The following is a 57,671-nucleotide window of genomic DNA, read 5'->3' on the forward strand; positions in this document are numbered from 1 at the left end:
AATGCTTAGATTAGAATTTGTATTCTAGACCAGTACCAACTACTAGTACTTCTGCATCGCCACGTACGTTAATATCTTTTTCTAGAATATCATCAACATATGTGTAGTTAACATTATCAGCTTTGTTCATACCAGCATAGGCATGAGCAATGATATTGTCTTTAAAGAAGTATTTACCACCAACAACGATCTGATTTGAATCAGCGTTGTCCATACCATCTAAATTATCAGTTTTATTAAACTGAGTGTAGATAGAGGCTGGACGCGCAAAGTTAGCTAGAGCCATCTGAGCACTAACCACCAAACCTTTTTCTTTAGAAGATCCGTAATTATAGTCAGCTACTTGATATAAGGCACCTAAATTTACAGGAGCAGCGATAAATTTACCTAGATCTACAGTCGCTGTACCACGGATGATATCACCATCAATATTTTGATCTTTATCGTACGCAACACCAGCAGTAAAGCCAGTACCTTGATCAAACAACATGGCAACACCGAAACCCGCGTCATCAGAGTCATCGCCATCTACATCATTAGAGCTGTACATTGCAGACAGTTGTAATGGTAGACCATTGTACTTAGGTGCAGTCCAAATGATTGAACTTGCAAGACGATTACTGTCAGCCATGTTTAATGCTGCAACTGTTTCTTTCTCATTTGCAGTTTGGCCTAGGTTATCCCAGTAACCTTCGTTAACAACAACGTTATCAATACGAGCTAGCGTTGACTGGTTTTTACCAGCACGGAACTCACCGAACTGCTTGTTGTTTAAACCAAGGAACGTATCACGGTTAGTGAAAGTGGCATTATCACCAGTGATACTTGTACCATACTCTAACTGATAGATAACATCAGTGTTCGCAGTCATGGCTTCAGAGCCTTAAAACCTAAGCGTGAAGCATGAGAATTAATCTCTACATTGTCTTCATCATACATGTTGCCAGTATCAGTATCAAATTCTGCATTGATATAATCAGCAGCTACAAAAGCTTTACCATAGATAGTCGGTGCTGCATTGGCTGCAGATACAGATAGGGCAGCAACTGCTGTAGCTAAAAGTAGTTTTTTCATGGGGTATCTCCACTTTACAATTTTAGTAATAAGCTAGCTATGATTAGCTGGTGCTCATAATGGTATCGTCACAAATCCTCAAAGATATAATGTGTAACTGGCTACCGAGATTAGTCAGAAACAAGTGTGGCGAAGTTCTATTACAGTAAGATGAAAAAAACAATGACTTACATAACTGGGATTAAAAAGTAACTGCCATGTAATCTTAGGTCTTTATCGCTCCGTTGCGTAACATCCGTTACCAAACTCATACTTCGAATACAAGCATAACAACTTTGACATAATTTGCAACATTTTTTTTAGATTTTTAAACCCAGTATTTGTTGAATGCCATATCTACTATAGAATGTAGGTCATTGTAAAAAAATCCCTATCGGCTCAAATAGATAAAGATACTATTGATTAATATAATTACCAAGAACTTGAAACTAGCGTAATCAATATCCTTTAATTAACAAAAATAAAGCCGTACTTGTTCATTAACAAGTACGGCTAATAAAAAATAATAAATGTGGTTTATGACATACTGACAGTCACAATTGAGATCGGAAAATTGTTACAAAAACAGTAAAAAAGGTGTTTTCACTGCTCTTGTTTCCAGACTACAACCTTAGTCAATGGCTATTACAGACTCCTTATTAAGTATAAAAACCAAGAAGAAGCTTAGTCAGTTATATCAGTCTCATAATGTAATATCAAGTATGCCATATTCTAATATTAACCTGCGCAATATTAGCAGCCTGCTTTTAGATCAAGACGTGCCTGATGTAATAATGGCTCAGTATAGCCACTTGGCTGCTCGCGACCTTTAAATACCAAATCACAAGCCGCTTTGAATGCATAAGAGTGGTCAAAGTTATCTGCCATCGTCTGATAGTCGCTATCGCCTGCATTTTGCTCATCAACCACTTTTGCCATACGCTTCATCGTATCCATCACTTGCTGCTCGCTCACGACATCGTGATGCAACCAGTTGGCAATGTGTTGACTTGAGATACGTAAGGTCGCACGGTCTTCCATCAGACCCACATCATTGATATCCGGTACTTTAGAACAACCAACGCCTTGATTTACCCAACGCACAACATATCCTAAGATGCCCTGAGCATTATTGTCTAGCTCTTGCTGCTTCTCTTCATCAGTCCAGTTGATATTTTTTGCTAATGGAATGGTTAAAATGTCGTCTAGACTGGCACGCTCACGTGATTTTAGACTGTCTTGAACGTCAGCAACACTCACTTGATGATAGTGCATGCTGTGTAAAGTTGCCCCTGTTGGTGACGGTACCCATGCTGTACTGGCTCCAGACTTAGGATGTGCAGCTTTGGTGTCCATCATCTCTTTCATCTCGTCAGGCTTCGCCACATGCCTTTACCAATCTGAGCAACACCCTGTAGACCAGTCTCTAAACCGATATCAACGTTCCACTGCTCGTAGGCTGGCTGCCATGCTTGTGACTTCATCTCACCCTTAGGTACAAATGGGCCTGCATTCATGCTGGTATGCATCTCATCACCAGTACGATCTAAGAACCCTGTGTTGATGAAAATGACACGCTCTTTTGCTTGGCGGATGGCTTCTTTCAAGTTGACCGTCATACGGCGCTCTTCATCCATGATACCGATTTTGATGGTATTACGCTCTAAGCCTAATAAGTCTTCTACTGCATTGAATAAATCGTTGGCCATTTTGACTTCTTCAGGACCATGCATTTTTGGTTTAACGATATACATTGAACCTTTACGTGAATTTGATAGCGCATTTTTACCTTTAAGGTCATTGAGCGTTAATAGTGGTGTAATCAAGCCATCCATCAAGCCTTCAAATATTTGTTCTTGACCATCACCCAAGTCGACCAATATTGCAGGGTTTTGCATGAGGTGACCGACGTTACGAATCAGCAATAACGAACGACCTGGCAGGATCAGCTTGCCACCATCTGGGGTGGTGTATTCACGATCTGGATTTTGCTGACGTGTGCGGGTTTTGCCACCTTTTTCAAAGGTTTCTTGCAAGTCACCATTCATGAGACCAAGCCAATTGCGATACACTTCCACTTTTTCTTCTGCATCGACGGCAGCGATTGAGTCTTCACAATCTTGAATTGCCGTAATAGCTGACTCTAGCAGCACATCTTTGATATGTGCAGGGTCGTCTTTACCGACTGGATGGTTGGCATCTATTTGAATTTCTGCATGCAAACCGTTGTTTTTTAATAAAATACCCGTTGGGCTTTCTGCATCACCGACGAAACCAACGAATTTTTCGGCATCTTTTAGCTCAGTACTGCTATCACCTTGGACAATTTCAAGCTTACCATCGACCACTTTAAAGCCGGTCGCATCGTTATATGAACCTGACGCCAATGCAAAGTTTTCATCTAGGAATTGTTTGGCATAAGCAACGACGGCAGCACCGCGAGTTGGGTTGTAACCACCTTTTGCTTCTTGACCATTTTCGTCACTGATAACGTCAGTACCGTATAAAGCATCATACAAGCTGCCCCAACGTGCGTTGGTCGCGTTCAATGCGTAGCGCGCATTACGTACTGGTACGACCAACTGCGGGCCTGCAATATGAGCAATCTCGTCATCGACATTTTCTGTGCTAACTTTAAAATCATCGCCTTCTGGCAACAGATAGCCAATCTCTTGTAAGAATGCTTTGTAAGCAGGATAATCAATATTGCCGTCTTTGGCAGGATGTTGCAGGTGCCACTGGTCAATCTGCGCTTGAATCTTGTCACGAGTTGCGAGCAATGCTTTATTGCGCGGCGTAAACTCTTTAATGACCTTTTCAAAACCTGACCAATAACTGTCTGAATCAACACCGACTTTCGGCAGCACTTCGTTTTCAATAAAGTCATACAATTGCTGGTCGATGGCAAGAATGCCTTTTTGAATACGATTGGCGTTAGAAGACTGGCTCATGTTGTTATCCTTATCTGTTCGTGAGGGGTGTGAATACGAAGTTGCTACCGCAATGATTACACATTGTCGGTCTTAGGCATCTATTCCAAATTTAGATGAAATACTAAGCAAACCTACTGATATATCATACAAGCTGGTGGTGATTAGCGAATTAACTATTTATGCTATGCTATTAACCTATATTTTTGCTGCATTAGCCATTAGCATGGTCAACGCATTTATAACGGATGATGGTATCAACCTTGCTTAATGTACTCAGTGTACGATTTGAGCTCGGTTGCCTTGCACCTACTGTAAACGGTTTCAACTGCATAACATTGGCAAGCATCACCACTGCGACAACACAATATGGCGACACATCAATAGTAAGACAAAATAGCGCTTAAGCAAAATATCATCCTACTATCAAATAAAGAAATAAACAAGAAAACATCATTCACTAGATAAATACTGGGGTTGTATTATAATGATAATCTATATGAGACAGGCGCTAAGAGGTTTTATTAGTGCTTATCCATCAATACTTGATATCGCATAGACAAACTGTCAGTAATCATTACCTCACGGATTTATGCTTAACTGTTATCTATTTAATATTAGAAAAAGACCTTTTAAACGTTCGATTATGGCAAACACTATGAATAAAGAAGATATAAGAACCAAGAACAGTAACGACAAAGTTATGAACGACAGCAATATAGAAGAACCTAGTATAGTAAAAGACGAGATAGATGAGGACGATGTTGATATCACAAAGCTACGCACCCCGATAAAGGTTGACCTATCTGCTGTTTATAATTTTTTGGGTGCGCGCACGACGCAAGCTTGTTGATGCGGCGATTGCGAATGTACCGCTGATCATTCAAGATCATGCCAATTGCGAAAAAAAGGCCGCTGGCACTGCCATGAATCTCATATTCCGCTATGAGTTTTCTTATGATTTGCAGCGTAAATTGGCACAATTGATACGTGAAGAAATGCTGCATTATGAGCAGGTCTTAGGTATTATGAATGACCGTGGTCAGGCGTGGAAATATCTGAGTGCTGGACGTTATGCCAAAGGCATGTTAAAACACAAACGTACTTATGAGCCAGCAGCGATGGTTGATGTGTTGATAATTGGCGCATTTATCGAAGCACGCTCTTGTGAACGTTTTGCCGCCCTTGCTGAGGTCATCGATGACGAACGCTTGGCAAAGTATTATCGCTACTTACTTAAGTCAGAGAGTCGTCACTTTGAGGATTATTTAGCCTTGGCTCAATCACTGTCTGAGGATGATATTGATGAGCGTGTCGCATTTTTTAAAAAAGTAGAAGCAGAACTGATTTCTAGCCCAGATTACGAGCTACGCTTTCATAGCGGTACACCTGCTTAAATACATAAGATTAGATACCCTCTTATATGGTAAAAATTATATAGCAAAAAAGTGAAGTAACTAACCAAGTTTAATGCTCTGGTCTACTACTTCACTTATTAGCCTTTTATTTGAACTTCGTTATAGCAAAATGAATGGTTATTTATCATCTTTCATTAATGAGCTGTCGTACTGTTTATTATCCTTCGCAACATGATGAGGATCGTGATCATCGGTTGCTCTTTCTGCCGCTGCTGGATTGACTTTTTGTAGCGCATCATCAGGTACGATGCCATGGTTATCGTTCGCATCTCTTAACTGATGGTCTTCTTGGTTGACAGCCTTGTCATCTGGCGTATTCATCATTACTCCTTATTATCATCATAGTCATTCTATAAAGATAAAAAATCTGTATTTAATCAATATTTTATAAAAGGCTATTAATCTTTTTCATCAGGATTTAACACTCGTGTTTGGGCATTATCGATATTTGCATAACGATTCATGTTGTTAATACTTTCGCTTTTGGATGTCTCGCTAACCATCGTATGCTCATTCACGCCATCATCAAAAGCATTACCTTCTTGGTCTCGGCGATCAGGCTGACGTGCGGGGTTGTCATTATCATTGACATGCTCTGAGTGGACGACGCCTTCTTTAAAAGTATCCGTTCCTTTATTTTCAGTGATGTTCTTTTCAATGCCACTATCAGTATCACTATGCTCATTAGAAGTAGGACTACTAGGTAGGCTATTAGCAGAATCATGACTATTGATTGAGTCATCATTTTCACTGATGCGTGTCTTGGTGAGTGCTGGATCATTGGTTTGCATGGCTATATCCTTATTATTGTTATTCGTGTTTTGGCAATTGCTTAATGTGCTTAGAGTTTTCATGGCGGTTTAGCAAATGGTGAGCCTGATTTAATACCCAACTCAACCTAGCCAGCAATTCATACTATTCATTGCCTTCTTGGCTTAGGTCATAGGCATTCAAATCTGCGACGTTCTTGCCACCAGCGGGTAAATTCTCTTCTTTACGAGGGTCAACATATATCTCGTCGGTTTCTTGCGACTCTTGTTGTGGACCATCGATATTAGGTTCGTGCTTACGACCTTCATAACTGTCTTGTACATTGTCTAGGTGTAAAGCGGCTGGATCACTAACTGGTACCGCTTCTTCATGGTTTGGATGAGTATTATTTGGCATTGCAATTCCCTCGCATCAATATGTCATTCATAGATAAAATAAGTTAATCCGAATATTCATGTCACAGTTTATTTATCATTTATCAGTACGCAAATCATCTTCAATAAAAGAGGTTTGCTCGTCTTTACTTAATGCTTCAGGCGCATCGACCTCTTTATTGTCTTCAAGATTTCGCGCAATTTTCTGACTGTCTGCTTGCTCAGCAGCTTTTTTGATATCTGATGTGTCATTATCGGTATTGCTCATAAGGTGTTTCCTATTTTTATAATTCGTTGATTTAGGCAGTCCCTACTCTTTTTCGTAATACGAGCAATTTTGCGTGAATTACTAGAGTGCTAATTATTTATTAAACCATCAAATCCGTTTAATAATAGTGTGAGGGCTGACCTTGATTATAAGGATGAGATAACGGATTGCACCAGTGTGCTGCCGTATCAATATGTGAATAAATGTGAGGTTACAAGACAGTTTGTAACTTAGACAAATCGTTTGTCCAAAAAAACCAAGCATAGAGAATACTCTACACTTGGTTTTTTGCTTGATATTTATTGATTGTAAAGAGGTGTTTACCGCTTTGAAGATGTCGTTGAAATATTAGGCTAGCTTGATGCGTCAACGCCATTAATCACTTTTAATAAATACTCTTGAGCAGTATGCGGCGTTTCCCCTGCGGCTGGTTGCAGCTGCTGCCAAACACCATCACCGCTAAGTATCCACGCTTGGGTATTGTCTTTCAGATAGTTAAGTAAACCGTCTTGATATACTTGTTTGAACAGTTTTTTGTCTTCGATTGGAAATGCCACTTCGACGCGATGGAATAAATTACGATCCATCCAGTCTGCACTACCACAATATAAGCGCTCGTCGCCATTATTATAGAAATAATAAACACGCGTATGCTCTAAAAAACGCCCGATAACAGAGCGTACGGTAATGTTTTCTGACAGACCTTTTACTTGCGGACGCAAACAACACATTGAGCGTAAAATGAGCTCGATTTTGACGCCTGCTTGTGAGGCATCGTATAACTTGCTAATCAATCGACGTTCGGTTAAAGCATTAACTTTAACGATAATATGAGCGCGCTTGCCGGCTTTTGCATGAGCAATTTCATCATCGATAAAGCTTATCAACTTATCATGCAAGGTAAAAGGCGCATGCAGCAGCTTTTTGAGATTGGCAGGCTTACCCATTCCAGTCAGCTCTTGAAATATATTATGTACATCCTCTGAGATATCAGGATCTGCGCTAAATAAACCATAATCGGTATAAACTTTGGCATTGGCGGCATGATAGTTGCCCGTCCCTAAATGCACATAGCGGCGGATTCGCTCATCCTCACGGCGTACAATGAGCATCAGCTTGGCGTGGGTTTTATAGCCGACAATCCCGTAAACAACGACCGCACCCGCTTCTTGCAAGTAATTGGCGACAGCGATATTAGAGGCTTCATCGAAACGCGCACGCAGCTCGATGACGGCAGTGACTTCTTTGCCATTGCGAGCAGCAGCAGCCAATGCTTTAACAATTTCTGAATTGGTGCCTGAGCGGTACAATGTCTGCTTAATCGCTAACACTTTAGGATCGCTCGCCGCTTGCCAAAGCAGATTGATAATCGGTGAAAATGCATGAAAAGGATGATGCACCAGCACATCGCTTTTACGCATGGCGGCAAACATACTGGTTGCTTTGTCCAGCTTATCCATCTCACGGCGGAACTCTTTTGGCACTACATGGGTAAAGGGCTGATAGCGCAGCGCTGGAATATTGAAATCAAACAATAAGCGCGTTAAGTTGACAGGACCATTGACGCGGTACAGCTGATTGTCATGCAGCTCAAACTCATTAAGCAAATAATCACTGATAGGCGTTGGACAATCGGTGGTGACTTCTAGCCGCACTTTATCACCGAAGCGGCGGTTTTCTAGCTCGCCCTCCAGAGCCTTAGCAATATCCTCAACATCATCAGCCAAATCTAAATCGGCATTGCGCGTCAGTCTAAACTGATGGCAGCCCGTCACACTCATCCCAGGGAACAGCTCACCGATATGCTCATGAATAATAGCTGAGAGCATGACGTGGTGTTCTTTGCCACCTGTCAGCTCATCAGGCAGGCGAATCACGCGCGGCAAACTGCGCGGTGCTGGCACAATCGCTAGATTGATATCACGACCAAAGGCATCTTTACCTTCTAAAGTGGCGATAAAGTTTAAGCTCTTATTGACCAAACGCGGAAACGGATGCGCCGGATCGATGCTAATCGGTGTCAACACTGGCGATACTTGCTCAGTGAAGTAGCGCTTCATCCATGCCGACTGCTCAGCATTTAGCTCATCGCGTTTTAGATAACGAATATCCTCAAGCGCCAGTGCTGGTAAGATATCTTCATTGAGAATACGATACTGCTCAGCGATGGCATCGTGCATTACGGTAGATATCTCATTCAGCACTTCACTGGGACGCATGCCATGAACACTGGTTGAGACATCACCAATATTGAGCTTTTGCATAATGCCTGCGACACGAATCTCAAAAAATTCATCGATATTGGATGAGAAAATAATCAAGAAAAACAAGCGCTCAAGTAGCGGATGACGTGGACTTGCCGCCTGCGCTAAGACACGTAAATGAAACTGTAATAAAGACAAGTCGCGATTGATATAACTGCTGGGTGAATAGCTGCCGTCTTCTGAACGCTGCCATGCAACCTCAGTTAAATTGTCATTGCGACTCTCTGTATGGCTTTTATTATCAACTGCTATCACTGTATTATTGCTATCAGTGTCCTGCTTATTATTCACATCCATCACGTCACTACTCCTTTGCGTTATCGATACGCCATCATCTTCAATACCAATTGTCTTTTATAATCGCTTTTCCACTAAGAAATTTATCAGGGTTCTTTCTTCATCCATTACTACTCGAAACTATCACTTAAAACTGCCATTCAAAACTATCACTTAAAACCGTCACTTAAAACTATCATTCAAAAACACGGCGCTATTTATTAAATGGTCATAGGTACAATCCATTAAGCTGATTGTGGTAACACCGCATTGCTCATGCGCTTTTTGATAATACGTTGTTTATTGCGTAAACGTCTATCACCCTGATTGTCTTCGTAGTATTTTGGATTGGTCAACATAGCGATAAGTAAGGCTGATTCATCACGGTTCAGCTTGGCCGCAGATTTATCAAAGTAATGCTGAGCTGCTGCTTCGATACCATAAATACCATTGCCAAACTCTGCCACATTAAGATAAGCAGTCAAGATACGCTGCTTGTCCCATAATGTTTCAATCATGACAGTGATAATCGCTTCCTCAATTTTACGAACATACGAGCGATGCGAGGTCAAAAATAAGTTTTTTGCTAGCTGCTGGGTAATCGTCGAGCCACCAGCAGACATCTTACCCGTCTCTTCATTTTTCTTACGTGCCGCCTCAATGCCTTTGAAATCAAAACCATTGTGCTGACTAAATGTCGAATCCTCACTCACTATCGCGGCTTGTTTGGCAGATTTTGCGATGGCATCGTATTCAGCCCAAGTTTGGGTGACAGTACCGCCCGTCAAACGATGAGTCAGCATAAACATGCTGTTATTAATCGGCTGCGTTTTCCAAATTAATAGTAGCCCAGCGACTAATACATGGAATGCGACGACCAATAGCATGATTGCCATCAATAACCGTTTGAAAAATTTGCCAAAACTTGCCATGCGCGATATCCAAGTGATTGAAAAGGTAATAAGATAAGATGAGCTGAAGAGCCAGTAATTAAAAACAGCAGGTCATCTTACCTAATCTCACAATCGCTGTCATTATTTACCCCACTTCTTTATCATGCCATAGAGTCTACGTAAAAAAGATCAGGCAGTATTTATGCTGGCAATCGAAGTCCTAAAAACCAAAAATTTGTGACAAGTATTAAGACAAGAGAATAAATATGTACGATGATAATAATATAAAAGCCTTACGAGAACGTATGGTTGCTGCAAACCCCAATCTAGGGGATGCTGAAAATAGCGATAAATGGTGGCTACTTGGGACGTCTGGCTGTCATTTATGTGACATCGCAGCGCAACTGCTGACTCAGTTTCAAGCCGTACAGCCGATTGCTTATAAACAGGTCGATATCGCTCATTTCGACGAAGCACTGATTATGGAATTTGCCACCACTATTCCTGTAATTTTGACACCATCAAAACGATTAAACTATCCATTTTCAGTCATGGATTTACAGCAACTTTTCATGCAATCATAGCAAGCCTACAATAAAAAACGATGTAGTGAGAACATAATGAAAAATTTGAGCAAAATTACTGAAATTGAAGACCTGCGCCGCGTTGCTGAGCGAAAAGTGCCGCGGATGTTTTATGATTATGTCGATTCAGGCTCATGGACTGAGACGACTTATCGCAGTAATGAGACTGACTTTGATCGTATCAAGCTACGCCAGCGCGTGCTGGTCGATATGGACAACCGCAGTCTGGCAACCCAGATGATTGATGAAGAGGTAAAAATGCCCGTCGCCATCGCACCCACTGGCTTTACCGGTATGATGTGGGCGGACGGCGAGATTCATGCTGCGCGGGCAGCAGAAAAATTCGGCGTGCCGTTTTCGCTATCGACTATGAGTATCTGCTCTATCGAAGATATCGCCACCCATACTAGCAAGCCCTTTTGGTTTCAGCTATATGTGATGCGCGATCATGACTATGTGGCCAATTTGATTCAGCGGGCGAAAGATGCCAATTGTTCGGCGTTGATCCTCACCGCGGATTTACAAGTGCTGGGACAGCGCCATAAGGACATCAAAAATGGCTTGTCTGCACCGCCTAGACCCACACTTGCCAATATCGTCAACCTGATGACCAAGCCTCAGTGGTGTATGAATATGCTGGGCACCAAACGTCATAGCTTTGGCAATATCGTCGGTCATGCGAAAGGCGTCGATGACTTATCTTCTCTCACCGCTTGGACGGAAGAGCAATTTGATCCGCGCTTGAGCTGGGATGACGTGGCACGCATCAAAGATATGTGGGGCGGCAAATTAATTATTAAAGGTATCATGGAACCTGAAGATGCCATTATGGCTGCTCGTAGCGGTGCCGATGCACTGGTCGTCTCAAACCATGGTGGTCGTCAATTAGATGGCGCCCTTTCCTCCATATCTGCCTATCCGATATCGTACAAGCGGTGCATGCTGAAAATAGCGATATCGAGGTGTGGTTAGACAGCGGCATTCGCTCGGGTCAGGATGTACTAAAAGCGCGCGCATTGGGTGCAAAAGGCACGATGATTGGTCGCGCTTTTCTTTACGGTCTGGGTGCTTATGGCGAAGATGGCGTGCGCCGTGCACTGGAAATCATCCATAAAGAATGCGATCTATCGATGGCGTTCTGTGGTCATACTGATATCAATAAGGTCACCACTGATATATTGGTAAAAGGCACTTATGAGAACCTCAAAGTTGCTAATCATTAAATTTGTCGTTAAACATGTCATTAAAACGGTCGTTAAAACGATCCACTATTAAGGGCACTAATCGTTTAAGAGTACTACTCATCAAATCATAATGTCATGCAGATGTCTGACATTATTTGACCATACCCTTTATACTCTATTTATAACATTCTAATGATATCTCACCTTTATGACCATTCAACAATTATTAAAAACAGCCCCTGTCACCACGCTGTTACTAGCCAGCTTTATTGGGTTATTCATCATGCAGGTACTGACAGGCGTCGATGCCAATAACCCATCGACTGAGGCGCTCTTAAAATGGGGTGCCAATGCATTGCCATTTACCATGGGTGATGAGCCGTGGCGCTTGGTCAGCAGTGCCTTTTTACACATCGGCTTGATGCATTTATTGTTTAATGGATTTGCCATGTATTTCTTTGGGCAGATTGCCGAGCCGATGTTTGGCTCAGCCAAGTTTTTGGCATTATTTTTACTGGCGGCGATCGGGGGCAACTTACTGAATAACTATGTCACGTGGCACAGTATTGTAGAAGGAACTGGTCAGCCGGGTCTATCGGCTGGGGCGTCAGGTGGCATCATGGGTATCGGCGCGGCATTATTGATAGCCGCGCTGTTTAAAATATCGGTCAATGGCATGGTGCTCAATCTTAAGAGCTTGATATTTATCATGGGCATCAACCTAGTTTATGGTTTTGCCGTACCGGGTATCGACAATGCGGGGCATATCGGCGGCGCGGTGACTGGCTTAGTGATTGCACTGGCATTCGCAATCGCCTACCGTCAGCGTATGACAATAGCGTCACAGAATACGCCTAACCCAGCTACTTATGACGACCGTTATCGAACGACTTATATCAATTTTCCAGTAAGCAGCGATAGTGATTCTCTTGCTAATAATGAGCACTTTAATACTGTCGGTTTTGACAATAAAAGCAGTTTCTACCCCGACTCTGCTGTAAACTCACACTTAAATACTCATGCTAATCACAGCCACCTTAGTGAACAAGAAACACCGACCAAATCTATCCTTATTTGGCAATTACTACCATGGTTAATTATGCTACTGATTAGCATTGGCTTTATTTGGTGGTGGCAAGATATTCATGATCAAATACTACAAGTATTAAAAACCATTGAGTAAACCTTCATAGTTATTTATCATTGCTAAATAGTTCATGATAACAGCTTACTGGTTAGGTTTTCCTTACTCGCTTCTTGCTATAAGTCAGAGCACTTTTAAACCGCTACGGTGTTACCCGCCTAGATGTACTCAGTTTACTATCTGCGGTCGGTCGCCTTGTAGCGATTCTAAAATTCCTTGACTATACACGATTGCCCCCAATTATTTCATCCATTCACGAGACTTTATTATGTTTAAACCTGTAGCGCTACCTCATATTTCTACGCGCGTCATGCTTAGCGCATTAACGGCTACCGCGTTATTTAGTGTCGCCAGTATGTCCAATGCTGCACTTTTTAAGGACAATTTACCTACTGACCAAGACGCTGTATTAAGCGTGGGTGTCAACGTCATAGCCGTCAACTCAGCCTACGATATGGAAGACAGCCTCGATGTACGTGTGTTGCCGGGCGCTTTTTATGACAACAATAGATTCTATGTGCGCGGCGCTCAAGCGGGTGCTTATATCATTAATGATGGCAAAAATCAGCTGTCGGCTTATGCTCAGCTCGCTGGCAACGATTTCGATCCTGATGATGCTAGAGGCGCATTGCAAGGTCTCGATGAGCGTGAAGCATCAGTCGCTGCTGGTCTAACTTATTTGCGCCGCACGCCCGTCGGTGGTTTCCGTGCTCAAATCGCGACTGATGTTTTAGACCGTAGCGGTGGTAATACAGCTCGTTTGACCTATCTCGCTAGAATTACGAAAGACAAGCTAACAGTCTATCCAAGCATTGGTTTTGAATACAACGATGCTGACTATAATGAATACTATTATGGCGTCAGTGAAAAAGAGTCAGCGGAAACAGGCGTCGCCGCTTATAAGTCTAATTCGAGCTTGAATCCTTACGTTAACATTAGTGCCAACTATGATTTCAATGAACGCTGGGCATTGTTTGCCAATCAAAGCTTAAGCTATTTGCCGAATGAACAATACGATAGCCCAATGGTTGACTCGCGTACTGAGTCAACTTCGACGCTTGGTTTGCTTTATAAGTTTAGATTTTTGAGGGATTGATATAAAAAGCTGAGCATTTTGCTCGGCTTTTTTGTAGGTAGTTTAGATCAACACATATTTTGAGTTTTTAAGAAATCAGAGAGGTTTAGTTTAGTTGTTTGAATAAAATTACTTTTACTGAATCTAGCTAGCTTTCGCGGATCGACATTTTATAAAAATCACTTCGCCCTATTTTTTTTACTACTGCTTGACGAACAAAATCATCATACGTGTCATTTGTCATTATAAATCCATTTGGCTTCCAATTTATTACTCTAGGCCATATTGGTGGTGCAGCGTAAACAGTTTGAGAGACTTTGAAGAATTTTTGATTTACCTTAATTTCAGAAACATCAATTCGATTTTCATCTTTTATCTTACCGTCAGAGTTATCTGAAATGTAAAACTCTGTTTTATGACCTTGCAAAGATTTTGAATACTCCACTTTGTTATGAAGAATCTCTAGGTATAGGGCACTATCAGGATTTGCTGTGTATATATTAGCTCGACAATTCAGTAACTGAAGATAGTTAAAAGCATCTATATCATGCCTATTTTTAAGCTGAACCCACCCTTTTATATTGGCAATACTATAAACATCTTTATCATAGGCCAACATAAGAATTCTAGGAGTAAGAGGTAAAATAAATAGTCCTCCTGCTGACTGTAATCCAAAAGATCTAAATTGCACTTTCTTATTGAGAAAATACCATCGATTTGTGAGTACTGCTGGATGGTCTGAGGTTATGAAATCAGTTTTAGTATTGTTCTTTAAAATACAAACCTTTAAGTCATGGATTAAATGCCTATCTTTTAAGATCGATTGCATTACTTTGTGAACAACTTCTTTAACTTCCATTTTAATGTCAATAGAAAGCAAAGTTTTTATATCTTGTTCAGTTGATTCAGCAGTAGACTTAGAAAACTCCTCGGTTCTTGCACGTTGAAGTAGCCAGAATTCTATGAGAAATAGCTTGTCTTTGTCTGTCAGAACGTAATTTATATTTTCAAGATTGCGAACTATTTCAGAGAACTGCCTTCAATCGGCTGTAACGCCTTCTCTAAAGCTAGATCTTCACCATAGAAGTAATTTTTTGAACACTGGTTCTTTATAGGTGCATTTTCTATTAGTTTCTTTTTGTTCAGATTATAGAGACAAATAGCTGCTTTTGATTCATCAGTAGAGAATTTTTTTAAATAGCACTGAGGTACATAATGTTGGTTCTTATTGGAAGCCATTTTTTGCCTCATTGAATGTAATTTTGATATTGAGAGTAAACTTAATATGATAATGAGTAAATCGTATTATCTCTATAGCAAATGAAAAAATTAATAGCTAAAAGTAGTATCAGATCCAAAATCGAAAACAAAAAAAAGACCTTGCATCACGACAAGGTCTTTTTACTATTCTAAGAAACTATTAGATAGATTACTTAGGGTTTACCATATCAGCAGGAATAACCCACTCATCAAACTGAGCTTCAGTTAGCAATTCTAGCTCAACTGCAACTTGCTTCAAAGTTTTGTTTTCTTTATAAGCAGTTTTAGCGATTTTCGCTGCATTTTCATAACCAACATGACGGTTCAATGCGGTGACTAGCATTAATGAGTTATGCAAAAAGTCATCGATTTTATCTTTTACTGGCTCGATACCAACCGCACAGTTTTCGTTGAAGCTGTTGCACGCATCACCAAGTAGCTTGATAGATTGCAATAAGTTAAAGGCAATCACTGGCTTATAGACGTTTAGCTCAAAGTTACCTGATGCGCCCGCCATGCTGATCGTTACATCGTTACCCATCACTTGAGCGACAACCATAGTCATCGCTTCTGACTGAGTTGGGTTCACTTTGCCCGGCATGATAGATGAGCCTGGCTCATTTTCAGGAATCGTCAACTCGCCCAAACCACAACGAGGGCTGATGCCAACCAACGTACGTCGTTAGCGATTTTGTTTAAGCTAGCGGCTAGCGTTTTTAGTGCACCTGACGCAAATACTTCAGCATCACGGGCGGCTAGTGCTTCAAATTTGTTTGGTGATGTGACAAATGGCAGTCCAGTCAAGGTTGACAGCTGCTCAGCTGATTTTACTGCGTAGTCAGGATGGGCGTTTAGACCAGTACCAACCGCTGTACCGCCTAGTGGCAATTCATATAGACCTTGTAGCGCGTTATCGATACGAGTCAATGAATGGTCAAGTTGACTTACATAGCCGCTAAATTCTTGACCTAAGGTCAAAGGCGTGGCGTCTTGTAAATGTGTACGACCAATTTTAACAATGCTATCGAATTCTTTGGCTTTTGCAGCTAGTGTATCGCGTAGTGCTTTTACGGCTGGAATCAATAAACCGTTGATTTCACGAGCAGCGGCAACACGAATCGCCGTTGGGAAGCTGTCGTTGGTAGACTGTGCATGGTTTACATGATCATTTGGGTGAATTGGCGTGTAGCTGCCGCGCTCAGAACCAGCGATTTCGTTGGCACGGTTGGCTAGTACTTCATTCATGTTCATGTTTGACTGGGTGCCAGAACCTGTCTGCCATACAACCAATGGGAACTGATCCGTTAGACCACCATTGATGATTTCATCAGCGGCTTGCACGATTAAATCGCGCTTGTCAGCGTCGATACGCTCTAGGCCAGCATTGGTGATTGCAGCGGCTTTTTTGACCAGTGCCATTGCTTCAATCATTGGACGTGGCAAAGTCTCGCCACCGATTTTAAAGTTCTCACGGCTACGCTGAGTTTGCGCACCCCAATAAGCGTCAGCTGGGACTTCCACGTTGCCCATGGTATCTTTTTCGGTACGAGTTGCCTGATTCTGTGTCGACATAACTACCCTCTTTGATGGTTTGTTGTATAGCTGCTTCGAAAAAAGTGCAACACACGCTGCACATAAAGGAAAATACGCTGTAAAGTGGCGTTATGATAGCATGACTAGACCGTGTTGAATATTCACAAATAGCCATTGCTGCTCTCTACAAGCAACAGCCATCATCAATTTAATACATTATGGGATAGTCTATCTATGCATCCTGAGTTAAAACATTCTGAGTTTCAGACATCTACCGTTAGCAATCCGCCGAGACGGCAATTTACCCGCCAGCGTCGTCAGTTAACATATGGCGAGCGCAGCCAATACGCGCGCATGGCAAGTTTGCATTTAGTTAAGTTGCAACAGCGCTTAGCACCGCGTGCGCGTATTGGTTTATATTACGATGGCTTTGGCGAATTACCTACTCAGCCAATATTGGACTGGTGTCAATGCTTAGGCTATTTACCTTATTTACCAGTCGTCGGCTCGCTTGGTCGTGCCAGCAATGGCAGCGATGATAAACATCTACGTTTCGTACCTGTTTATCAATCAAAGCTGTTAAATGTACCGACGCGCATTCATAGCTTAGGGATGAAGCAAAACCATCATCGCCGTCTACTTTGGGCGCGCGAATTGGATGTGATTATTTGTCCGCTCGTGGCAGTAGACCTAAACGGCAATCGTATGGGCATGGGTGGCGGCTTTTATGACACTACGTTAGGTAAAGGCTATCGGTCAGGGGCGAAAAAGCCGTTAAAAATTGGTTGGTGTTATGACTTCCAAGTAGTTGAACAATTACAGCGGCAACCGTGGGATGTGCCACTAGATGGCTTAATTACACCAAGCGGCATAAGGTGGTTTTAATGAAAGAGGATAAGCAAGCGATGGATACTAACTCTAGCGCTCATCATGTGGACGAGTATTTGCAAACGTTAGGTAGCGAGGACGCTAGAGAGTTGCGTTACTACAGTCAAGAGCAGTCTTTTAGCGCTGATGAGCTAGCACGGCTAGTCAATGAAGAACGCTTGAATGAGCTGATGGCGCAAAGCGATGCGTTTTTGAGTAGTTTGAATGATGGGATTAAAGATTTTGAAAATGACAATAAATACCCATAGAGGATTTGCAAAGACAACAATGAGCTACTTTCGCTCAAAACCACTAAGGGTAGTTTTTGCTATCTTGTGGATCATTTTCGTCGGTCTTATTATCACTTTAGGTTTTAGCACAGACCCCTATTTACTTCACGTTCAGAATATTCCTCTTCCGCATCCCTATCCTATAGAATTAGTCGTTATATTAATAATAGGAATGCTGTTTCATTTAAGCTTACTGGTGACTATGGATGTATATATGGATAGTCGCTGGAAGTTTTTCACTATGCTGGGGACTAGCATTTTATTTTTATTTGGTTCCGGTATGATGGCGATGCATGCACCGCCGTCATTAGGTGGGATGATTTTTTGGACGTTTTTTTCCTCTTTACTATTTTTATTGCTTTGCTTTTGGCAGGTCTGTTTATTTGTTTTAAGGCGATTTTTTCGTATAGAATCAGTTTAATAACAAGGTAATTGATATTTTAAAGCTGGGTTAAAAACCCAGCCTACACCAATCTCTACTTAACTTTGATAGCCTACAACACCATCGCCGCAATCCAACCAAATATCAATAATGGAATGTTGTAATGCAAGAATGTCGGCACCACACTGTCCTTGATATGGTCATGCTGGCCGTCGATGTTTAGACCAGAAGTGGGTCCAAGAGTCGAATCTGATGCTGGAGAACCTGCATCACCGAGCGCGCCAGCCGTACCAATAATCGCCACGGTTGCCAATGGCGAAAACCTAACGAGATACATAGCGGCACATAAATCGCGGCCAAAATAGGAATGGTTGAGAATGACGAACCAATACCCATGGTCACAATTAAACCAATTAACAGCATAATAAATGCAGCTATCGCTTTATTACCTGCGAATAAAGACGCAGCACCATCAACCAATGGTTGAATTTGTTCGGTTGCTTTCATCACTTCTGCAAAGCCTTGCGCGGTAATCATAATAAAGCCAATCATCGCCATCAATTTGATACCGTCATTAAAGACTGTATCGGCTTCACTCCATTTAACGACGCCCGTCGCCATAAAGACGCCAAAGCCAAACATCGAGCCAAGCAAAAGTGAGTCGGTATACATCTGCACCACAAATGCCGTTACAATTGCGGCAAGCGCCACCAATGTTTTCATCTTGCTTTGTGTTTGCGCACTAGCTGCGGTTTTGCTTAACGCGTCACCCTCTAATACCTCATCATGCGCAGCTTTATCAAGTGCTAGCTGCTGATACTGGCGCGGTTTACGGTAGCTGATAAATACGGCGACGAGCAAGCCTACGAACATACCCAAAGCTGGAATTGCCATGCTTTGGTGACTGAGATGTTACTGATATCGACACCTGCTTCACCGACGTTTTTCAGCATGATTTGATTGAGATAAATATCGCCAAAGCCATACGGAATAAACATGTAAGTATCACAAGACCAAAAGTCAGTAGACAAGCAATTAAACGTCTATCGATGTGCATGCGATTGAAGGCGAGTAATAATGGCGGTACTAGCAATGGAATAAAGGCAATATGAATAGGGATTAAGTTTTGGCTAAAGCAGCTCATGGTGATTAAGCCTGCAAACAGCATGTATTTAATCATTCCACTCGTACCACCCGCATCAATGCGTTTGATCACCGCCCCTGCCAGTGACTGTGGCAATCCTGAATGCGCAATCGCCACTGCAAAAGCCCCAAGCAGCGCATAGGACAGTGCAATTTGTGCGCCATTTCGGATACCTTCTTGAAAGGCATTCAAAGTATCGGTCATACCCAAACCAGCGATGAGTCCACCTGCCAGCGCACCGATTAATAAGCTGAGTACCACGTGTACACGCGCCAAAGACAGCCCTAGCATGATGACGACTGCCAGCAGTACCGCATTGATGGTCATATATTGCCTCTTATTCTGTCTGATTAAGACCTATTAATATCTCATGGATGATGGATATCACCCTCGCCTCTAAACCGCTTGACGCTAAAACCACCGTTTAAGACGCGCGTCAGTTTACCTTATTTTGCACACAAATCCTACGCACAGAACCCAATAGGTATTAGCTACGCACTTCTTACCCATGCTCTGTATACATTAAATGTCACCTGTTATTTAAAATTATGGATAACAATATGACTCGCAGTCTTTAGATAGATATAACTATTTTGCGCAGATAAGCGTGTGACTTTGCCTACAAGCCTTGCAATTTTATCGGTGAGCACCATTTATCTAAACATGAACCACGAACTTGACTTTACAAGTCTGGTGAACGAGGAAGAATATATGAGTGAACATAAAATTGCCCAAGACAATATCGACATCGATGTCGACGTTTCATCTACTGTTGCTGATGATCAGGAGCGAGACAGCGCGCCTAACGATACGACAGGTGATGTAGCTGCAACAGCTGATCGCGTTGAAGATGGTGATAGCAAAGATAGTGATGATAAAGATAATGAAGACAAGGACAACACTATTGAAGACGATGACGCAAAAGACGATAGTATAAAAGGTGACGGTACAGAAAACTATTTACCACTACTGGCATTGCGCGATGTTGTCGTTTATCCGCACATGCAGATTGCCTTGTTCGTCGGTCGTGAGCCATCGGTAAAGGCCGTTGAATTGGCACAGGCTGAGTATGGCAATAAAGTCTTGGTCGTGGCGCAAAAAGACTCGCTGACTGAAGACATCGATCAAGATAACTTGTATCAATACGGTACGGTTTGCCGCATCGTCAGTACCATGCCGCATGACAGTGATGAGAACTGCATCAAAGTATTGATCGAAGGTCAATATCGTGCCCGTGTTGATGACATCGAAAATCATGATGACTTATTAATGGCAAGCTTTGAGCGTGCTGACCTTGATGTCAGTATGGATGAGAGCCAGCAGAAAAACACGATTCAAGCATTAACCACACTGTTTGAAAGCTATGCGGATGCGCGTCTGCGTAATGCTCGCGAGCTGACTCGTGTGGCAAAACGTATCGATGATTTGCTTGAGCTGGTTTATTTCATCTCAACCCGTGTGTCGATGGATTTAGATATTAAGCAATCATTCTTAGAAAATGATGACCTTAAAACCCATATCAATACCTTAACCGAATATTTGGTTAAGCAGAGTGCTGAACAAAATATCGAGCAAGATATCCAAGAAGCGGTCCGTCAGCAAATGGAAGACAATCAGCGCGAATACTTCTTAAACGAGAAGATGAAAGCCATTAAAAATGAGCTGTCAGATATGAATGACGGCGCCTTCGATGGTGAAGATGATGTGGCTGAGCTAGAGCAGCGTCTAGAAGATGCTGACTTGCCAGAAGATGTGCGTAAAAAAGCGGATCAAGAGCTGAAAAAGCTCAAGATGATGCCACCTGCCTCATCAGAGTCTTCCGTGGTGCGCAACTATATTGAATGGATTTTGGACACACCGTGGAATGCCACAACCAAGGTTTCCATCAATTTAGAAAAAGCCAAAACGGTATTGGACGAAGATCATTACGGCTTGCAAGATGTGAAAGATCGCATCTTAGAATACCTCGCCGTGCAATCAAGAGTGAAAAAACTTCGCGGTCCGATTCTTTGCCTAGTCGGTCCTCCAGGTGTTGGTAAAACCTCATTAGGCGAGTCGATTGCCCGTGCGACTGGTCGTAAATTTGTACGTATGGCGCTTGGCGGCGTGCGTGATGAAGCGGAAATCCGTGGTCATCGCCGCACTTATATCGGCGCGATGCCGGGTAAAATTGTCCAATCACTGGCCAAAGTTGAAGTTAAAAACCCGCTGTTCTTATTAGATGAAATCGATAAGATGGCGCAAGATTTCCGCGGTGATCCAGCCTCAGCATTGCTTGAAGTGTTAGATCCCTCACAGAACGATACTTTTAACGACCATTATTTAGACATGGACTTAGATTTGTCGCAAGTGATGTTTATCTGTACTGCGAACAGTATGGATATTCCGCCTGCCCTGCTTGACCGTATGGAAGTCATTCGTCTACCGGGTTATACCGAAGAAGAAAAGGTCAACATCGCGCAGAAATACTTGGTGCCAAAAGCCATTAAGAATAACGGTCTCAAAGAAGGCGAAATTGAGATTGTCGAAGCGGCGTTGCATAGCATCGTGCGTAGCTATACGCGTGAAGCTGGTGTGCGTAACCTTGAGCGTGAAGTGAATAAAATCTGCCGTAAAGTGGTTCGCGGTTCGGTTGAAACTCATGGCGCACGTGCTCCGAAGAAAGCAGAACGTCAGCTAATTGTGGTCGATGACAAAAACATCGATGACTATCTTGGTGTCCATCAGTATGACTACGGTCTGGCAGAAGAAGAGCCTGAGATTGGTCGTATCACTGGTCTTGCGTGGACACAAGTCGGTGGTGAGCTACTTACTATCGAAGCGGTGGCGATGAAAGGTAAAGGCGAGCTGAGCTTTACTGGTTCGCTCGGCGATGTGATGAAAGAGTCGATTCGCGCTGCGATGAGTGTGGTGCGTGCTCGCGGAGACAGTTTGGGTATCGACTACGAAACCTTTAAGACGACTGATGTCCACGTCCATATGCCAGAAGGTGCCACGCCGAAAGATGGCCCATCGGCTGGTGGTGCACTAACGACGGCGCTAGTCTCCGCCTTAACTGGCATTGCCATTCGTCCAGATATTGCGATGACAGGTGAGATTACCTTACGCGGTAAAATCCTACGCATCGGTGGTCTAAAAGAGAAGCTACTTGCTGCGCATCGCGGTGGTATCAAGCATGTGTTGATTCCAGCGACCAACGAGCGTGACTTGGCCGATATCCCTGATAACGTTAAAGCTGGTCTAACTATTCAGCCAGTAGCCACGATTGATGAGATATTAAAAGTTGCTTTGGTCAGTATGCCAGTGCCGCTTAAACCAGCTAAAGTGACGGTTGATAAAACCTCAAGCAAAGCGTTGCATAACTAATCTGATTAGTTACTAATCCAGTCTTATAAATCAAAAAACCGCTCATCATAATGATGGGCGGCTTTTTTTGGCAAAAATAAAGAACACTCTTAATAATACCTTATGCTATATTTTAGACAAATGTTTATTAATTAGGAAAGTGCAATGTTAAATCATTTAAGGGTACCTCTAGTTGTAATAAGCACATTACTACCCCTCGCTTTGTTAGGCTGCCAAACCAACAACCTTAATCATTCAGCACAAACCAGGACCGTCATCGACGATAAAAACTGGTCAGCGACCACGCTCGAATCCAGACTGTTTCAAACCACCACAAAATATGAGTGGCAATTAACCTATGTCAGCGATGATAAGGGTCGAATCAAGGCTTTTAACCAAAAGCTGCCTTTGATAATGGAGGTACATCCAAGCCTTTTAACATTTACAGAAGGCTGTCAACGTCACCAAGTTTCTTTTGATATGTGGTTACCATTACCTTACCTTTACGGGCAAATCAATGTCAGCGAACCATCTGATAACTGCACCACAGTAAACCATTCAATTATCGAAAACTTGAGTAATAAAAACACAATCAAAAACAAAACAGGAAATGTCGTAAATAGTGTTTTTATACCCTATTCAGATACAGCTTTCAGATTTGATCCAGTACTAGCAAACTCTGCACAGAGTTCTAACAAGACATTAAAACAGCTGGCTCTAAAAACCAATAAAGGAAAAACACTGATTTTTTCGGGTACGCCCAAGCCTGAATATCCTGTGGCGGGCATACCGCTTATCAATGAATTATTAGAGCGATACCAATGGCGTCTTATTAGTGCAACTGACGATACCAATAAAACTATTAATAAATTTAATCGTCCAGATGTACCTATTACTGCAAACTACAGGCTTGGTTCACATGATTATAGCAATCCTCAGCAAAGTAGTTTTAGCCAAGGTATTGGATTTTCTGTCGGATGCAATGGGGCTGGTGGGTCTTATGCTTTATCTACTAATCAAACGTTGCTAATTGGTGGCAACCCTTCAACGATGGTAGGGTGTGGTGATGACATTGATGATATTGAATCAAGTCTTAGCCGCCTAATGCTTTATAGTTCTAGTCAGTTAACACTGATCAATCTTGATACGCAGAGAGTATCTAATCCTTCTGATAATTCTGAATCCAGCTATCTCCTTACTCAAAAGTTAGAATCAGGCGAAACTTTAGTATGGCAAAACGAAGTAAAGAAAATACCGTAAACAATTTTCAAACCCATACGATACTTACATTTATTAACCGATTGTTGCGCATTTGATGAATAACTATATCTAATCCTTAGCTATACTGATGACGACACTAACGAATGTTTATAGAAATCAAAAGGTATTTATCTATAAACCTTCAAGAGTTAGCTTCTTATCAAAAATAACTAAATATTAAAAATAATTGGAGATAATAATGAATAAGACGATGCTTGCAAGTGCGCTATTATGTGGTTCAGCGTTAGTAATGACGGGTTGTCAAACCGTCGAAGGTCAAATGCAAACTGGCAATCCACTTAGCCAACCTGCCTTAAAATCTACTATCAATGCAGTCGCTGGTAATAAAAATGAAGTGGGTCAAGTATTCTTACGCCCTGTGGATGGCGGCGTACAAGTTTACGGTAAGCTGATGAATTTGCAGCCGGGCAAGACAGTCTCACTACATATCCATGAAACGGGTAGCTGTGCTGATATGGGTAAAGCGGCAGGTGGTCACTTTAATCCAGACAATAAGCCTCACTCTAATCCTGACGATATGAATGGTCATGCTGGCGACTTGCCTAACCTGACTGCCAATGCAGATGGCGTGGCTACTATTAACTATGTGAATAAGAAAATCTCTGTCGCTGATGCTGGTAAATATAGCGTTAATCGTCTAGCCTTTATCGTGCATAGCGGTGCTGATGACTATACTAGCCAACCAGCTGGTAATGCAGGCGACCGCGTTGCTTGCGGTATCATCGAAAAGAACTAATAGCATATGAACTTAGCTGTTATTGATATCACAAATATGAATAGCACAAAAAACCTCTTAGATTCTAAGAGGTTTTTTTGTTCAAAATTTTATAGCTTAAAACAATATGGGTGATACAGAATCTCATATATTAACAATCAATCATCAAGATAAAAGGTAAAGGAGACTTACTCCTCTACCCACTTGCCATTACGCCAATACACACCCCAACGTGTGGCCTTGCCATTTTTCTCAGAGCCGATATATTGCTCCTTCTTCTTACGTGACCAGCGCAAAATGGTGGGATTACCATCTGGATCTTCATCTGGACCTTCAAACAAATACTGGAATTTATCTTCCATTTTATCTTTGATTTCGCGTAGCTCAGCCAGCTTGGGTGCGCGTGTCTCGCGTACTTTCGGGAATTTAGACGCTGCCAAGAACATCCCAGCTGCCCCTTCACGCAAGATAAAGTAATCATCGTGCTTGGTTGATTTCAGCTCTGACAGATGAATAGGATCCATGCGCGGCGGTGCGGCTTCGCCTGTTTTTAGCACTTTACGGGTGTTATCACATTGCTGACAAGCGAAGTAAGGACCAAAACGTCCCGTCTTTAGCTCCATTTGTCCATCGCACTTATTACAGTCAATGGTTGGAGAATCAGAGCCAGGCACTTCGAACTTGCCTTCTTCTAAGACATAACCATCACAATCAGGATTGTTACCACACACATGCAGTTTCAGACCGCCATCGACGATATAACCATTCATTGCCGTGCTACATTTCGGGCAACGCTTTTTCTCCATCAAATCGCGAACTTCTGCCGCTTCATCATCACCTTCTGCCTCATCAAGATTGGCAAAAGCTTCGACGGGCATTAAGTTCTTAGTGCCTTTACAGCGCTCTTTTGGCGGTAAATTATAGCCAGTACAACCTAAGAATACACCGTTGAGCCAGTACGTAATTGCATTGGACGATCGCAAAGATCGCAATGCACGTCTGGTACGTCAGTGGGATCATTTGGACGCATACCGTCTTTTTCTTTGGCGCGATCAAGCGTTGTTTTGAAGTCGCCATAGAAATTATCGAGGACATCTTTCCAATCTGTATCACCTTCTGCCACATGGTCAAGCTTGTCCTCTAGCGCGGCGGTAAAGGTATAATCCATCAAATCTGGGAAGCTTGCGGTTAGTCTGTCGGTAACGATATCACCCATTTTTTCAGCAAACAGGCGCTTGTTCTCAAGCTTCACATAGCCGCGATCTTGAATGGTCGAGATGATAGAGGCGTAAGTCGATGGACGACCGATGCCTTTTTTCTCAAGCTCTTTCACCAAACTTGCCTCGGTATAGCGCGGTGGCGGCTTGGTGAAATGCTGACTCGGATCGAGCTTATCTAGTATTAATTTATCGCCTTTTTTCACGTCCGGTAATAAGGTATCGTCAGTTTTTGCCGGTGGCATAACCTTGGTGTAACCATCAAATACTAACGTACGACCACGTGCTTTTAACTCGACATCATTGGCAGCGACGAATAGATTCACTGACAAGTATTTTGCTGGCAGCATCTGACAAGCGACAAACTGCCGCCAAATCAGCTCGTACAGGCGGATGGCATCACGCTCAACCCCTTTAAGCTGCGTTGACTTCATATTGACGTTAGAGGGACGAATCGCCTCATGCGCCTCTTGTGCGCCTTGTTTGTTGCCGTAGAAGTTTGGCTTTTCGGGTACGTATTTTGCGCCATAGCTGTCTTCGATATAGCCACGTACCGCAGCAAGTGCATCACCAGATAAGAAAGTCGAATCGGTACGCATATAAGTAATATGACCCGCTTCATATAAGCGCTGTGCCAAAATCATGGTCTTTTTAACTGAAAAACCAATCGCGTGCTGGCTGCTTGCTGCAATGTCGAGGTGATAAATGGCGCACTCGGACGCGACTGCGTAGGCTTCTCTTCACGCTCTTTGACGATAAAGTCACTTGAGTTAAGAATTTCTAAGACTTTATCTGTCTGCTCTTTATTAACGAGCTTAAGCGTTTTGCCGCCTTGCTTGGTCGCCTCTAAGCGAATCGCAATTTGCTCAGCGTCCTTTTTGCTACTGGCAACGTGAGTATCGGCATGAATTTGCCAATACTCTTCTGGTATAAAGGCGCGAATTTCATGTTCTCTTTCTACGACCAAACGCATAGCAACTGACTGGACGCGACCTGCAGAGAGACCGCGAGCAACCTTTTGCCACAGCAGCGGCGATACCATAAAGCCAACGACACGGTCTAAAAAGCGCCGTGCTTGCTGGGCATTGACACGGTCGATATCAAGTTTGGAGGCTGCTTAAAGGCATTTTGAATGGCGGATTTGGTAATCTCATTAAAAACCACGCGCTCATACTTACTGTCAGCGCCGCCGATGACTTCTTTAAGATGCCAAGCAATCGCCTCCCCTTCTCTATCCATATCCGTTGCCAGATAGATTTTGTCAGCGTCTTTGGCTAAGGCTTTAAGCTCTTTGATAACCTTAGTCTTGTTAGGTAATACTTCATAAACTGCTGCCCAGTCATGTTCTGGATCGACGCCCATGCGCCGTACCAAGGCTTGCTGGGTTTTTTCTTCTTTGCTTAGACTGTCATCTTTTTTAGTCGTTGTTGGTTTTTTTGCACTTTTGCTTGCGCCAACTGGTAGATCACGGACATGACCAATACTGGAGCGCACGATAAAGTCATCGCCAAGGTATTTATTGATTGTTTTTGCCTTGGCAGGTGATTCTACAATCACCAAAGACTTGCCCTTTGGACTGCCTTTGGGATTACCAGCAGCGGGCGCTGGACTTTTTTTGGTTGCGGTTTTTGCCATATGTGACGACACCATTATTATATGAGTAAATTAAAAGTAAGAATAAATACAGCAGCATGGCAATTTATAATTGTGAGTTATAGTAGCGCGGTGAATCATTATAGTAATAGCTGCTTAAAAAAAACGTTTATAAAACAAACAATAACCATAAGATAAAGAGTCAGTTATAAAGACGTTACACTGCTAAGCGTTACACTGTCAACTGTAAATGACTGAGAGTTTGCCAAAAGTGCTTGCATATTGCTTATAAATGGAGATTAAAAAATTATTTTCTACCTTGTAGCCGTTTTATAGGCGCTTTTGCATCTCTGACGCCCATTGTTCAAGCTGTTTTTTGAGCACCAACAAATCTGCTTCAATCAATTTTTGCTGATAAGCGGGATTGGATGAAGGACGCACATAAGCGATATCTTCCCAATAAATCACGATACTATTGGCCTTAGTCAGCAAACCTTTAACAAACGGCTCAATACTGATTGGCAAGTCTAGCGGCGCTTTATCCAAGCTAAAATTGGTCTTCTTGATAATCGTATTATTAGTGCTGTTATTAGCACGAATCGCACTTGGAATCGTGAGCTTAACATCATCTTTGCTTGTATCGACAAAACTACTATCTGGTCTCCATTGCCCATCAATCACTTGATAGCGCGTGTGCGGCAGCTGCACATTATCTAACACTAAACAGTATTGACCTAACATTCCACGCCCATATTCGTTGTCTTTACCTTTGATCCAATCAGGGCAGCTCACCAGCTTTGGATTCAATTGTAAGCGACGCGCGGTCATGCGCAGCTTATCCAAACGCTGATCGATACCGTTAGGTTTGAGCGCATCATACTCCCTAATACAAATAGTACAATGATAACGCCAATGAATGTTCCCATGATGGTCCGGCCTTTTGGATAAATGAAAATGTACTAAAAAATAAAACCGCTACTATCTATACAACGGGCTACAACAAAGACAGTGATTGCCCAGCTAACTATAAAAAAGCCATCATTGATTGTTTGAGCAGTCACTTTTTAACCAGTCATTTTCTAACCAGTAGCGTTCTAATGAGCGGCTGTTTCACGAATGATTATCTAAATACTGGCTACTATATAGAAGCTTATAATGAGCACGAACCGTTAAAAATCAAGCATGATGAATTGATAACCACCAATCACTCACGTTTTCGAATCTCGATGGCTTGGCTATATGTGCTAATAGATCAAACACTTAACTCGAATAAAAAACAGCATAATAACGAGATACAAAAAAGTTGTCATCATCAAAAAGTGCTATGATAAACCATAATTTTAAACGCGCGCAGGTTTATTATGAATTATCTTCTTAAGCGAAACTCATCGACCGCTTCACTAGCGAGCAAATGTGTCCATAAACTCATGAGTAAAACTGGGCTTACCCTCTCGCTAGTAGGCGCTGCATTATTTACCCTATCAGGCTGTGCAACGACGCAAAATCTTACCCCGCAGCAATGTCAGGAAAGCAACTGGCAAGAAGTCGGCTATGCTGATGGCTTACAAGGCGTTCAGGTGCTTATTTCGGTCATTATGCTGATAGCTGCGCAAAGGTAGGTGGTCCCCTGCCCAACCGCATACAATGGGAGCAAGGGCGACAGCAAGGTCTCAAAAGCTACTGCACCGAGCTCAATGCTTATAAACTTGGTCGCGAAGGCTACGACTGGCAGCCCGTTTGTCCGCTCGAAGGCATCGAAAAGCTAGAAGAAGCTTACGCGCAAGGACGTTACTACTATATCCGTCAACGTGATCTCGATTACCTACGTTCGCCTTATCCGTTTGGCTACGGGCCTGGGCGCTTCGGTTACGGCTATCATCCCTTTGGCTATGGCTGGTAAAAAGAAAACCCCAATGAGTACTTAATTTGAGGTTTAAGTACTCATTGAGGCTGGAGAAAAGTTTATTATTTTTGTTTTATTATTATATTAGCTACCTTTTTGATGGTTGGCTATCTAGCAAACATCATATGATAATCACGTCTTTTATAGACTCGCCTTATTCATTGACAAAGGCTATCTTCGTAAGTCCTGCTTGACTGGCAGCGGCTAGCACTTGAGCGACCGTGTCATATTTACTGTCTTTGTCAGCACGCAATTGTACAGAAGGGTCTTTACCTCCAGCACTTTGCTGTTGTAACCGTGCCTCTAACTCCTCCATGCTAATCGCATCGCTGTCCCAAAATATCCCTGCGTCTTTATCGATGCTAATTTGAATAGCCTCTGGTGGCGCCTCATTTAACGCAGCACTGGTCTTCGGCAACTCTAGTGGCACTGTCGGATTCAGTACGGTCGCCGTCAATAGAAATATAATCATCAATACCAGCATGATGTCGATAAGCGGAATGAGGTTCATCTCACTCATACTTTGACTGTCATCATCACCCAATTGAAATGCCATAATTACTCTCAATACATTTGGTTATTCGCAATATAGCTCGCTTGACTATCGCCTAACGGACTGTCCCATCAATGGATAGTCGTTAAGGCTGCGACGCGGCTGAACTGTGATAATGAGTCACTTGCTGAACATCTGCTGTGTTCGAGTGCATACCCTTTGCTAACGAATCTTGGGTAACAGTCGATTTGCTGTCCGTTAACGGCTGCTGGGTAACGACCATTTCGGCAGAACGTGCTAATAAGTCATGCGCTCTATCGTTGGCGTGATACATCACACGGCGATTGATACGCACTGCAAGATTATAAAACACCACGGCTGGAATCGCCACGGCGATCCCTAAACCTGTCATGATAAGTGCCTCACCGACTGGCCCTGCTACTTGTCCCAAGCCTGCTTGCCCACTCATGCCAATATTATGTAGCGCATGAAAAATTCCCCATACCGTCCCAAACAAACCGATAAATGGCGCAATTGCTGCCGTCGTCCCAAGAATAGGTAAGCCACGCTCACTGGCAAAACGGTAACGACCAATATGCTTGAGCAAGATCTGCTCAGTAACCAAACGGCGAGTAGTGGCATCTGCTGCTATCATCTCAGCCTGTTTTACTTGAATCTGTTGATTCAAATCATCTGCAACATTGGCGGCCAATTTGCGGCTTTGTAGCACACGAATGATGCCTGTCACCCAAGAAAGAATAGATAAAGCAAGCAACAAAAAGAACAAAGTTTTTGTCACCATGTCGCTGATTTGCCAGTATTGCATAAAGTCCATGTCAGACTCCTTTGTATTTTATTACCATTGTTCGATTATTTGCGATTGCGCCGATGCTTGGTACTAATAACCATGTATTTATGGCACATTATAAGTAACAGGTAATGTCACATTACCGACGACGGGTACGCCATTTTTAGTAAAAGGTCTGAATTTTCCAGAGCTTACTTGACGCTGCGCCTCTTTATCTACTATTGAATTGCCTGAAGATTGAGCAACGCGGGCGCTATCAATACCGCCCTGCTTATTCACTCTTAATATCAATACCACTTTGAATGTATCACCCGAAGATGCTCTACGAGCGGCTCGAGTAGGAAAGCTAAAGTTTGGCGCTGATGCCCAGTCTGCAGCACTAGCAGTAAAGCTCACAGGTTGATTACTTGCAGCGGCTGCTGCTTTTTGCGCGGCATCTTTAGCCGCTTTGTCTTCTGCTGCTTTTCTGGCATTCGCTTCGGCTTGAGCCTCTCGGGCAGCCTTGGCATCGGCTATTATCTTAGCATCTTGCACTGCTCTATCATGGGCTTCTTGAGCGGCCTTTTGTGATTCTGCTGCTAGCATTTTACGTCGTTCTTCAGCTTCACGTTGACTATCAGCCATTGAGGTATCCACCTTCGATTCTACTATTGGCTTTTTCGACACCTCTTTTTTAATAATATCAGGCTTCTTTTTTTCTACTTTTACGACAGGTGCTATATCAGCCTTTTTGGCTTTTACCACCGGTTTTTCTGGTGTATTTTGCTTAGCCTTCACTACTGGAGCTACTTTAGGTTTTGACGGTGCTTGTTTTTTAGATTCAGGTTTTGACTCTGTTTTAGGCGCTGCTTTTTTGGGCGTTACTTCCTGAACTTTTTCTACTTCAGGGACGGCCGTTTTGACAGGTAACGTCACCATCTCTATCTCGATAGGTGGTGTGTCTTTTTTTGGTTCAACTTTTATATCAGGCGTCTTGATCGCCACCAATGCAACAGCCGTCAGCACGTGCAAGCCCACCACTATAATAATAGCTGCGAGTATCAATTTAAGTGGTGGCGCGTCTAAATCCGTTGAACTCATAACACCCTAATATTCATTAACCGAGGTAGAATGGCGTAGATAATAATGCAAACGATAATTATTATCAATAATAAATTTATAATAATTTTGCTTAGCAGGCAAATGATCGGCTAATCATTTAGCGTTATTAATAAGCAAAATTTGCTTAGTCATTCGACCACCCTTTCTCAAATATCGCTATGCATGCTTATTGTGCCAAGCAGTCAAACCCCATGTAATAAAGTGACGTAATAAAAACCATTATCATTTGTATTGATAATGAGTCTCAATTAATTTATCATAGCCCCTAATCGACTGCGAATCTTTAAGATTACAAAATCTCAAGATATTAAGGCATGTTGAACATCTCAATAGCTAAGCGTAAAAACAACCTATGAAAAATCATAACGTCAAAAGTAATACCGTCAAGCATTGTATGGTGTGAAGCATCACATCGATAAAGTTCTTTTTACTTTTATATGACCGATTATTTGATACATCCTTTGTCCAACCAGCTGATATACCGAGTTATTTATGTCTATTATTTTATTGCCTAACCGCTCTACTCCTTTTTTCAAACGCCCTTTACTGACTGCTATGATGACCGCACTGGTTGCTACGATCAGCTTGACAGGTTGTAGCTCACCTGAATCTAACGACTCTGAGCCTGCTGACGCTAAAACTGAAAATCAAACAGCAGATCATGCCTCGAATGTCGCTAATAACGATGCGGTCTCTGTTGAAAAAATCACGGTCGACACGGTAAAAGGCAATGTCGACTTGGCAATGAATCCATCGCCGTTGGTGGTCTATGATATGACATTGATGCAGGATTTGGCCGCGCTTGATGTTGCTGTCGATGGCATGCCAAGCGGTCTAAAATTAAACAATTTACAGTCTAAGACACAGCCTGAACCAAAAACTGTCGGCACCGTATTTGAGCCAGATCTTGAGGCGTTGAACGCGATGCAGCCGCAAGCTATCTTGGTCGGCTCGCGCATGGCAGAAAAATATGATGCGCTGTCTAGTATTGCGCCAACGCTCGACATGACGATTGATACCGCAAATATCTATGAATCGAGCAAGCAGCGTTTGCATGATTTGGGTGCATTGTTCGGTAAGAGCGCTCAGGCAGCGAAACTGCAAGGCAATATCGACGGGCTCATTGATGAGACTAAAACATTAACCAAAGATAAAGGTAAAGGCTTAGTGGTCATGGTCAATGGCAATAAGCTATCTGCCTACGGCGACAAATCCCGCTACGGTTTTATCCATACCGTACTTGATATTCCAATGGCAGATGACCAAATCGCCGATGCGCGCCACGGCCAGCCAATCTCGTTTGAATACATACAAAAAACCAATCCAGACTGGTTATTCGTCGTCGATCGCAGTGCCGCCATTGGTGAAGATGGTGCTGGTGCCAAAGCCGTATTGGACAATCCACTGGTCGCGCAAACCAACGCATGGAGTAACAATCAAGTGGTCTATCTTAGCCCAGACTCATATCTTGCCTTTGGCGGTTATTATCAATGGATGCAGGATTTGACGACCATTAAAGAGGCTTTTGCTAACGCTAAATAAATAATGCGTTAAATAAGCAATATGCTACACAAGCAACATGTTAAATAAGCGTCATTCGTTTTTAGGCAACTGTCATCACTGTCAGTTGCCAACCCTCACTTTAAGCCAGTAGCTGATATGCCATTATTTTCCTCTCGTGCGCAGACCAGCGTTAAAGCCCGCCCTACTTTACCAGCCGCATCAACGAGTTGGCAAAAAAGCGCAAGCCGTGGTCTAAGCTCTAAAAATCGCCGTGCTTCTATACCACCGTGGGTCATCAACACGGGCAGCCTCATTATTATGGGGCTTTTGGTGTTATTAAGCTTATCAATTGGTGTGGCTGATTTTTCGTGGTCAGGTATATTTCACAGCCTTATCAACCATAGCGCCAACTCCGACAGCTCACTGCTACTGGTCAGTCGCCTACCGCGTACCATCGCTATTATCTTGACCGGTGTTTCCATGGCAGTTGCTGGGATGATTATTCAAGTGGTGCTCAAAAACCGCTTCGTTGAGCCATCGATGGTCGGTGCCACTCAAAGCGCCGCACTGGGATTATTGGTGGTTAGCTACTATTTCCAGCCAGTGCGCTCATTGTCAAAATGGGTGTAGCTACCATCGCCGCGGTATTTGGCATGATGCTGTTTATGCTACTGATTCATCGTATTCCGCCGACGGATTTTTTGATGATCCCACTGATTGGTATCGTCTTCGGCGGCATTATCGAGGCAGTGACGACCTTTATTGCTTATCAAACTGAAACCTTACAGATGCTCAGCGTTTGGCAGTTTGGTGATTTCTCTGGCGTCTTAGCAGGTCGTTACGAGCTGTTATGGCTGACAGGCGGATTGTGCGTGCTGGCGTATATCATTGCTGACAAGCTGACCATCGTCGGTTTGGGTGACAATATCGCGCTGAATTTAGGCATCAGCAAACGACAAGTGACGTGGGTTGGCGTTGGTATGGTGGCGATGATGAGTGCAGTTGTCGTTGTAACTGTTGGCATGATTCCTTTTATTGGTTTGGTCGTGCCTAATATCGTCAGCCGATTGATGGGAGATAAATTGCGCCGTAGCTTACCAGCGGTGGCATTATTGGGCGCTTCGGCAGTGCTATTGTGCGATATTATTGGACGCTCGATACGCTATCCATTTGAAGTGCCTGTTGCGACGGTTTTTGGGGTGGTCGGTACAGTACTGTTTTTATGGCTATTATTACGTGCGCCTGCTGAACAATAAAATAACTCGCTATAAAGTTTTTATTCATAACGACTGATCAAACCTCTTTGCCTCTTCTCTCTCTTTTATCGTTGTTTTGTCTGATTAGATAAGCCTAGCACTATAGGATTTACGCATGTTTTCACCGTCTAAGCCTAGCGCCGCAGCCAATAACACTATAGATGACAGTGCTTCAGTAAATAACGACAAAACTACTTTTGGACAAAGTTGTCTTGCGCGACTCTGGACATTTATAGTCAATCACCCAAAATCCATTGCCGCTATCATATTGCTGATCTCAACCATCCTATTTTTGACAGTCAATGTCAACGGCCATTGGGACTTTGCGCTACCGCTGCGAGGTAAAAAGTTACTGGCGTTAATGGTGGTCGGGTATGCGATTGGCGTATCGACCTTATTGTTTCAAACCTTGACGCACAACCCTATTCTGACGCCATCACTGTTGGGTTTTGACTCGCTATATGTTTTATTACAAAGCCTGTTGGTTTTCTTTTTGGGCGCAATAAGTTTTACCAGTATCAATCCTCTTGCCAAATTCACCCTTGAAATTGTTTTAATGTTTGGCGCGTCATTATTATTATTTAAGCTGCTGTTTTCAAAAAGCCGTCAAGATTTGACACGACTAATATTGGTGGGCGTTATCTTTGGGGTCTTGTTTCGCAGCTTATCAGCTGATTGCCAGATTGATCAATCCTGATGATTTCGTCGTCGTGCAATCTGCCAGTTACGCGCAATTTAATACGGTCAATCCGCAGCTGCTCGGTATCAGCATTGTTATCTGTGCCATTAGCGCACTGTTTATCTGGCGCTGGCGTTATCAATGTGACGTATTGATGCTTGGCAAATCACAAGCCATTAACCTCGGTATTAACTATCAACGCTTGGCATTTGGGCTATTAACGGTCATTGCGGTATTGGTCGCCACGGCAACCTCATTGGTCGGTCCAGTGACTTTCTTTGGGCTGTTGGTTTGTGCGCTAACCAATCGTATCGCTCGGCATATGTATCACAGCGAGCGTCTGATATTGGTCAGTTTGGTGGCGATGATTTGCTTGGTACTCGGTCAGACGATATTTGAGCAACTATTGGGCATGGCAGGGTACTATCGGTCGTCATTGAATTGGCGGGTGGCTTGGTATTCTTAATATTGATTTTTATGACTCAGCGTCGTTAATACCACGCTTATCTAATAATCACTGACCTAGTCGCCAATCATCTAAAAACCATTGATATAGTAATGAAAAATTAGATCTCTTTTGAAAATAAGAACCACTATGATTAAACTCAATAACATCTCGCACCATATTGGCAAACAGCAAATTCTTCATAACATTACGTTGTCGTTACCAAGCGCACAGGTGATTGCCCTGATTGGTCCCAATGGCGCAGGTAAATCTACCTTGTTTTCAGTCATGGCGCGCTTGCAACCGCTACAGTCGGGACAGGTCAGTTTCGCTGTAGATAATGAGGAACGTGATATTGTTAGCTGTCATGCGCGAACTTTGTCTAAAACTGTGGCGATGCTTGGACAAGACAACCAAGTGCAAGGGCGACTGCGCGTGCATGAGCTGCTGATGTTTGGGCGTATCCTTACCATCAAGGACAGCCAACCGCAGATGATCAGCAAAAAGTAAACGAGATTATCGAACGTTTTGAGCTTGCGCCATTAGCCGAGCGTTTTTTATCGACACTATCGGGTGGTCAGCGTCAGCGGGTGTTAATTGCGATGATTGTTTGTCAAGATACACCGTATTTATTGCTCGATGAGCCACTGAATAATTTGGATATGTATCATGCTGGGCGCTTGATGCGTGAGCTGCGTGAGTTAAGCCATACTCAGCAAAAAACCGTGGTCATCGTGCTGCACGATATCAATCAAGCCGCGCAATTTGCCGATACCGTGGTCACCATGAAAGAGGGTCAGGTGATGGCTGTTGGTCAACCTGCAGAGGTCATCACCCAAGCAACTATGAAGGATCTGTATAACGTCGATGTTACCGTGCTCAGTCATCAAGGTCGCCCAGTGATTGTCGATGCGGTTTAAGTACAGTGTGTTCTATAGCCCATTTTTTATAGCTGATTGTTAATGCCTGGTTTCGCGTAATCGCTTCAAAGAGTTGTCTTTAACCGTCAATTTTTGCCTTTGCTTTAACCGACTTTGACGCCCTTTGACCCACAGATAAACACCTGTGCCAGACAATACCGCCACGGCTAACCCCGTCAATGCTAAAAATATTTGATACAACAAATGACCTACGCCATGGCTGATATGACCATGTGTAGCGTTGCCATCCATTGATCAGCTTGATTACCAAATGAGCTTTGATACCCAAAATTAACACGCTCGACATTGCCTGTTGCGGCGTCAACCGTGATAGATGACGCACCGCCTTTTTTACCGATATCTTTATTGGTTTTAAAGCGCATTTGCCATTGATTGTCCTCTTCTACCCAACGCACTCCCAATAGCTGCTGGACGCTGACGCCATTTTTTTGCGTGGCGATCTCTGCCTGCCTGCTTAAATAAGCAATACTATTAGCCTTATCTACCCTATTACCGCTATTGGTCTTAGTGCTATTATTAATAATAGTCGCCTCATCACTACTAGATTCAGTGTTTATCGCAGGCTTATTTTGTTTCTTTCCTTTGCCTTCATCTCTACCTTCAAGTCCTACCAGCGCTTGCATTACAGGCTGATATACCGATTTTAAATTGAAACCAACACTCGACCACGCAATGACAAACAACATGAGCCAGAGCCATAAGCCAAACGCATGATGCAAGTCATAATTGAGCTTAAAAGTATTGGTCTTACGGCGGATTTTCCAAGCAGGTAGCCAGCGTTTAAAAAACGAAGCACGGGGTTTGCCAGATGATTTTCTCAATGCGGATTGTTGAGATTTATTGGCGCTAACTGCTCTTGGAAAGGTTAAATAGAATCCGATGAAACAATTAATCGTCCAGATTAAAGACACGATACCCAGTATTAATTTGCCGATATCACCTAGCAATAAATCTCGGTGCAACCAAAATACCTTGTACATCGTATTGCGCCATGCCCATTCCTCTTTATCACGCGTACCGATGATTTCATTGGTATAGGGATCGACATATACCTCTTGAAATGGGGCTTTAGGAGCATTATCTGCTGCCTGACCTCGCGTTCTATCTACCGAAAAAACCGCTGATTTGTTAGGCTCTACTGACGTTGGCATACTAGAAAATTTATACTGTGGATAGCGCTGATAACAGCATCATGCAGTGAGGCGCTCGGTAGTGGCGGCTTGTGTTGCGCCTCAATATTTGCCAGCTTGTGATTGAACACATCATCGAGCTCATCATGAAATGCCAATAGCGTGCCCGTGATACCAGCAATGATCAAAAAAGCTGCCATTGCAAGCCCAGTATAACGATGAATCCATAAACAGCTCTGACGCAACGTAAGGGGAAATGAAGTCATTAGTATTGGTTTTTTATTCATCGTTTCTTTATTCATCGTTTCTTTATTCATCGTTTCTTTATTCATTGGTTATTTTGATTGGTATTTAAAAAAAAGTTGTAATTGCTATCACATGCTTCGCCATTTACTGACCATAAAAAAGCCAGCTATCCTATACAGACAGCTGGCCCTTTCATCTATCATCAAGTGACAATAAGATTAGAACTGATACGTCAATGACGCTTTGATATTACGACCTTTCTCAAAGTCAGTAGCAACATCATCAATCGGATTTAGACGAGATGAGTGGCTCGCATAAGCTTCATCGAAAAGATTGTAAACGCCAAGCGTGGCTTTTAATCCATCAACTTGTTTTGGCGAATAGTTCATAAAAATATCATGAACATTATAGCTTGGTTTTTCAATCTCATTTTCAGACGTATTCGGCATCACTGAAGCGACATACGTACTGCGCCAGCCGATATCTGTGGTCTCTGTTGGGGCATAAGCCAGATTGACCATATATTTATCGCCTGATTCTGAGCTGCTGCCGGTCACTGATGGAATGCTGTAGCCCGTTTTTTCACCTTCGCTGCGTGCGCGTGAATAGCTCAAACCCATACTAAAGTTATTCATTTTATAATCAGCGGCGAGCTCAACCCCTTTAATTTTATAATCTTCATCTTTATTGATGACACCTTGACATTCACCACCTGATTGCCCAGTGACACAGTCTAAGCCAGCGCGAGTTCCGCCGGAACGAACAAATTCGATGTAGTTTTCGATATCGGTTTCAAAGTACTTACCGCTTAGTTGTAGTGCATCACCAGCTACCGTTAGATCGCGTAACGTTGTAACGATACCTACTTCAGCGTTAGACCCTTCTTCTGCTTTTAAGTCATTATTAACGTAAGTTTTGTCACCATTTGAATTAAAAATGGTTTGGCTTAAGTCAGGACCATTAAATAACTGCGTGTAGCTTGCAAATACTTGCGTCAATGGTGCAATCTCATAGCTTGCGGCAAGTGCACCAACGACATTATCATAGGTTTTGCCACCAGAGATAAACTCAGGAGATTTGTAGCGGTCATAACGCACACCAGGTGTTAAAGTGAGCTTACCATTTTTCCATTGGTCTTCTAGATATACTGATGTATTGGTTGCCTCGTCTGACCCTGCTTTGACGAAGTCGCGCTCCATCTCCGATTCTTTTTTGTAGTGCTCAATCCCAGAGATAAGCTTGTGTGTGCCAACATTCGTAGCAATGTCACTGGTGTTTTGGATTTTTGCGCCTGTGGTTTGAACTTCAGCGTTAAAATCAAAACCTGGATCATTGATATAATCAGAATCACGCAAAATGCGAGTTTTGGTTTGATACACGTTGGTATCTACATCAATCAGGGGGTTGCTAGGATTAAAGCTATAATCAATACCATAAGTATCGCGCTTCACCTGTTGCGGAATTGGAGGCTCAGAGCGGCTAGGGAAGTCTGGACGGAATGGGAAAATACCTTTCTTTTCAGTTTGGCTGAAATTTGCGCCAATATGATGGTCATCGGCAATATAAGCACCCGCCTTTAATAAGATGCTTTCAGTTTTACTGTCTTCAAACAGCTCACGACCGTTACCATCTTCGCCAGAATCGCTATCACGCTTGCCATAATAAGCCAGTAAGTCAACATTGTCCGTTGGTGCGGCATATACAGTCGTTGACGTTAGTAGCTCGTCATTATTACTGGCATAGCCTGCGTGAACTTTAGCCCCTATTCTTTGACCCGGTTGCAGCAAATCCACTGCATCAACGGTTTTAAAGGCCACCGCCCCGCCAATGGCATCATTTCCTAGCGTCACTGAGTTATTACCGACTGAGACATCTGCTTGCTTAAGCAAGTCAGGGTCAATAGTAATGTCACCCATATGATAAAAAAGTTTGCCTTCTTGACGCGCCCCATCGATAGTGACTTTTAGGTTGCTGTCTTCAAGACCACGAATACGAATACGCTGATTGACCGCTGAGGTACCACCTACCGTAACCCCAGGAACGACATTCAAAAAATCGCTTAAATGGCTGGCTTGCTGCGCTGGCGTATAGTCTTCTATGTAAACAGAATCGGTTTGCACTTTATCACGTACTGAGCTATTGGCTGTCACCGTAATGGTCTGCAACGTGGTGCTTGGCATGTCTTCTGCAGGTGCTGCACTGACTGCTTGTGACCATAATACCGCTGCCACGCCCATGGACAATACCGTCATTTGACTAGATAGTTTTGATAACTTTACTTCACGCATAACACACTCACCTTATTGACTATCACAAATTAGAATTTTTAAGAGCTATTTACTGTTGAGCACAGCTTGTGGCAGTTGCACTGATTATTATTGAAAACCATTTTTTAGACGATTGGAGTCTTGACAAAGCCAAAGTCTTTCATACGAATAACAATGTTAATGATAATTATTAGCATTTTAATAGTGAGAGGCATAATAACGAAGTACTAACAATTTGGCAATAATTAATGCGAGAAATTTAATATTAAAAAATAGCGCTAAATCTGGCTGACTTATTCTGTTTTGTTGCTTACTGTTTTTAGACGAGTAGAAATAGCCAGCAAACCAAATCTGCTGCGCTATGTTCGTCTAATAGACTGTTATTATTTAAGAAATAAAGCCATCAACATGAAAAAAAACGTTGCAATAGCCAACCCTTTCACTATACCCTTAGATAGTTGACCAATTAGTCAGGTTTAAACCTACGACTATTAGTCATATTGATAAATAATAGCTAGCTGCTGATATTTATTAGCACAAGGATAAGTGCGACTCTTTGTGAGACAACTAAGCAATATGAAGATAACCGGTGTGTCGATATCCATCTCTAAATTCATCACACTGCTTAGCTCTCTCCACAGAGCTTGGACTAAAAGTCACTTTAGGAGGAAGCCAAGATGAGCGAACACATTCAAGGGAATCCCGATTTACTATACGGATTGCATGACCGCCCTACCCCTACAAAAGCCTTTTTGGGCGCAGTACAACACGTACTTGCCAGCTTTGTCGGTATCATCACCCCCTCATTAATCATAGGCGGCGTCTTGGGTTTGGGGGAACATATCCCTTATCTCATCAGCATGTCATTGATGGTATCAGGGGTCGCTACCTTTATTCAGACGCATAAAGTTGGACCGGTAGGTTCAGGTCTTATGGCGTTACAAGGAACCAGTTTTGGCTTCTTGGCCGCGGTATTGGCGGCAGGTTTTGTGGTAAAAAACAAAGGCGGGAGTCCGGAGGAGATTCTCTCTGTTATCTTTGGCGTCTCCTTTCTTGGTGCCTTCGTTGAGATTTTCTTAAGTCAATTTATTACCAGACTCAAATCTCTGATGAGCTATCGTGACGGGTTGTGTGATTGTGACTATCGGTCTGTCATTAACCAAGGTTGGTCTGACGGATTTGGCAGGCGGCGTGGGCGCTGAAGATTTCGGGAGTATACAGAATCTGTTGCTCGGTGGCGGAGTCTTAGTCAGTGTGGTATTGATTAGTATTGTTAATAATAAAGTCATTCGCTCCAGTGCTATCTTTATAGGGTTGATGCTTGGTCTGATCGCAGCCATTCTTATGGGACGTATTGATTTCTCTTTGGTCTCTGATGCCCCTATCTTTACGCTACCTGTGCCATTCAAGTTTGGCTTTGGGTTTGATTGGCAGGCTTTTATTCCTATCGCCTTTATGTATGTCATTACCAGTATTGAAACCTCTGGTGATTTGACGGCGACTTCGATGATATCGGGCGAACCCATCAAAGGACCTTTGTACGAGAAACGTATTAAAGGTGGCGTATTAGGTGATGGTGTCAACTCATTAATTGCGGCGGTGTTTAACACATTCCCTGTGACGACTTTTAGCCAAAACAACGGCGTGATTCAGATGACTGGTATTGCCAGTCGCTATGTGGGCTTCTATGTTGGGGCTATCTTGTTCACTATGGGGCTATTCCCTATTTTGGGTGCTATCTTTACCCAATTGCCAAAACCAGTCGTTGGCGGTGTGACGTTATTGATGTTTGCAACGGTAGCGACCGCTGGTATTCGCATCCTATCAACGGTCAACTTTACCCATCGCAATATCTTAATCATTGCCACTTCGCTAGGTCTGTCCATGGGCGTGGCTTTTGTTCCTGATGTATTTGCACAGGCGCCGCAGCTTTTCCGTAATATCTTTGGTTCGGCGGTTACTATGTCAGGTATTGTGGCCATTACTCTCGATATGATTTTACCCAAAAACTACGGTGTCGAATTTGATACGGTAGAACAACATCTGGATGACGGTCTAAAGCCTCTTAGACAAAAGGCTTCTTAAACGTACGTTAGGATAGTCAAATTCTTTACCAATCAGCATTGCTGTTCTTGGTTCTGGTTCTGGTTCTGGTTCTGGTTCTGGTTCTGGTTCTGAAAATTGACTCTTTTAGCGCGCCTTAATACGAAAACATTCAGAATGCTTTCGTATTAAGGGCATGTTATAGACGTAAAATAATAATACATAAGCATTACTCAAGACCACAGCCACGCAAGATAAACGGCACTAAAAAGTCTGCCGCCCGCGCTTCATCCTGCTGATCGTACTCTCTCTTTTCCATCAAACCGACAATTTCTGTCTCAAATTCTGCATATCGCTGCGTCGTTGCCCAAATCAAAATCAATAGCTGTAAAGGGTCAGCGATGCCAATTTTGCCTTGCTTATGCCAAGTTTTCATCACTTGCGCCTTGTCTAGCGCCCACGCCTTCATGGTCGCCGACATAAATTCATGCAGATGCGGGGCACCGCCGATGACTTCCAGCGCAAATAATTTATGGCGATTGGGATGAGCAAACGCTTGATGCAATTTGGTACGGACAAACTTTTCGATGACCGTTTTAGGGTCACTATCGACACTCATAGCGACCAAGCCATCGTTCCACTCTTGAATAATAGAATGCAGCACTGCTTGGTACAGATTTTTTTTATTCTTAAAGTAGTAATGCACGTTGGCTTTTGGCAGCTCGGCTCTATCGGCAATACCTTGCATCGTCGCACCGCGAAAACCTTGCAGCACGAACTCCTCTTCTGCCGCCGCCAAAATGACGGTTTGATTGTGGGCGCGGATATCTTGCTGATTGCGCTGTACAGGCGCGTCAGACGCGGCTTGTGGTTCTATATCGTTATGTTGAGCCATGATAAATGTTACCTGTCATTATTGTGATGAATAGAGAGCCATATCCCAGCCAATAACTGGATTCATATGCTAATTTTTATGAAATATCACCAGTCTAAATAAAATATTTGCATAAAGTAGTTGACCAAATGGTCAGGTTTAAGCAGAATAGCTCATAGTAAACCAATTATTAATCGATAAATACTACTTTAGCATGAGATGTTATCGAGAGATGCTACTCCACTGCTTTTGTCAGAAAAGAAAAGGATGTCATAGTGAAATTATCTTTACAGCAGTTTAATGAGCTCTCAACAGCTGAGGCAATTTCACATCTATTGACCTGCTGTACCAGCACCCATTGGGCGCAGGCTTTAGAAAAAAAACGTCCTTTCGCTGATATATCTACATTACTTGCTCATAGTGATGATGCTTGGGCACAAGCACAGACAGCAGAAGCCCAGTTACTAGAGGCTTTTGATGGTCATCCACAAATCGGTAACGTCGACTCGTTAAAAGAAAAATACCGCAATACTCAAGACAGTGCTGCCCATGAGCAGTCTGGTGCCAATGATGCCAATGACGAGGTGATTGAAGCTTTGGCTCAAGGCAATCAAGATTACCTTGATAAATTTGGCTTTATCTTTATCGTATTTGCCACTGGTAAGAGCGCACAGCAAATGCTCGATTTATTGTTAGCACGCCTGCCCAATGATCGCGCTACTGAGCTGGTCAATGCGGCGGCTGAGCAAAATAAAATCACCCGCTTACGTTTACAGAAACTGCTGAGTGACGCTTAACGCATTCAGCCCATCTGACTCAATTTATATAAAAGGAATTATTATGTCAGGTACTCTCTCATCGCATATTTTAGATACCCATTTGGGCAAACCAGCCGCTGGTATTGCCGTGACGCTAGATCGCGTAAGCGCAACTGGCGAGGCATCTCTATTAGCCAATGGCGTCACCAACGCGGATGGACGCGTGGCACCAGATAGCTGGTCGTTTGACCCAACGATTGATATTGCTGAATATCACTTAGATGTTGGTCGTTATACCTTAACCTTTGATACGCAGTCTTATTTCGATGCACAAAATCTCACGGCTTTTTATCCACAAGTAGTCATCGATTTTATGATAAGTGATAACGGTCACTATCATGTACCGCTACTGCTTAGCGCACATGGCTACAGCACGTATCGCGGCTCTTAGTTTTTGACATCACTATATAAAAACACATCATAAAAGAACGTCGCCATAGCAAAACGCGTCGAAAGATTGAAAAAAGCTGAACAAAAGAAAATTGTAAAAAGGACATTTGCAACATGGGCGCTTATTATCTCGATTGGTTTAACTTATTTTTTCGCTGGTTCCACGTCATCGCTGGCGTGGCATGGATTGGTGCGTCTTTTTACTTTGTTTGGCTAGATCTTAGTTTACGTAAACCACCACAGTGGAAAGCTGACAAAGGCATTTCAGGCGACTTATGGGCGGTACATGGTGGCGGCTTTTATGAAATTGCCAAATACAAGCTTGAGCCCGAAGAGATGCCAAAAACCCTGCACTGGTTTAAATGGGAAGCTTATACCACTTGGCTGACGGGTATGGCGATGCTCTCTATCGTCTATTATGCCAATGCGACTGCTACTTGATTGATCCCAGCAAAGTCGATTTTGGTAGTAGTATCGGTGCCATCTCGACCAGTTTGTTATTTTTATTCGGCAGCTATTTCATTTATGAAGTAATTGTCCGCAGCCATTTGGGAAAAAACTCGTTCATTTTTAGCACCATTATTTTTATCTTATTAATCATCGCCTGCTGGGGTTCTTATCAGTTATTTAGTGACCGAGCTTCGTTTATTCATATCGGTGCTATCTTAGGTACTGTGATGGCAGGTAATGTGTTCTTTGGCATCATGCCCGCTCAACGAGCGCTGGTAGAATGCGTGAGGCGTGGCGAAAAACCAGGCAAAGAAGTAGCGGACTTGGCACTACAAGCAAAAAACCGCTCGCTGATGAACAACTATTTTACCTTACCGCTGATCTTTACCATGATTAGCAACCATTATCCGATGATGTACTCTCATGCTCACGGCTGGTTGGTATTGGTATTTGTGGGTATCATCACGGCTATTGTACGTCACTATTTTAACCAAAAGCATTTAGACAATCATAAGCCGCGTTATTTGGTCATCCCTGCTGTCTTAACTGTATTATTAATTATTTGGATGCGCCCAGAACCAATTGAGCCATTACCTGTTGTCACTGCTGCAACCGCTGCTGAAACGGCGACACCAGATAGTGTACCACCAACAACTGATAGTGCAGCCGACGGTTCTACTATAAGCACTGATGCCGCCTCAAATGAAAATATCACTGCCGATGTCGTACCAGTAACTGCTTCTGCTGATGATGCCATTATGGATGTCGTGCACACGCGCTGTAGCACGTGCCATGCCGCTCAGCCTACTCAGCAAGGATTTGCCGCGCCGCCAGCTGGTATCATCTTGCAGACACCAACCGACATGAAAACTCATAAAGCAAAAATCGTCACTGCTGTACAAACAGGATATATGCCACTGGGTAATCTCACAAAATTGACGGATGAAGAACGTCAGCAAATGGTGGCTTACGCATCGGGCTTATAGATAAAGGTCGTAGATAAATATTACATGAATCCAAAGTTACGCCTTATTTTGCTTTAGTTGACTTAAGTTGCTTTAAAATATTTAGGATATATGGACAATGACCAAAAAAATAATCAGCGATTTCAATCAAGACGCCTACCCTCGCGACTTAAAAGGCTATGCTGACAAGCCGCCAAAAGCCAACTGGCCAGGCGGCGCTAAAATCGCTGTACAGTTCGTCCTCAATATCGAAGAAGGCGCAGAAAATAGCGTGATTCATGGTGACGGTCAATCAGAGCGGTTTTTATCGGATGTCTTAGGTACGCCAGAGTTTAACAATCGTCATCAGTCGATTGAGTCGGCATTTGAGTATGGTAGCCGTGTGGGTGTTTGGCGAGTATTAGACACTTTTAAAGAATACGGTTTGCCTATTACGACCTTCACTTGCGCTGCTGCTGCCGAAAAAACGCCGCATATTATCGAGCGCATATTAGAAGATGGGCACGAAATCGCCAGTCACGGTCTACGCTGGATTACTTATCAAAATATGTACCGCGAGACCGAGCGCGAGCATGTGCGCCGTGCCACTGAAATATTCGAGAGCATGATCGGCGGTCAGCCGCTCGGTTGGTACACGGGACGAGATAGCCCCAATACTCGTGAGTTGGTCGCCGAACAAGGTGGCTATATTTATGACTCAGACTCTTACGCGGATGAACTCCCTTACTGGCTCAATGTCAAAGTAGAAGACGGTAATAAAATCGCTCGTAAGCCGCATTTGGTCATTCCCTATACCTTAGAGACCAATGACATGCGCTTTGCCTCAAGCCCAGGCTTTACCAACGCCGAGCCTTTTTATCAATATTTAAAAGACAGCTTCGATACCTTATACGAAGAAGGCGCACACACACCCAAGATGCTGACCATCGGTTTGCATTGCCGCATCATTGGTCGCGCCGGTCGCATCATCGCCCTCAAAAAGTTTTTGCAATATATCACCAGCAAGCCCGATGTGTGGGTATGCCGCCGTGATGACATTGCCAAACACTGGTATAAAAACCATCCAGCCACTGCCGATAACACTGCGAACTGGATGTAACCATACGTTTAGACACAAATTTATTGCGGCACAATACCACTAAGGAACATCAACGATGTCAACAAAGAGTACATATTACGCACCAACTGGCGGATTACCTCCACAAACACAACTATTATCAGATCGCGCTATCTTCACCGAAGCTTATGCCATTATTCCCAAACGTGTACTGACCGACATTGTTATTAGCTATCTGCCGTTTTGGACAGGTATGCGCATGTGGGTGCTTGCACGCCCACTTTCAGGTTTCTCTGAGACCTTTTCACAGTATATCGTCGAAGTTGAGCCTAATGGCGGCTCAGAAAAGCCTGAGCTAGATGCAAACGCTGAAGGTGTTATATTCATCGTTGAAGGCGAAATGGACATGACTATCGAAGGCGTGTCACATCATCTTGAATCGGGTGGTTATGCATTCTTACCACCTAGCTGCAAATGGTCGCTAAAAAACAATAGCGACAAGCACGTTAAATTCCATTGGATTCGCAAAGCTTATCAACACTGTGAAGGTATTGATGTGCCTGAAGCCTTTGTTACTAGCGATCACGATGTTGCAGCGATTGAGATGCCAGGTACTGATGGCGTATGGGCAACCACCAGATTTACCGAGCAGTCGGATATGCGTCACGACATGCATGTGAATATCGTCACTTTCCAACCAGGTGGCGTGATTCCATTCGATGAAACACATGTAATGGAACATGGACTGTATGTCCTAGAAGGTAAAGCGGTCTATCACTTAAACGGTGAATGGGTAGAAGTTGAAGCGGGTGACTTTATGTGGCTACGCGCATTCTGCCCACAATCTTGTTACGCTGGCGGACCTGGTCCATTTAGATACTTACTATACAAAGACGTGAATCGTCATATGCCGTTTATTCGCCCAGCACGATAAGCCCTGCGCAATAACAATAATAACCAGAACAACAAGCCATTCAGAACGATGAGCAATATAGCGGCATAATCGTTCATTCGAATATGTCATTTATTCCCAGATGTTGATTTAATTCGCGTACGGGCTTATGGCAAAGTGGCTCATAGCAATTATAAACAGTGATCACCAAAAGTAAGGCAAAGTCATGAGTACTCTTATGAAGACTACGATCGTTGCAAGACCTTTAACCAAAGCTGAGTTCGCGCCCTACGGCACCGTAATCGAACCCTATGACAAGGAAGCGCAGACGCCTGAAAACAGCTACCATATCAATAAAGGCTATGCCTGCCGCCATCATGCCATCGCTGAAGCCAAACTTGACGGCGGCGATGTCGGCATGAGTATCTTCCGCGCCAAAAAACGTGAATTTCCTATTGCCTTATCGGTCATGGAATATCATCCGTTTGGCACGCAAGCGTTTTTTCGATGAATGGTCAGGATTATATCGTCATCGTTGCGCCTGCTGGTGCGCCGCCACAGTCTGCGGATGATTTGACCGTGTTTTATGTGCAATCTCATCAAGGTGTGCAATACGATGCCAATGTCTGGCATCATCCGCTACTTGCCCTCGGTTGTGACTCTGATTTTTTGGTGATAGATCGTATCAATGGCGAAGGCAAAAACTGTTATGAGCTTGATATAGAGGATTGGCAGGTGCAAATTGAACTTGCCAGTGAGCACTTTTCCGTTTAATTAGGGTCTGTAAACGAGCTGTTAACCATTTATAAACATAAAGCCAGTTAATAAAGATTAGCTGGCTTTATGTTTATGAATTTGGGATCCATCCTATATAAATAATCATCTTCCAAAACACAGTGCCCATTTAACAGCAGTAGCAAAACATCTACATAGGCTACTTGCCTTTTATGTACTATCGTACTAGAATACTGAAACGAAGTAAGCTTCCCTTTTCTTTTCCATTAAGATGAATGTTATGAGCACAGACCCTTATCAAAGCTTATTAAGCCATTTAGCCAGTTGTCATGACAGCACGGCTATCGACCTGCTATTCAGTGCGCTATTGACGGAAAGAGAGCAGCAGGAAATTGCGAATCGTATCCGCATTTTTGACTTGCTTGAGCGCGGTGTCACCCAGCGCGAGATATCCGAGCAGCTAGGTGTCGGTATCGCTACCGTCTCGCGCGGCGCCAAAGCCATGCAAGTTCACGATGTGAGTGCCTTACTAATGACTCATAGACATGACTCATAGAAAAAATTCATAAAAGACACAGCTGAAAAGGCCGCCTAATTAATTAGAAACTAGAATTTTAATTTGTCTTACTTTTTATTTGATCAATCATTGAACCAATTTGGATATTGTTATGACCTCTCCTAATTCAAAACCTAACCAACCTGCTGCTATTGATATCCCTAGTAAACCACAGCGCATTAAACTCACTCAGGATATTGATTTCTTTGCGTTGTTCAAACGTATTGAGCGCGCTTTTGAGACCTGCTATTTGCTCGAATCATTGGGCGAAGATGGACATATGGCGCGTCATCATGCGATTGGTTTTGATCCAGTGATGACCATTGCCGCCATCGATCGTACAACCCTCGCGATTACTGATAATAAAACCGCTGAAACCACTCATTATCAAACGGATAATCCTTACGAGCTACTGCGCAAAATTACGCCGCAGCACGTCATTGCTCGCGACCAAAGCGGTGGTCTTGTCGGTTATTTGGGTTACGACAGTGTCAATTTCTTTGAGCCTAGTCTCAATGCTAAAGCGAGCGATGACTTTGAACCGTTTAAATTTGGCGTATATTTGGATGGTCTAACGCTCGATAAGATGACCGGTGAGATTTTCTACTTTTATTATCCAACTGCGCAGCAAGAAAATCGCATCGAGCAAATCAAAGCGCTACTTGATGAGCAAATTCCAAGCTACGAGCCGCCTACAGTTGAGTTTTTGGGTGATGGCATGAGTCAAGAGGAGCACGCTAAAGCGGTCATGCAAGTCAAAGAAGACATCATCTCGGGGCGTATCTTTCAGTGTGAGGTTGGCTTTAAATCCAAATACCGTATTGCCGGCGACAAGATGCCGATTTATGAAAAGCTGCGTGCGGTCAATCCTTCACCGCATATGTATTTTATGAAATTTGCCCAGCAATGCATCATTGGAGCGTCACCAGAGCTGCTATTTCGCTTGCGTCAAGGTGAGATGGAAACCTATCCACTGGCAGGCACCGCCAAGCGCGGCATCGATGTCATCGAAGACCGTCAACTTGCTCGCGCATTGCTTAACGATGCCAAAGAGATTGCTGAGCACAATATGCTGGTCGATTTGCATCGCAATGATATCGGCCGTGTGGCACAATTTGGTACGGTAAAAGTACGTAGTCTCATGGATATCAAACGCTTCTCGCATGTGCAACATATCTCGTCTGAAATCGTCGGAATTTTGCATCCTAATGAAGATATGTTTAGCGCCCTTGCCAGCAACTTCCCCGCTGGGACGTTGTCAGGCGCACCGAAAGTTGAAGCGATTAAAGTTATTAATGAGCTAGAACCAGATGGTCGCGGTGCTTATGGTGGTGCGCTTGGATCGTTTAACTTTAATGGTGACTGTATCTTTGCCATTCCTATTCGCAGCCTATTCATCAACGGCGAGTCTGCCTATGCGCAAACCTGTGGCGGCAATGTCTATGACTCCAATCCTGCTGATGAATATCTAGAAATTCAGCGTAAGCTTTCTGCCATGAAAGTAGTCTTAGACAGTTTTATGAACCCGTAAATTGCTTATATTTTGCCAAAGAGTTGATAACCCATGAATGTTTTAATTATAGATAACTACGACTCCTTTACCTTTAATCTTTACCAATATATCGGTGAGATTTTGCAGACGATGGACGGTGATAAAGCCGCGAACGTCATTGTTAAACGTAATAATGAGATAACGTTAGCAGATGTACAGGCAATGAATCTTGACCGCATTATCATTTCACCGGGCCCTGGCGCTCCTGACGACCCTGCCTACTTCGGTATTTGTGCCGAAGTGATTGAAGTCATGGGTAAGACGACGCCGCTATTGGGTGTCTGCTTAGGTATGCAAGGGATTGCGCATGTGTTCGGCGGCGATGTGGTACGGGCGAGCGTGCCGATGCATGGCAAGGTATCCTCCATTCGCCATGATGGCGCGGGTGTCTATCAAGGCTTGCCACAAGAGATTGAAATCATGCGTTACCACTCCTTGATGGTAAAAGCGGATACCTTACCAGATTGCTTGACTGTCACAGCTGTCGTCGCCAATAATGCTCATGCTGAGTTAAGCCTAACCGAATCTGCGCTAGCAGGTGAGGAGATTATGGGACTACAGCATAAAGACTATCCCATTCAAGGTGTGCAGTTTCATCCAGAGTCATTTGCAACGGAAGGTGCCAAACGCTTGCTGACGAATTTTTTACTACAAGTGTAAATCTTGATGCTTAAGTTTGGGGGATATGACACCAAAGGGTGATAAGCTAAAGACATAAACTAAAAACAAGCGTACCTCTAACTCAAATAAGTTGAATTTTATGTCTAACTGACTTGTGTTCGAACTTAATTAACGCTTTAATGATAGATTGAAAAAATAAACAAAAGACAGCCCTTACTCGGGTTGTCTTTTGTTATTTCAGCACAGTAATGAGTGATGAGCGACGAGTCAAAAAAAACACCCTTAGCTAAAAAACTGACATAGCTTATTGTTTAGATTTTCTAGAAAATAAAATAGAGAGCGATATGGCAAATACCGATGGCGTAATGTCAGCACGGCAGTCATGGATAGGCACCATTCAAATCATCACGGCGGCGGTCTGCTGGGGTACCTTGGGATATTCTCGACTTACCTCAATCAAATCGGCTTTAGTGGCTGGCAGATTACGATCTTACGTATCGTAACCGCGGCTTTTCTTATTCTTGTCATGCTACCAAAACTATGGCCGCATCTTATCAAGCTTCGTCGAAAGCAGTGGCTTGGACTGGCATTGCAGTCTTTGATTGGCGTACTTGGTATGTCGGTATGCTACTTTTTTGCTGTGATCTATGTCGGTGCTGGGCCTGCGGTTGCCTTGCTTTATACTGCGCCTGTTTTTAGCTTATTGTTTTCGGCATTCTTGCTTGATGAATCTATCACTCGCCAGTCGGCATTACTGGCGCTCATGGCGGTATTTGGTGTTGGATTGACGATGTTGGGTGAGCAAGCACAAGTCAACTGGGGCATCCTATTAGGACTGCTAGCAGGCGTCTGTTATTCCTTATACGGGGTACTGGGCAAGCGCGCGATGCACGATGCTCACCCTGCGCCTTTGGTGTTTTTTACCTCTATTATCATCAGTGCTGGTGTACTGCTATTATTACCTGAAACCTATCAAACCTATGGGCGGTTATTGAGCTTACCTTTACATACTTGGGGCTATGCCTTGGGGTTGTCTTTGATTGGAACCGTCGTGCCCTTTGCCCTTTATATGAAAGCATTAGAGAAACTACCTGCCACTCGTGCATCAGTATTTACGATTTTTGAGCCATTGACTGCCATTGCCCTTGCCATACTATTACTGCATCAATCCTTATCTTGGATTCAATATGTGGGCGTGGTATTAATCTTACTGGCAGCTTTATTTAATGCCATATTAAACGGCACTGCCACTCGCGTACCACGCTGGCTAAAAAGACGACAAAGAATTTAGTGGTGACTTTTGATTGTTTTAAATAGTTTTATATCTGTATTATCAAACGAAAAAATCCCCAACTATAATTAATAGCTGGAGATTTTTTATTGGAACGTTACTTTAGAGCAAAGCATTGACATCATAGACAGTTGCTAAACAACTTGGAATGTCTTGATAATATTACTGTTCAATACGCTGCAAAAAGGCCTGCGTACGTGGATGAGTAGACACTTCGAACATCTGCTTAGCACTACCTTCTTCGACCACATGACCATCCTCAATTAACACCACATGATCTGCCACATCACGAGCAAATTTAATCTCATGAGTCACAACGACCATCGTCCAGCCTTCAGATGCCAGTTGCTTCATCGTGCCCAGTACATCTTGTACCAATTCAGGATCGAGCGCAGACGTTGGCTCATCAAATAATAATAATGACGGCTCGATAGCCAGTGCACGAGCAATGCCGATACGCTGCTGCTGACCACCAGATAGCTGGAACGGATACAGATCTGCCTTATCCGATAAGCCTACTTTATCAAGTAATGCCAGTGCCTGTTCGCGTGCTTGCGCCTTAGTTTGCCCTTGCACTACCGTCGGCCCAAGCATTAAATTCTCAATCGCGGTCTTGTGTGGAAACAAGTTATAAGATTGAAATACCATGCCTGATTTACGCTGCAGCGCCAGTAATGTTTTTTTCTTAGGCTTAGTAGCGAAGTCGACCGTTAAGCTACCATCATCAAAAGCAATGACGCCTTGATCAGGAATTTCCAGCGCATTCAAGCAGCGTAAAAAAGTGGTTTTACCAGACCCTGACGGTCCTAATATCACCACTACCTTGCCTTTTTCGATGGTCAAGTCGATGCCTTTAAGCACTTGATTGCCACCAAAGGCTTTGTGAATATTAGTGACTTGAATCATAAAGCGTCCTGTTGTACTGATATCTGTTTGCTAATAACACACGCTTTATCGACGCGGTATTACCATCCTATACTGCCCCTATTATCAAGGGTTTATTTCGCCACATAGCGATCAAGTCTGGTTTCAAGCTTACCTTGAATAAAGGTTAAGAACAGACAAATACCCCAATAAATAATCGCCGCTTCGGTGTAGACCAACATAAATTCATAGTTACGTGCGGTGATGATTTGCGCCTGCTTAAATAGCTCAGTCACCAATACCAATGACGCCAAAGACGTGTCTTTTACTAGGCTAATAAAGGTATTGGATAACGGGGGTACTGACACCCGAAGTGCTTGCGGCAAAATGACATGACGAAAGGTTTGTAGATACGTCAAGCCTACCGTCGAGCCTGCTTCCCACTGTCCTTTTGGAATGGACAAAATAGAGGCACGCACCGTCTCCGATGCATACGCGCCAATATTGAGCGAAAAGGCAATAATCGCTGAGGGAAAAGGATCAAGCTTTACCCCGATACTTGGCAAGCCGTAGAAAATAATAAATAGCTGAACCAGCATTGGTGTCCCGCGAATGGCGGACACATAAATACGCGCAAGTCTATATATGATTTCATGGAACCAGCCAGCACGCGGTACGATACGAATCAGCGCTACTGTCAGCGCAATAGCCATACCAATCGCAAATGAGATCAACGCCAGCGGTATCGAATAATAAATACCGCCTTTAAGCATTGGCCAAAATGAATTGATGACAATTTGCGCCCGCGCAGGATCCATAAATGGTAGTAGTGCCAGTAACTCAGCTAGCATTGACGTGATAGACGCTAGCATTATTTTTGTTGACTTATATCAGCACCAAAGAACTCTTCGCTAAGCTTGGTCAGCGTCCCATCGGCTGCTAATGCAGCCATTGCTTCATTCAATTTTGCCACCACAGCGTCATCCCCTTTGATGAGTACTAAACCTGAACCAGTCTGCTCACTCGCAGGCGCTGTCAGTTTGATCTCAAGTGCTGCATCTGGGAATTTTTTGAGATAATCCAATACTGCCAGATTGTCATTCATCGTGAAGTCAGCACGGTCTTGCTTAACCAGTTGAATCGCTTGCGCCATACCATCGACAGGGACGATTTCTGCGCCGTAGCGTTCTGCAAGCTCACCATAGTTGCTGCTTAGTGATTGCGCAGTACGCAGACCTTTTAAACCTTCCCACGAGCTATAACGATTGTCATCAGTCGGTGCTAGTACAACCGCGCCCGACCAGCTATACGGCATGGCTTTGTCATACTTAGCCAAACGCTCAGGCGTGGTCAAGCTTACTTGATTGGCCACCATATCGAAGCGTTTTGAGTCAAGACCTGCCAGCATAGCATCCCACTGGGTCTCTTTAAATTCGACGTCTACGCCCAGTTTATCCGCAACCGCACGTGTCACTTCGACATCATAGCCAGTTAGCTTGCCACTCTCATCATGATAAGTGAATGGCGGATAAGTACCCTCTGTACCGACGTTGATGGTGCCACCATTATTGATACGTTGCAGTAAATCAGAGCCACCCGTCGCGGCACTGTCTGTCGCATTGGTTTCTGCTTCATTGGTAGTAGACTGACCACAAGCGGCAAGTAGCATAGTACTGGCGGCAAGTGCTAAAAGAGTACGACGTTTCATAAGACGTCCTTATAAGAGTGAATGAATAATGCAAAAAGGTATCGTGCCAATAAAACCATAGCAACAAATAAGGATAAGACCAGCACAGACAAATACTATAATAAAGTATTTGCGCCGCATTATTTAGCTTTGGCTGCTCGATTTGAGGATGATCAGCATATTTTTCAATACTGTTTCTATATTATCTTTGAATTTTTGGACATTTTTTAGGTAGATCTTAACGTTATTATTGCCGATTAAATAGCCATTCATTCATATACTAGCGCACTTCAGAAAGAATAAACGTACAAAAACAGTGAGCATGCGTAAGACTATTATAATTCACCGGAGAATTGATAGCGATCGCCTGCATGCCACATCTTCACAAAGGTCAATACTCGACCTGCTGAATACGTCTGACGACGCAATACCAATGTCGGCGACTGCGGTGCGATTTGCAGTAGCGCAGCTATCTCATCTGGTGCCGCCAGTGCACGAATGGTATAGCTACCGCGCTCTAGTGGACTTTTGGCAATGAGATAATCACTGGTGTTGACCACACTAAAATCCTGCTCAATAAATTCTGGCACCTTTTGTGCATCCACCCAGCGCTCTTCGAACTGTATGGGCTGACCATCCGCAAAGTGAATGATTTTTACCTCGTATAAAACATCAACGTCGCTACTACTATCTGCGCCAGTACTGTCATCCATTACGGTTGTATCAGCGTTTGTATTAGAAGACACAGCTACTTTATTAATATCAAATTTACGCCGTAATTCATCATCCAACATCGCAGCCGTAAGTATGCGTTTACTCACCACTTGCGCCTGATAATCACGATTGGCAGATTTTAAATCCTGCGCGATATTGCGCACTTCTACAAAAGTGTGATTGAACTGCTGTTGGGCGACAAACGTCCCCGACCCTTGCCGGCGCTCTAGCACTCGCTCTTCGCTCAGCTCTTTTAGGGCGCGATTGACCGTCATACGCGATACGCCAAATTCTTTTGCCAACGCCATTTCTGTAGAAATTGCATTGCCCGCTTGCCATTTACCCGAGTGAATATTGTCTAATATGGCGTTTTTTATGCGCTGATATGCCGGAATCGTCTTTGTCATGTCCGTGTTTAACCGTTAGTTTCACCAATAATAATAGCGCCATAATATCACGAGATAACGTCATGAACCTTGTCAAAACACTGTGACATTTATCTATCTACCAAAACCCTCACAAAAATAATTGAGTCATTTATAAAAAATTGCTTGCATGAAAAAAGTATCTTTGATAATTTGTATATACAACTTTACGACAGTGCTAAAAAATCTGTGTAATCTAATCGATGTTTCGCTGAATTTATAGACTGACTGTAAAACACTTACTTTGATTACTTTATCGTCTTAACAGATATCACAAGGATATGATAATGACTACTAACCATGGAACCAATAAAGAGACTAAGCTGACTCGTCGTGATGAGAGCCGCGAAATCGCCGCGCCCACTGGCAGTACTCTACATTGTAAAAGCTGGCTAACCGAAGCACCGTATCGCATGCTGCAAAACAATTTGCATCCTGATGTGGCCGAAAACCCAAAAAGCCTCGTGGTCTACGGTGGTATCGGACGCGCAGCCCGCAATTGGGAAAGCTACGATCAAATCTTAGCGTCATTAAAAGAATTGGAAGACGATGAGACGTTGCTCGTGCAATCAGGCAAGCCAGTTGGCGTGTTTCAAACGCACGAAAATGCACCACGTGTTTTGATTGCAAACTCTAACCTTGTGCCGCGTTGGGCAACGTGGGAGCATTTCAATGAGCTCGATCGCAAAGACTTGATGATGTATGGTCAAATGACAGCTGGTAGCTGGATCTATATTGGCACGCAAGGCATCGTGCAAGGTACATATGAGACCTTTGTGGAAGCAGGTCGTCAGCATTATGACGGTAGCTGGGCGGGACGTTGGATTTTGACCGCGGGTCTTGGCGGCATGGGCGGTGCGCAGCCATTAGCCGCGACTTTTGCAGGTGCAACCTCACTGAACATCGAGTGTCAGCAATCTAGTATCGATTTCCGCTTGCGTACTGGTTATGTCGATAAGCAAGCCGATGATCTCGACCATGCTTACGAGCTCATCAAACAGCATACCGACGCAGGTGAAGCGGTCTCTATTGCCCTACTTGGTAATGCAGCAGACATCTTACCTGAGATGGTCAAGCGTGCGCACGATGGTGGCATGAAGCCTG

45 protein-coding genes and 12 pseudogenes (1 of these 57 only partly in view) are annotated in these 57,671 nt (G+C 43.3%); 32 read left to right on the forward strand and 25 right to left on the reverse strand.

The genetic code is table 11. From position 1 onward, the window contains the following. Nucleotides 1-10: 10 nt before the first annotated feature. Both TT12_RS06430 and TT12_RS06435 read right to left on the reverse strand, forming a co-directional pair. Nucleotides 11-1,074: pseudogene (locus tag TT12_RS06430) on the reverse strand (porin). A gap of 732 nt (nt 1,075-1,806) precedes the next feature. Beyond that, nucleotides 1,807-4,004, reverse strand: a pseudogene (locus tag TT12_RS06435) (malate synthase G). 682 nt (nt 4,005-4,686) lie between these two features. Here TT12_RS06435 and TT12_RS06440 point away from each other — a divergent pair. After that, nucleotides 4,687-5,380, forward strand: a pseudogene (locus TT12_RS06440) (MiaE family protein). 138 nt (nt 5,381-5,518) lie between these two features. Here the strand turns inward: TT12_RS06440 and TT12_RS06445 are convergent. The 6 genes from TT12_RS06445 to mtgA form a co-directional block, all read right to left on the reverse strand. Further along, the gene (locus tag TT12_RS06445) at nt 5,519-5,722 is read right to left on the reverse strand and encodes a hypothetical protein (protein ID WP_045453159.1); all 204 of its coding nucleotides are present in this window, start codon (nt 5,720-5,722) and stop codon (nt 5,519-5,521) included. 77 nt (nt 5,723-5,799) lie between these two features. Then, nucleotides 5,800-6,192: a hypothetical protein gene (locus TT12_RS06450; protein ID WP_045453162.1), complete on the reverse strand. Its 393-nt coding sequence runs from the start codon at nt 6,190-6,192 to the stop codon at nt 5,800-5,802. A gap of 124 nt (nt 6,193-6,316) precedes the next feature. Beyond that, nucleotides 6,317-6,568 (reverse strand): hypothetical protein, encoded by a 252-nt coding sequence (locus tag TT12_RS06455; RefSeq protein ID WP_045453166.1) that lies wholly within the window; start codon nt 6,566-6,568, stop codon nt 6,317-6,319. Nucleotides 6,569-6,643: 75 nt separating this feature from the next. Then, entirely contained in the window at nt 6,644-6,814 is a 171-nt protein-coding gene (locus TT12_RS15410) for a hypothetical protein (protein ID WP_201605074.1), read from the reverse strand. A 353-nt stretch (nt 6,815-7,167) separates the two neighbouring features. Then, a complete protein-coding gene (gene ppk1 / locus TT12_RS06460) occupies nt 7,168-9,375 on the reverse strand; it encodes a polyphosphate kinase 1 (RefSeq protein ID WP_045453169.1) in 2,208 nt (735 codons plus the stop codon). 224 nt (nt 9,376-9,599) lie between these two features. Continuing rightward, entirely contained in the window at nt 9,600-10,286 is a 687-nt protein-coding gene (mtgA, locus tag TT12_RS06465) for a monofunctional biosynthetic peptidoglycan transglycosylase (RefSeq protein ID WP_045453173.1), read from the reverse strand. A 227-nt stretch (nt 10,287-10,513) separates the two neighbouring features. Here mtgA and TT12_RS06470 point away from each other — a divergent pair, with 227 nt between their 5' ends. The 4 genes and pseudogenes from TT12_RS06470 to TT12_RS06485 all read left to right on the forward strand — a co-directional run bounded on the left by TT12_RS06470 (nt 10,514) and on the right by TT12_RS06485 (nt 14,255). Beyond that, nucleotides 10,514-10,831, forward strand: coding sequence for a glutaredoxin family protein (locus tag TT12_RS06470; protein ID WP_045453176.1), 318 nt, complete (start codon nt 10,514-10,516; stop codon nt 10,829-10,831). Nucleotides 10,832-10,867: 36 nt separating this feature from the next. Then, nucleotides 10,868-12,054: pseudogene (locus tag TT12_RS06475) on the forward strand (alpha-hydroxy acid oxidase). Nucleotides 12,055-12,223: 169 nt separating this feature from the next. Further along, nucleotides 12,224-13,198 (forward strand): rhomboid family intramembrane serine protease, encoded by a 975-nt coding sequence (locus tag TT12_RS06480; protein WP_045453180.1) that lies wholly within the window; start codon nt 12,224-12,226, stop codon nt 13,196-13,198. 229 nt (nt 13,199-13,427) lie between these two features. After that, nucleotides 13,428-14,255, forward strand: a complete 828-nt coding sequence (locus TT12_RS06485) for a MipA/OmpV family protein (protein WP_045453183.1) — start codon at nt 13,428-13,430, stop codon at nt 14,253-14,255. Nucleotides 14,256-14,382: 127 nt separating this feature from the next. On the opposite strand, the gene TT12_RS06490 is transcribed toward TT12_RS06485, so the two are convergent. From TT12_RS06490 to fumC, 3 genes and pseudogenes are all read right to left on the reverse strand, one after another. Beyond that, the gene (locus TT12_RS06490) at nt 14,383-15,258 is read right to left on the reverse strand and encodes a DUF4238 domain-containing protein (RefSeq protein ID WP_207804016.1); all 876 of its coding nucleotides are present in this window, start codon (nt 15,256-15,258) and stop codon (nt 14,383-14,385) included. Then, nucleotides 15,255-15,485 (reverse strand): DUF4238 domain-containing protein, encoded by a 231-nt coding sequence (locus TT12_RS19085; protein ID WP_353511616.1) that lies wholly within the window; start codon nt 15,483-15,485, stop codon nt 15,255-15,257. The genes TT12_RS06490 and TT12_RS19085 overlap by 4 nt, the downstream gene beginning before the upstream one ends. 178 nt (nt 15,486-15,663) lie before the next feature. Further along, nucleotides 15,664-17,066: pseudogene (gene fumC / locus TT12_RS06500) on the reverse strand (class II fumarate hydratase). A gap of 195 nt (nt 17,067-17,261) precedes the next feature. Between fumC and TT12_RS06505 the strand changes: the two are divergent. Genes TT12_RS06505 through TT12_RS15415 form a run of 3 tightly spaced genes read left to right on the forward strand, consistent with a single transcriptional unit; the run spans nt 17,262 to nt 18,605 of the window. Then, nucleotides 17,262-17,912 (forward strand): 5-formyltetrahydrofolate cyclo-ligase, encoded by a 651-nt coding sequence (locus TT12_RS06505; protein ID WP_045453192.1) that lies wholly within the window; start codon nt 17,262-17,264, stop codon nt 17,910-17,912. Beyond that, nucleotides 17,912-18,163 carry a hypothetical protein gene (locus TT12_RS06510; RefSeq protein WP_045453196.1) on the forward strand — a complete coding sequence of 84 codons (252 nt, stop codon included), beginning with the start codon at nt 17,912-17,914 and terminating at the stop codon, nt 18,161-18,163. The genes TT12_RS06505 and TT12_RS06510 overlap by 1 nt, the downstream gene beginning before the upstream one ends. Continuing rightward, nucleotides 18,144-18,605, forward strand: coding sequence for a hypothetical protein (locus TT12_RS15415; RefSeq protein WP_201605078.1), 462 nt, complete (start codon nt 18,144-18,146; stop codon nt 18,603-18,605). Before TT12_RS06510 ends, TT12_RS15415 begins: the two co-directional genes overlap by 20 nt. A 73-nt stretch (nt 18,606-18,678) precedes the next feature. Here TT12_RS15415 and TT12_RS06520 read toward each other — a convergent pair. Then, a pseudogene (locus TT12_RS06520) lies at nt 18,679-20,031 on the reverse strand (Na+/H+ antiporter family protein). A 612-nt stretch (nt 20,032-20,643) separates the two neighbouring features. Here TT12_RS06520 and lon point away from each other — a divergent pair. From lon to TT12_RS06535, 3 genes are all read left to right on the forward strand, one after another. Then, complete coding sequence (gene lon / locus TT12_RS06525; protein ID WP_045453357.1) at nt 20,644-23,076, forward strand: endopeptidase La; 2,433 nt, start codon at nt 20,644-20,646, stop codon at nt 23,074-23,076. A 144-nt stretch (nt 23,077-23,220) separates the two neighbouring features. Further along, on the forward strand, nt 23,221-24,315 hold the full coding sequence (locus TT12_RS06530) for an META domain-containing protein (RefSeq protein ID WP_201605080.1): 1,095 nt from the start codon (nt 23,221-23,223) through the stop codon (nt 24,313-24,315). 199 nt (nt 24,316-24,514) lie between these two features. After that, the gene (locus TT12_RS06535; protein ID WP_045444459.1) at nt 24,515-25,072 is read left to right on the forward strand and encodes a superoxide dismutase family protein; all 558 of its coding nucleotides are present in this window, start codon (nt 24,515-24,517) and stop codon (nt 25,070-25,072) included. A 167-nt stretch (nt 25,073-25,239) separates the two neighbouring features. On the opposite strand, the pseudogene topA reads toward TT12_RS06535, so the two are convergent. Both topA and TT12_RS06545 read right to left on the reverse strand, forming a co-directional pair. Further along, nucleotides 25,240-27,903 (reverse strand): annotated as a pseudogene (gene topA / locus TT12_RS06540) (type I DNA topoisomerase). A 288-nt stretch (nt 27,904-28,191) separates the two neighbouring features. Next, entirely contained in the window at nt 28,192-28,689 is a 498-nt protein-coding gene (locus TT12_RS06545; protein WP_243443444.1) for a hypothetical protein, read from the reverse strand. 599 nt (nt 28,690-29,288) lie between these two features. On the opposite strand from TT12_RS06545, the gene TT12_RS16870 reads away from it, so the two are divergent. Together TT12_RS16870 and TT12_RS16875 are read left to right on the forward strand one after the other, a co-directional pair. Then, the gene (locus TT12_RS16870; RefSeq protein WP_243443445.1) at nt 29,289-29,480 is read left to right on the forward strand and encodes a hypothetical protein; all 192 of its coding nucleotides are present in this window, start codon (nt 29,289-29,291) and stop codon (nt 29,478-29,480) included. 20 nt (nt 29,481-29,500) lie between these two features. Next, the gene (locus tag TT12_RS16875; protein ID WP_243443460.1) at nt 29,501-29,761 is read left to right on the forward strand and encodes a DUF2799 domain-containing protein; all 261 of its coding nucleotides are present in this window, start codon (nt 29,501-29,503) and stop codon (nt 29,759-29,761) included. Between the two features lie 157 nt (nt 29,762-29,918). Here TT12_RS16875 and TT12_RS06560 read toward each other — a convergent pair whose 3' ends face one another. From TT12_RS06560 to TT12_RS06570, 3 genes are all read right to left on the reverse strand, one after another. After that, complete coding sequence (locus tag TT12_RS06560; protein ID WP_045444454.1) at nt 29,919-30,320, reverse strand: ExbD/TolR family protein; 402 nt, start codon at nt 30,318-30,320, stop codon at nt 29,919-29,921. A gap of 82 nt (nt 30,321-30,402) precedes the next feature. Continuing rightward, nucleotides 30,403-31,092 carry a MotA/TolQ/ExbB proton channel family protein gene (locus TT12_RS06565; RefSeq protein WP_045453206.1) on the reverse strand — a complete coding sequence of 230 codons (690 nt, stop codon included), beginning with the start codon at nt 31,090-31,092 and terminating at the stop codon, nt 30,403-30,405. Nucleotides 31,093-31,170: 78 nt separating this feature from the next. Further along, nucleotides 31,171-32,145, reverse strand: a complete 975-nt coding sequence (locus TT12_RS06570) for an energy transducer TonB (protein ID WP_045453209.1) — start codon at nt 32,143-32,145, stop codon at nt 31,171-31,173. Between the two features lie 513 nt (nt 32,146-32,658). On the opposite strand from TT12_RS06570, the gene TT12_RS06575 reads away from it, so the two are divergent. The 6 genes and pseudogenes from TT12_RS06575 to TT12_RS16890 all read left to right on the forward strand — a co-directional run bounded on the left by TT12_RS06575 (nt 32,659) and on the right by TT12_RS16890 (nt 36,969). Further along, entirely contained in the window at nt 32,659-33,708 is a 1,050-nt protein-coding gene (locus tag TT12_RS06575) for a siderophore ABC transporter substrate-binding protein (protein ID WP_201605082.1), read from the forward strand. 279 nt (nt 33,709-33,987) lie between these two features. Beyond that, nucleotides 33,988-34,925, forward strand: a pseudogene (locus TT12_RS06580) (ABC transporter permease). 361 nt (nt 34,926-35,286) lie between these two features. Further along, a pseudogene (locus TT12_RS06585) lies at nt 35,287-36,070 on the forward strand (iron chelate uptake ABC transporter family permease subunit). A gap of 129 nt (nt 36,071-36,199) precedes the next feature. After that, nucleotides 36,200-36,559, forward strand: a complete 360-nt coding sequence (locus TT12_RS16880) for an ATP-binding cassette domain-containing protein (protein ID WP_243443446.1) — start codon at nt 36,200-36,202, stop codon at nt 36,557-36,559. Nucleotides 36,560-36,567: 8 nt separating this feature from the next. Then, nucleotides 36,568-36,642 (forward strand): annotated as a pseudogene (locus TT12_RS16885) (hypothetical protein); the annotation flags it as partial. Between the two features lie 9 nt (nt 36,643-36,651). Next, entirely contained in the window at nt 36,652-36,969 is a 318-nt protein-coding gene (locus TT12_RS16890) for an ATP-binding cassette domain-containing protein (protein WP_243443447.1), read from the forward strand. Nucleotides 36,970-37,178: 209 nt separating this feature from the next. Here the strand turns inward: TT12_RS16890 and TT12_RS06595 are convergent, their stop codons facing one another. The 3 genes from TT12_RS06595 to TT12_RS06600 all read right to left on the reverse strand — a co-directional run bounded on the left by TT12_RS06595 (nt 37,179) and on the right by TT12_RS06600 (nt 40,654). Continuing rightward, nucleotides 37,179-38,141, reverse strand: coding sequence for a PepSY-associated TM helix domain-containing protein (locus TT12_RS06595; protein ID WP_279378824.1), 963 nt, complete (start codon nt 38,139-38,141; stop codon nt 37,179-37,181). Then, a complete protein-coding gene (locus TT12_RS18310) occupies nt 38,126-38,437 on the reverse strand; it encodes a PepSY domain-containing protein (RefSeq protein ID WP_279378825.1) in 312 nt (103 codons plus the stop codon). The genes TT12_RS06595 and TT12_RS18310 overlap by 16 nt, the downstream gene beginning before the upstream one ends. A 147-nt stretch (nt 38,438-38,584) precedes the next feature. Next, the gene (locus TT12_RS06600) at nt 38,585-40,654 is read right to left on the reverse strand and encodes a TonB-dependent receptor domain-containing protein (RefSeq protein WP_045453212.1); all 2,070 of its coding nucleotides are present in this window, start codon (nt 40,652-40,654) and stop codon (nt 38,585-38,587) included. A 656-nt stretch (nt 40,655-41,310) separates the two neighbouring features. Between TT12_RS06600 and TT12_RS18315 the strand changes: the two genes are divergently transcribed. Then, a complete protein-coding gene (locus TT12_RS18315) occupies nt 41,311-41,835 on the forward strand; it encodes a solute carrier family 23 protein (protein WP_279378826.1) in 525 nt (174 codons plus the stop codon). After that, the gene (locus TT12_RS06605) at nt 41,753-42,718 is read left to right on the forward strand and encodes a solute carrier family 23 protein (protein WP_279378827.1); all 966 of its coding nucleotides are present in this window, start codon (nt 41,753-41,755) and stop codon (nt 42,716-42,718) included. The genes TT12_RS18315 and TT12_RS06605 overlap by 83 nt, the downstream gene beginning before the upstream one ends. 187 nt (nt 42,719-42,905) lie before the next feature. Here TT12_RS06605 and TT12_RS06610 read toward each other — a convergent pair whose 3' ends face one another. Further along, nucleotides 42,906-43,571 carry a TetR/AcrR family transcriptional regulator gene (locus tag TT12_RS06610; RefSeq protein WP_045453214.1) on the reverse strand — a complete coding sequence of 222 codons (666 nt, stop codon included), beginning with the start codon at nt 43,569-43,571 and terminating at the stop codon, nt 42,906-42,908. 254 nt (nt 43,572-43,825) lie between these two features. Between TT12_RS06610 and uraD the strand changes: the two genes are divergently transcribed. From uraD to TT12_RS06660, 10 genes and pseudogenes are all read left to right on the forward strand, one after another. After that, nucleotides 43,826-44,347, forward strand: a complete 522-nt coding sequence (gene uraD, locus TT12_RS06615) for a 2-oxo-4-hydroxy-4-carboxy-5-ureidoimidazoline decarboxylase (protein ID WP_045453217.1) — start codon at nt 43,826-43,828, stop codon at nt 44,345-44,347. Between the two features lie 43 nt (nt 44,348-44,390). Further along, nucleotides 44,391-44,759, forward strand: coding sequence for a hydroxyisourate hydrolase (gene uraH / locus TT12_RS06620; protein WP_045444443.1), 369 nt, complete (start codon nt 44,391-44,393; stop codon nt 44,757-44,759). 113 nt (nt 44,760-44,872) lie between these two features. Then, nucleotides 44,873-46,194: pseudogene (locus TT12_RS06625) on the forward strand (urate hydroxylase PuuD). Between the two features lie 97 nt (nt 46,195-46,291). Next, nucleotides 46,292-47,272, forward strand: a complete 981-nt coding sequence (puuE, locus tag TT12_RS06630; RefSeq protein WP_045453220.1) for an allantoinase PuuE — start codon at nt 46,292-46,294, stop codon at nt 47,270-47,272. Nucleotides 47,273-47,327: 55 nt separating this feature from the next. Then, a complete protein-coding gene (locus TT12_RS06635) occupies nt 47,328-48,164 on the forward strand; it encodes a bifunctional allantoicase/(S)-ureidoglycine aminohydrolase (RefSeq protein WP_045453223.1) in 837 nt (278 codons plus the stop codon). Between the two features lie 196 nt (nt 48,165-48,360). Next, a pseudogene (locus TT12_RS19090) lies at nt 48,361-48,896 on the forward strand (ureidoglycolate lyase). Nucleotides 48,897-49,137: 241 nt separating this feature from the next. Then, the gene (locus tag TT12_RS06645; protein ID WP_045453365.1) at nt 49,138-49,413 is read left to right on the forward strand and encodes a Trp family transcriptional regulator; all 276 of its coding nucleotides are present in this window, start codon (nt 49,138-49,140) and stop codon (nt 49,411-49,413) included. Nucleotides 49,414-49,525: 112 nt separating this feature from the next. After that, entirely contained in the window at nt 49,526-50,944 is a 1,419-nt protein-coding gene (locus tag TT12_RS06650; protein ID WP_045453225.1) for an anthranilate synthase component I family protein, read from the forward strand. 33 nt (nt 50,945-50,977) lie between these two features. Next, entirely contained in the window at nt 50,978-51,625 is a 648-nt protein-coding gene (locus TT12_RS06655; RefSeq protein ID WP_045453228.1) for an anthranilate synthase component II, read from the forward strand. Nucleotides 51,626-51,968: 343 nt separating this feature from the next. After that, nucleotides 51,969-52,877 (forward strand): DMT family transporter, encoded by a 909-nt coding sequence (locus TT12_RS06660; RefSeq protein ID WP_243443448.1) that lies wholly within the window; start codon nt 51,969-51,971, stop codon nt 52,875-52,877. Nucleotides 52,878-53,039: 162 nt separating this feature from the next. On the opposite strand, the gene TT12_RS06665 is transcribed toward TT12_RS06660, so the two are convergent. The 4 genes from TT12_RS06665 to TT12_RS06685 all read right to left on the reverse strand — a co-directional run bounded on the left by TT12_RS06665 (nt 53,040) and on the right by TT12_RS06685 (nt 56,549). Then, nucleotides 53,040-53,783, reverse strand: a complete 744-nt coding sequence (locus tag TT12_RS06665; protein WP_045453231.1) for an amino acid ABC transporter ATP-binding protein — start codon at nt 53,781-53,783, stop codon at nt 53,040-53,042. Nucleotides 53,784-53,875: 92 nt separating this feature from the next. Continuing rightward, nucleotides 53,876-54,613 carry an amino acid ABC transporter permease gene (locus tag TT12_RS06670; protein WP_045444414.1) on the reverse strand — a complete coding sequence of 246 codons (738 nt, stop codon included), beginning with the start codon at nt 54,611-54,613 and terminating at the stop codon, nt 53,876-53,878. Continuing rightward, nucleotides 54,613-55,449 (reverse strand): amino acid ABC transporter substrate-binding protein, encoded by an 837-nt coding sequence (locus tag TT12_RS06675; RefSeq protein ID WP_045444411.1) that lies wholly within the window; start codon nt 55,447-55,449, stop codon nt 54,613-54,615. Before TT12_RS06675 ends, TT12_RS06670 begins: the two co-directional genes overlap by 1 nt. Before the next feature lie 314 nt (nt 55,450-55,763). Beyond that, entirely contained in the window at nt 55,764-56,549 is a 786-nt protein-coding gene (locus tag TT12_RS06685) for a UTRA domain-containing protein (protein ID WP_045453237.1), read from the reverse strand. Between the two features lie 305 nt (nt 56,550-56,854). On the opposite strand from TT12_RS06685, the gene hutU reads away from it, so the two are divergent. Continuing rightward, nucleotides 56,855-57,671, forward strand: partial view of a urocanate hydratase gene (gene hutU, locus TT12_RS06690; protein WP_045453240.1) — the start only. 902 nt of this gene lie beyond the right edge of the window; only the first 817 of its 1,719 coding nucleotides appear in the window; the start codon lies at nt 56,855-56,857; the stop codon falls past the right edge of the window.

This window comes from Psychrobacter sp. JCM 18903 (assembly GCF_000586475.1).
Lineage (GTDB): Bacteria > Pseudomonadota > Gammaproteobacteria > Pseudomonadales > Moraxellaceae > Psychrobacter.

Bases quoted from the DNA above. Each gene is read 5' to 3' on its own strand.
- TT12_RS06445 (WP_045453159.1), bottom strand. From the start codon at position 5,722: ATGAATACGCCAGATGACAAGGCTGTCAACCAAGAAGACCATCAGTTA.
- TT12_RS06450 (WP_045453162.1), bottom strand. From the start codon at position 6,192: ATGCAAACCAATGATCCAGCACTCACCAAGACACGCATCAGTGAAAAT.
- TT12_RS06455 (WP_045453166.1), bottom strand. From the start codon at position 6,568: ATGCCAAATAATACTCATCCAAACCATGAAGAAGCGGTACCAGTTAGT.
- TT12_RS15410 (WP_201605074.1), bottom strand. From the start codon at position 6,814: ATGAGCAATACCGATAATGACACATCAGATATCAAAAAAGCTGCTGAG.
- ppk1 (WP_045453169.1), bottom strand. From the start codon at position 9,375: ATGGATGTGAATAATAAGCAGGACACTGATAGCAATAATACAGTGATA.
- mtgA (WP_045453173.1), bottom strand. From the start codon at position 10,286: ATGGCAAGTTTTGGCAAATTTTTCAAACGGTTATTGATGGCAATCATG.
- TT12_RS06470 (WP_045453176.1), top strand. From the start codon at position 10,514: ATGTACGATGATAATAATATAAAAGCCTTACGAGAACGTATGGTTGCT.
- TT12_RS06480 (WP_045453180.1), top strand. From the start codon at position 12,224: ATGACCATTCAACAATTATTAAAAACAGCCCCTGTCACCACGCTGTTA.
- TT12_RS06485 (WP_045453183.1), top strand. From the start codon at position 13,428: ATGTTTAAACCTGTAGCGCTACCTCATATTTCTACGCGCGTCATGCTT.
- TT12_RS19085 (WP_353511616.1), bottom strand. From the start codon at position 15,485: ATGAGGCAAAAAATGGCTTCCAATAAGAACCAACATTATGTACCTCAG.
- TT12_RS06505 (WP_045453192.1), top strand. From the start codon at position 17,262: ATGCATCCTGAGTTAAAACATTCTGAGTTTCAGACATCTACCGTTAGC.
- TT12_RS06510 (WP_045453196.1), top strand. From the start codon at position 17,912: ATGAAAGAGGATAAGCAAGCGATGGATACTAACTCTAGCGCTCATCAT.
- TT12_RS15415 (WP_201605078.1), top strand. From the start codon at position 18,144: ATGACAATAAATACCCATAGAGGATTTGCAAAGACAACAATGAGCTAC.
- TT12_RS06530 (WP_201605080.1), top strand. From the start codon at position 23,221: ATGTTAAATCATTTAAGGGTACCTCTAGTTGTAATAAGCACATTACTA.
- TT12_RS06535 (WP_045444459.1), top strand. From the start codon at position 24,515: ATGAATAAGACGATGCTTGCAAGTGCGCTATTATGTGGTTCAGCGTTA.
- TT12_RS06545 (WP_243443444.1), bottom strand. From the start codon at position 28,689: ATGACCGCGCGTCGCTTACAATTGAATCCAAAGCTGGTGAGCTGCCCT.
- TT12_RS16870 (WP_243443445.1), top strand. From the start codon at position 29,289: ATGAGTAAAACTGGGCTTACCCTCTCGCTAGTAGGCGCTGCATTATTT.
- TT12_RS06560 (WP_045444454.1), bottom strand. From the start codon at position 30,320: ATGGCATTTCAATTGGGTGATGATGACAGTCAAAGTATGAGTGAGATG.
- TT12_RS06565 (WP_045453206.1), bottom strand. From the start codon at position 31,092: ATGGACTTTATGCAATACTGGCAAATCAGCGACATGGTGACAAAAACT.
- TT12_RS06570 (WP_045453209.1), bottom strand. From the start codon at position 32,145: ATGAGTTCAACGGATTTAGACGCGCCACCACTTAAATTGATACTCGCA.
- TT12_RS06575 (WP_201605082.1), top strand. From the start codon at position 32,659: ATGTCTATTATTTTATTGCCTAACCGCTCTACTCCTTTTTTCAAACGC.
- TT12_RS16880 (WP_243443446.1), top strand. From the start codon at position 36,200: ATGATTAAACTCAATAACATCTCGCACCATATTGGCAAACAGCAAATT.
- TT12_RS16890 (WP_243443447.1), top strand. From the start codon at position 36,652: ATGATTGTTTGTCAAGATACACCGTATTTATTGCTCGATGAGCCACTG.
- TT12_RS06595 (WP_279378824.1), bottom strand. From the start codon at position 38,141: ATGCCAACGTCAGTAGAGCCTAACAAATCAGCGGTTTTTTCGGTAGAT.
- TT12_RS18310 (WP_279378825.1), bottom strand. From the start codon at position 38,437: ATGAATAAAGAAACGATGAATAAAGAAACGATGAATAAAAAACCAATA.
- TT12_RS06600 (WP_045453212.1), bottom strand. From the start codon at position 40,654: ATGCGTGAAGTAAAGTTATCAAAACTATCTAGTCAAATGACGGTATTG.
- TT12_RS18315 (WP_279378826.1), top strand. From the start codon at position 41,311: ATGAGCGAACACATTCAAGGGAATCCCGATTTACTATACGGATTGCAT.
- TT12_RS06610 (WP_045453214.1), bottom strand. From the start codon at position 43,571: ATGGCTCAACATAACGATATAGAACCACAAGCCGCGTCTGACGCGCCT.
- uraH (WP_045444443.1), top strand. From the start codon at position 44,391: ATGTCAGGTACTCTCTCATCGCATATTTTAGATACCCATTTGGGCAAA.
- puuE (WP_045453220.1), top strand. From the start codon at position 46,292: ATGACCAAAAAAATAATCAGCGATTTCAATCAAGACGCCTACCCTCGC.
- TT12_RS06635 (WP_045453223.1), top strand. From the start codon at position 47,328: ATGTCAACAAAGAGTACATATTACGCACCAACTGGCGGATTACCTCCA.
- TT12_RS06645 (WP_045453365.1), top strand. From the start codon at position 49,138: ATGAGCACAGACCCTTATCAAAGCTTATTAAGCCATTTAGCCAGTTGT.
- TT12_RS06650 (WP_045453225.1), top strand. From the start codon at position 49,526: ATGACCTCTCCTAATTCAAAACCTAACCAACCTGCTGCTATTGATATC.
- TT12_RS06655 (WP_045453228.1), top strand. From the start codon at position 50,978: ATGAATGTTTTAATTATAGATAACTACGACTCCTTTACCTTTAATCTT.
- TT12_RS06660 (WP_243443448.1), top strand. From the start codon at position 51,969: ATGGATAGGCACCATTCAAATCATCACGGCGGCGGTCTGCTGGGGTAC.
- TT12_RS06665 (WP_045453231.1), bottom strand. From the start codon at position 53,783: ATGATTCAAGTCACTAATATTCACAAAGCCTTTGGTGGCAATCAAGTG.
- TT12_RS06670 (WP_045444414.1), bottom strand. From the start codon at position 54,613: ATGCTAGCGTCTATCACGTCAATGCTAGCTGAGTTACTGGCACTACTA.
- TT12_RS06675 (WP_045444411.1), bottom strand. From the start codon at position 55,449: ATGAAACGTCGTACTCTTTTAGCACTTGCCGCCAGTACTATGCTACTT.
- TT12_RS06685 (WP_045453237.1), bottom strand. From the start codon at position 56,549: ATGACAAAGACGATTCCGGCATATCAGCGCATAAAAAACGCCATATTA.